Annotated in this window: 48 protein-coding genes (2 of these 48 cut by a window edge); 9 read left to right on the top strand and 39 right to left on the bottom strand. The window is 46.6% G+C overall.

What is annotated here, in order from left to right:
* From WH37_RS21895 to rlmN, 4 genes are all read right to left on the bottom strand, one after another.
* Nucleotides 1–778: the 5' portion of a GNAT family N-acetyltransferase gene (locus WH37_RS21895; protein ID WP_414812133.1), read on the bottom strand. The gene continues 773 nt to the left of window position 1, outside the view; the window shows 778 of its 1,551 coding nt (coding positions 1–778); the start codon lies at nt 776–778; its stop codon lies beyond the left edge, outside the window.
* A gap of 235 nt (nt 779–1,013) precedes the next feature.
* Entirely contained in the window at nt 1,014–1,289 is a 276-nt protein-coding gene (locus WH37_RS21890; protein ID WP_046232758.1) for a hypothetical protein, read from the bottom strand.
* 41 nt (nt 1,290–1,330) lie between these two features.
* Nucleotides 1,331–1,813, bottom strand: coding sequence for a transcription elongation factor GreA (gene greA, locus WH37_RS21885; RefSeq protein WP_046232757.1), 483 nt, complete (start codon nt 1,811–1,813; stop codon nt 1,331–1,333).
* Between the two features lie 367 nt (nt 1,814–2,180).
* Nucleotides 2,181–3,272, bottom strand: a complete 1,092-nt coding sequence (rlmN, locus tag WH37_RS21880; protein ID WP_046232756.1) for a dual-specificity RNA methyltransferase RlmN — start codon at nt 3,270–3,272, stop codon at nt 2,181–2,183.
* Nucleotides 3,273–3,549: 277 nt separating this feature from the next.
* Here rlmN and WH37_RS21875 point away from each other — a divergent pair, with 277 nt between their 5' ends.
* On the top strand, nt 3,550–4,395 hold the full coding sequence (locus WH37_RS21875; protein WP_046232755.1) for an aldo/keto reductase: 846 nt from the start codon (nt 3,550–3,552) through the stop codon (nt 4,393–4,395).
* 216 nt (nt 4,396–4,611) lie between these two features.
* Complete coding sequence (locus WH37_RS33880) at nt 4,612–6,186, top strand: diguanylate cyclase domain-containing protein (protein ID WP_052737139.1); 1,575 nt, start codon at nt 4,612–4,614, stop codon at nt 6,184–6,186.
* Nucleotides 6,187–6,189: 3 nt separating this feature from the next.
* On the opposite strand, the gene WH37_RS21865 is transcribed toward WH37_RS33880, so the two are convergent.
* The 5 genes from WH37_RS21865 to WH37_RS21845 form a co-directional block, all read right to left on the bottom strand.
* Complete coding sequence (locus WH37_RS21865) at nt 6,190–6,738, bottom strand: DinB family protein (protein ID WP_046232754.1); 549 nt, start codon at nt 6,736–6,738, stop codon at nt 6,190–6,192.
* A 65-nt stretch (nt 6,739–6,803) separates the two neighbouring features.
* Nucleotides 6,804–7,751 (bottom strand): helix-turn-helix transcriptional regulator, encoded by a 948-nt coding sequence (locus WH37_RS21860; RefSeq protein WP_046232753.1) that lies wholly within the window; start codon nt 7,749–7,751, stop codon nt 6,804–6,806.
* Complete coding sequence (locus WH37_RS21855; RefSeq protein WP_231594315.1) at nt 7,748–8,260, bottom strand: SRPBCC family protein; 513 nt, start codon at nt 8,258–8,260, stop codon at nt 7,748–7,750. Before WH37_RS21855 ends, WH37_RS21860 begins: the two co-directional genes overlap by 4 nt.
* A 46-nt stretch (nt 8,261–8,306) precedes the next feature.
* Nucleotides 8,307–9,815, bottom strand: a complete 1,509-nt coding sequence (locus WH37_RS21850) for a response regulator transcription factor (protein ID WP_046232752.1) — start codon at nt 9,813–9,815, stop codon at nt 8,307–8,309.
* A 16-nt stretch (nt 9,816–9,831) separates the two neighbouring features.
* Nucleotides 9,832–11,604, bottom strand: a complete 1,773-nt coding sequence (locus tag WH37_RS21845; protein ID WP_046232751.1) for a sensor histidine kinase — start codon at nt 11,602–11,604, stop codon at nt 9,832–9,834.
* Between the two features lie 206 nt (nt 11,605–11,810).
* On the opposite strand from WH37_RS21845, the gene WH37_RS21840 reads away from it, so the two are divergent.
* The 3 genes from WH37_RS21840 to WH37_RS21830 all read left to right on the top strand — a co-directional run bounded on the left by WH37_RS21840 (nt 11,811) and on the right by WH37_RS21830 (nt 14,902).
* Nucleotides 11,811–13,127, top strand: coding sequence for an ABC transporter substrate-binding protein (locus WH37_RS21840; protein ID WP_046232750.1), 1,317 nt, complete (start codon nt 11,811–11,813; stop codon nt 13,125–13,127).
* 75 nt (nt 13,128–13,202) lie between these two features.
* Nucleotides 13,203–14,072, top strand: coding sequence for a carbohydrate ABC transporter permease (locus WH37_RS21835; protein ID WP_046232749.1), 870 nt, complete (start codon nt 13,203–13,205; stop codon nt 14,070–14,072).
* On the top strand, nt 14,072–14,902 hold the full coding sequence (locus WH37_RS21830) for a carbohydrate ABC transporter permease (RefSeq protein ID WP_046232748.1): 831 nt from the start codon (nt 14,072–14,074) through the stop codon (nt 14,900–14,902). The genes WH37_RS21835 and WH37_RS21830 overlap by 1 nt, the downstream gene beginning before the upstream one ends.
* 177 nt (nt 14,903–15,079) lie before the next feature.
* Here the strand turns inward: WH37_RS21830 and WH37_RS21825 are convergent, their stop codons facing one another.
* From WH37_RS21825 to WH37_RS21815, 3 genes are all read right to left on the bottom strand, one after another.
* The gene (locus tag WH37_RS21825; protein ID WP_046232747.1) at nt 15,080–16,612 is read right to left on the bottom strand and encodes an FAD-dependent oxidoreductase; all 1,533 of its coding nucleotides are present in this window, start codon (nt 16,610–16,612) and stop codon (nt 15,080–15,082) included.
* Between the two features lie 231 nt (nt 16,613–16,843).
* Nucleotides 16,844–17,908: an LLM class flavin-dependent oxidoreductase gene (locus WH37_RS21820; RefSeq protein ID WP_046232746.1), complete on the bottom strand. Its 1,065-nt coding sequence runs from the start codon at nt 17,906–17,908 to the stop codon at nt 16,844–16,846.
* Nucleotides 17,909–17,932: 24 nt separating this feature from the next.
* Nucleotides 17,933–18,274 carry a zinc ribbon domain-containing protein YjdM gene (locus WH37_RS21815; RefSeq protein WP_046232745.1) on the bottom strand — a complete coding sequence of 114 codons (342 nt, stop codon included), beginning with the start codon at nt 18,272–18,274 and terminating at the stop codon, nt 17,933–17,935.
* A gap of 289 nt (nt 18,275–18,563) precedes the next feature.
* Between WH37_RS21815 and WH37_RS21810 the strand changes: the two genes are divergently transcribed.
* Complete coding sequence (locus tag WH37_RS21810; protein WP_046232744.1) at nt 18,564–19,613, top strand: bifunctional transcriptional activator/DNA repair enzyme AdaA; 1,050 nt, start codon at nt 18,564–18,566, stop codon at nt 19,611–19,613.
* Nucleotides 19,614–19,632: 19 nt separating this feature from the next.
* On the opposite strand, the gene WH37_RS21805 is transcribed toward WH37_RS21810, so the two are convergent.
* The 3 genes from WH37_RS21805 to WH37_RS37115 all read right to left on the bottom strand — a co-directional run bounded on the left by WH37_RS21805 (nt 19,633) and on the right by WH37_RS37115 (nt 20,987).
* The gene (locus tag WH37_RS21805) at nt 19,633–20,649 is read right to left on the bottom strand and encodes an SDR family oxidoreductase (RefSeq protein ID WP_046232743.1); all 1,017 of its coding nucleotides are present in this window, start codon (nt 20,647–20,649) and stop codon (nt 19,633–19,635) included.
* 96 nt (nt 20,650–20,745) lie between these two features.
* Nucleotides 20,746–20,874: a hypothetical protein gene (locus WH37_RS37120; RefSeq protein WP_269431340.1), complete on the bottom strand. Its 129-nt coding sequence runs from the start codon at nt 20,872–20,874 to the stop codon at nt 20,746–20,748.
* Nucleotides 20,862–20,987: a hypothetical protein gene (locus WH37_RS37115; RefSeq protein WP_269431339.1), complete on the bottom strand. Its 126-nt coding sequence runs from the start codon at nt 20,985–20,987 to the stop codon at nt 20,862–20,864. The genes WH37_RS37120 and WH37_RS37115 overlap by 13 nt, the downstream gene beginning before the upstream one ends.
* Nucleotides 20,988–21,095: 108 nt before the next feature.
* Here WH37_RS37115 and WH37_RS21795 point away from each other — a divergent pair, with 108 nt between their 5' ends.
* The gene (locus WH37_RS21795) at nt 21,096–22,985 is read left to right on the top strand and encodes a glycosyltransferase family 2 protein (protein WP_046232742.1); all 1,890 of its coding nucleotides are present in this window, start codon (nt 21,096–21,098) and stop codon (nt 22,983–22,985) included.
* Between the two features lie 151 nt (nt 22,986–23,136).
* Here the strand turns inward: WH37_RS21795 and WH37_RS21790 are convergent, their stop codons facing one another.
* Both WH37_RS21790 and WH37_RS21785 read right to left on the bottom strand, forming a co-directional pair.
* Nucleotides 23,137–24,150 (bottom strand): NADP-dependent oxidoreductase, encoded by a 1,014-nt coding sequence (locus WH37_RS21790; protein WP_046232741.1) that lies wholly within the window; start codon nt 24,148–24,150, stop codon nt 23,137–23,139.
* 300 nt (nt 24,151–24,450) lie between these two features.
* Nucleotides 24,451–26,757: a glycoside hydrolase family 127 protein gene (locus WH37_RS21785; protein ID WP_046232740.1), complete on the bottom strand. Its 2,307-nt coding sequence runs from the start codon at nt 26,755–26,757 to the stop codon at nt 24,451–24,453.
* Nucleotides 26,758–26,890: 133 nt separating this feature from the next.
* Between WH37_RS21785 and WH37_RS21780 the strand changes: the two genes are divergently transcribed.
* Both WH37_RS21780 and WH37_RS21775 read left to right on the top strand, forming a co-directional pair.
* Nucleotides 26,891–27,655 carry a helix-turn-helix transcriptional regulator gene (locus WH37_RS21780; protein ID WP_082110948.1) on the top strand — a complete coding sequence of 255 codons (765 nt, stop codon included), beginning with the start codon at nt 26,891–26,893 and terminating at the stop codon, nt 27,653–27,655.
* 49 nt (nt 27,656–27,704) lie between these two features.
* The gene (locus tag WH37_RS21775) at nt 27,705–28,355 is read left to right on the top strand and encodes a pentapeptide repeat-containing protein (RefSeq protein ID WP_197091392.1); all 651 of its coding nucleotides are present in this window, start codon (nt 27,705–27,707) and stop codon (nt 28,353–28,355) included.
* Between the two features lie 89 nt (nt 28,356–28,444).
* Here the strand turns inward: WH37_RS21775 and WH37_RS21770 are convergent, their stop codons facing one another.
* The 22 genes from WH37_RS21770 to WH37_RS21660 form a co-directional block, all read right to left on the bottom strand.
* Nucleotides 28,445–29,866: a hypothetical protein gene (locus WH37_RS21770; protein WP_046232738.1), complete on the bottom strand. Its 1,422-nt coding sequence runs from the start codon at nt 29,864–29,866 to the stop codon at nt 28,445–28,447.
* 24 nt (nt 29,867–29,890) lie between these two features.
* The gene (locus tag WH37_RS21765) at nt 29,891–30,661 is read right to left on the bottom strand and encodes a DODA-type extradiol aromatic ring-opening family dioxygenase (RefSeq protein WP_046232737.1); all 771 of its coding nucleotides are present in this window, start codon (nt 30,659–30,661) and stop codon (nt 29,891–29,893) included.
* Nucleotides 30,658–31,311, bottom strand: coding sequence for an alpha/beta hydrolase (locus WH37_RS21760; protein WP_046232736.1), 654 nt, complete (start codon nt 31,309–31,311; stop codon nt 30,658–30,660). Before WH37_RS21760 ends, WH37_RS21765 begins: the two co-directional genes overlap by 4 nt.
* A 175-nt stretch (nt 31,312–31,486) precedes the next feature.
* The gene (locus WH37_RS33875) at nt 31,487–33,481 is read right to left on the bottom strand and encodes an S-layer homology domain-containing protein (RefSeq protein ID WP_177217978.1); all 1,995 of its coding nucleotides are present in this window, start codon (nt 33,479–33,481) and stop codon (nt 31,487–31,489) included.
* A gap of 189 nt (nt 33,482–33,670) precedes the next feature.
* Nucleotides 33,671–34,222 carry a signal peptidase I gene (gene lepB, locus WH37_RS21750; RefSeq protein WP_046232735.1) on the bottom strand — a complete coding sequence of 184 codons (552 nt, stop codon included), beginning with the start codon at nt 34,220–34,222 and terminating at the stop codon, nt 33,671–33,673.
* 558 nt (nt 34,223–34,780) lie between these two features.
* Nucleotides 34,781–35,617 (bottom strand): alpha/beta fold hydrolase, encoded by an 837-nt coding sequence (locus WH37_RS21745; RefSeq protein ID WP_046232734.1) that lies wholly within the window; start codon nt 35,615–35,617, stop codon nt 34,781–34,783.
* 189 nt (nt 35,618–35,806) lie between these two features.
* A complete protein-coding gene (locus WH37_RS21740) occupies nt 35,807–36,493 on the bottom strand; it encodes a hypothetical protein (RefSeq protein WP_046232733.1) in 687 nt (228 codons plus the stop codon).
* Between the two features lie 238 nt (nt 36,494–36,731).
* Nucleotides 36,732–39,905 (bottom strand): hypothetical protein, encoded by a 3,174-nt coding sequence (locus tag WH37_RS21735; RefSeq protein ID WP_046232732.1) that lies wholly within the window; start codon nt 39,903–39,905, stop codon nt 36,732–36,734.
* A 259-nt stretch (nt 39,906–40,164) separates the two neighbouring features.
* Entirely contained in the window at nt 40,165–43,581 is a 3,417-nt protein-coding gene (locus WH37_RS33870) for an RCC1 domain-containing protein (RefSeq protein WP_052737137.1), read from the bottom strand.
* 214 nt (nt 43,582–43,795) lie between these two features.
* A complete protein-coding gene (locus WH37_RS21720) occupies nt 43,796–44,590 on the bottom strand; it encodes an ABC transporter permease (protein WP_046232731.1) in 795 nt (264 codons plus the stop codon).
* Nucleotides 44,591–44,608: 18 nt separating this feature from the next.
* Complete coding sequence (locus WH37_RS21715; RefSeq protein ID WP_046232730.1) at nt 44,609–45,397, bottom strand: ABC transporter permease; 789 nt, start codon at nt 45,395–45,397, stop codon at nt 44,609–44,611.
* A gap of 12 nt (nt 45,398–45,409) precedes the next feature.
* The gene (locus WH37_RS21710; protein WP_046232729.1) at nt 45,410–46,417 is read right to left on the bottom strand and encodes an ABC transporter ATP-binding protein; all 1,008 of its coding nucleotides are present in this window, start codon (nt 46,415–46,417) and stop codon (nt 45,410–45,412) included.
* 26 nt (nt 46,418–46,443) lie between these two features.
* Entirely contained in the window at nt 46,444–48,021 is a 1,578-nt protein-coding gene (locus WH37_RS21705; RefSeq protein WP_177217980.1) for a nucleotidyltransferase family protein, read from the bottom strand.
* A 16-nt stretch (nt 48,022–48,037) separates the two neighbouring features.
* Nucleotides 48,038–48,661, bottom strand: a complete 624-nt coding sequence (locus WH37_RS21700; protein ID WP_046232727.1) for a hypothetical protein — start codon at nt 48,659–48,661, stop codon at nt 48,038–48,040.
* Nucleotides 48,648–49,271, bottom strand: a complete 624-nt coding sequence (gene tmk / locus WH37_RS21695; RefSeq protein WP_052737136.1) for a dTMP kinase — start codon at nt 49,269–49,271, stop codon at nt 48,648–48,650. Before tmk ends, WH37_RS21700 begins: the two co-directional genes overlap by 14 nt.
* A complete protein-coding gene (locus WH37_RS21690; RefSeq protein WP_052737135.1) occupies nt 49,268–49,975 on the bottom strand; it encodes an SDR family NAD(P)-dependent oxidoreductase in 708 nt (235 codons plus the stop codon). Before WH37_RS21690 ends, tmk begins: the two co-directional genes overlap by 4 nt.
* Entirely contained in the window at nt 49,968–50,621 is a 654-nt protein-coding gene (locus WH37_RS21685; RefSeq protein WP_052737134.1) for a GTP cyclohydrolase II, read from the bottom strand. Before WH37_RS21685 ends, WH37_RS21690 begins: the two co-directional genes overlap by 8 nt.
* A gap of 240 nt (nt 50,622–50,861) precedes the next feature.
* On the bottom strand, nt 50,862–51,761 hold the full coding sequence (gene pyrF, locus WH37_RS21680; protein WP_046232726.1) for an orotidine-5'-phosphate decarboxylase: 900 nt from the start codon (nt 51,759–51,761) through the stop codon (nt 50,862–50,864).
* 158 nt (nt 51,762–51,919) lie between these two features.
* On the bottom strand, nt 51,920–53,095 hold the full coding sequence (locus tag WH37_RS21675) for a response regulator (protein ID WP_052737133.1): 1,176 nt from the start codon (nt 53,093–53,095) through the stop codon (nt 51,920–51,922).
* Nucleotides 53,092–54,900, bottom strand: coding sequence for a sensor histidine kinase (locus WH37_RS21670; protein WP_074904812.1), 1,809 nt, complete (start codon nt 54,898–54,900; stop codon nt 53,092–53,094). Before WH37_RS21670 ends, WH37_RS21675 begins: the two co-directional genes overlap by 4 nt.
* A gap of 173 nt (nt 54,901–55,073) precedes the next feature.
* Complete coding sequence (locus WH37_RS33865; protein ID WP_052737132.1) at nt 55,074–56,690, bottom strand: S-layer homology domain-containing protein; 1,617 nt, start codon at nt 56,688–56,690, stop codon at nt 55,074–55,076.
* Between the two features lie 65 nt (nt 56,691–56,755).
* Nucleotides 56,756–57,671 carry the 3' portion of a hemoblobin-interacting domain-containing protein gene (locus tag WH37_RS21660; RefSeq protein WP_046232724.1) on the bottom strand. It continues 458 nt past the right edge of the window, so the window shows 916 of its 1,374 coding nt (coding positions 459–1,374); its start codon lies beyond the right edge, outside the window; it ends in the stop codon at nt 56,756–56,758.

Below are 57,671 nucleotides of genomic sequence, written 5' to 3'. Positions count from 1 at the left end.
CATCGACATAATGCTCGCATTGGGTCGCAAACTCCTCGAAGGAATCGATTTTTTTCATCATATATTGCACGACGCAAATGCGCACTGGAAACGAGAGCTTGTAATGGATTTTGCTGCTGCTCGGCTTGTAATCGATATTGTTCCATTCCAGCAAGGAGGCATAGCTCATGGAATCGTCATCATCGGGCAAATAGTTCGTCAAAATCCGCTTAAGCGTAAAGCCATTCATCATTTGGAACGTCAGCACCGAATCATAAATGTTCTGCTGCAGCACTTCCTCCGCATACTCCCGCGGCGTCAGCTTGTCGCTGTATTTGTGATAGCCGGGAATGCGCCCCCCGACAATAATGCTTTTTAAATTAAGCTGCTCGGCCAGCCGCTTGCGCGCTTCATACAGCCGTCTGCCGATTTTCATCCTTCGGTATTCGGGATGCACCATAACCTCCATCCCGTATAGGCTCTCGCCGCGCGGGTTATGGTTGCGGATAAAGCCTTTATCCGTAATTTCCGAATACGTATGCTGCTCCAAATAGTCGTCGAAGTTAACGATCAGACTGGAGCAGGAGCCAATAATTTCGCCATCCAGCTCCACGCAAATTTGCCCTTCTGGAAAAATGCGGAGATGGCTCTCGAGCTGGACTTTTTTCCACGGGGCCATATTAGGGAAGCAAATGAGCTGCAGTGCAATAATCTGGTCGATATCTGCCGTTTCTATATTGCGGATGATCATCTTCTTCTCAAATTGAGCAATCGGATCGGCTGTCATAGAACGCCTCATTTCATTATTTGTCCTTAGTATACGTTCGAAAGTTTATAGCTGTATTAGAGTACGGTAAATGCTTTGTAAACTTCGCTACATTAGCATTGCCGATTTTATCGAAAATATATGAGAAAAAGCCCGGCGCACAGGCTGCTTTCCCCAAAAGGGAAGGCTTCCTGCGCGCCGGGCTTTTTCCACGGCAACTCTGTATGTTGTAATTGAAGGTTATGCAGTCAATTCCAGCTTGATCGCCTTAGTCGATTTTTATAACGCGACCCTTGTCGTCGAGAATAAACTTCGCTTTTCTGACCGTATCCTCTTTGACCATGCGTACGGAACGAACTGATGGATCGGAGTCATCCAGCTCCGTCTTCCAGCCCGCTGTATTCACCAGAGCAAGCACCTGCTCAAAATCCATATCCTTGTAGCCAAAAAAGCCGCTTTGTCCCGCCCATTCCTTGAGCAGCACCGTTAGCTTATGATTCAGCTTTTCTTCTACTGTCGTATGAACGATTTTTTTTCTAGCCATTGTCCATGTCTCCTCTGTTTGATCACGAATAAGCTCTTGCGCTACGCCTTAATTTCGAGCAGCTCGTATTTAATGATGCCCATTGGTGCATTTACACTGATAATGCTGCCTACTTCCTTGCCCATCAGCTCTTTGCCGAGCGGGCTTTCGTAGGAAATTTTATTGCTTGCTACATCAGCTTCTTCTGTACCGACGATTTTGTATTCCAGCTTCTCCGCGAACTCAACATCATTCAAAATAACGGTGAAGCCAATGTTGACTCGACTCGTATCCAGCGCTTCCACGTCAATGACGCGTGCCTTCTTGAGCATTTTTTCCAAAATAATAATTCGGGTTTCCATGAAAGACTGGTCATTTTTAGCTGAATGGTACTCGCTGTTTTCCTTCAAATCGCCGTAGCTGATTGCCAGCTTGATCCGGGCTGCGAGCTCCTTGCGCTTCACATATTTGAGATCGTCAAGCTCCGCTTCCAACTGGGCAAGCCCCTCTTGCGTTAATATAATTTCTTCTCTATCTTTCGACATCTTAACAGCTCCTGTCCAGCATTCTATTGTTCATTCTAACCTAATTTGCGTCAAGTTGCGAAGACTGCCTTATGTCAAACGCCACTTCACAAGGTGAAACGGCTGTCGCCATCCTTTGGTGGCGCGGCGCGTTTCAGTCCGAGAAATTTAGAGAAAGGATAGCGTTATGTTATACTTTCCTATATTTCAAGCGTAAACGGCTGTCGCCGTCCTCTGGCGGCAAAGCTGCCGTTTCGAGGGTGAAATATAAGCCTAGAATAAGTGTGAAACTTATAAATGCTTATATTTTAGAAAAAGCATTCCCTGCCGCCTGTAAAAAAGCAGTCGGAAATGCCCGTATGCCTTGCTGCTGTCAGCCTGCTATGTGCTATCTCGCCGCGCTTTCCTGCGGCACTGGATCCTCTGATGCCTTGATCTGCTTGCTCCGAAGCTGTCCACAGGCAGCATCAATATCCGTGCCATGCTCCAGACGAACGCTGCAGCTGAGCCCATTTTTCTTAACCGTATCATAGAACGCCCGAATCGACTCCGGCTCGCTGCGCTGATACTGGCTATGCTCGTCGACCGGATTATAAGGAATGAGGTTCACATTCACGAGCGCCCCTCTGCCTGCAATAAGCTCTACCAGCTCAAGCGCATGCTCCACCTGATCATTCATATCCTTAAGCAAAATATATTCGAGCGTAATTCTCCGCTTCGTCTTCGCCAAATAATAATCGATCGCTTCCATCAGCTTCTCGATCGGCAATGCGCGGTTGATCTTCATAATATGCGTACGCAGCTCATTATTCGGAGCATGCAGCGAAATCGCCAGATTGACGCCGAGATCGTTGTCGGCGAAATCCATAATTTTTTTGGTCAAGCCACTCGTCGAAACGGTAATATGCCGCGGGCCAATCGCCAGCCCCTTATGATCCTTGATGACTTGCAGAAAATCGACCAGATTCGTATAGTTGTCGAACGGCTCGCCGATGCCCATAACGACGAGATGGCTGACGCGCTCGCCCTGCTGCTCCTGATCCAGATACAGCTGCGCCTTCATCACCTGCTCGACAATTTCACCGCTCGTCAGGTCACGGCTCTTCGCCAGAAGTCCGCTCGCACAGAAGCTGCAGCCAATGTTGCAGCCCACCTGTGTCGTCACACAGACGGATAAGCCAAACTTATGCCGCATCAGCACGGTCTCGATCAGATTGCCGTCGCTCAGCTTGAACAGGAACTTGCGCGTACCGTCCGCCGATTCCTGAAGCGTATGCTCAGCCAGCGTCTGGATGGCAAAATGCTCTTCAAGCACCTTCAAGCATTCCGGATTTACATCCGTCATTTCCTCGAATGACGTGACCCGTTTCCGGTACAAATACTCCCACACCTGCGTCGTGCGGAATTTCTTATGTCCAAACTCCAGCAGCCAGGCGGTTAGCTGCTCAAAGGTTAATCCATAAATGGATGGTTTCATCATGATTGTTCCTCTTTCCACTACATTGAACGACCGATCCGTTCTTCTTTTCATTATTGTCCCAAAAATACTACCCGAACACAAGGGGCGTGGAGAAAATGGCTGAGTGGCGGCCACATCTAAAGATTACTTTTTGGTATCATGGGTACTTTAAAGTACGTACTATTCTTTCCAGATGGAAGGGTGCATAATTACAGTTGTCAGCCAGCAACGAGTTAAATGCTGCAAATGAATTTGCGGCTCAAGTATACCTTTTATTTTTCAGGAGGAGAGTTTATTCATGACAGCACAACATTTGCAGGATACCGTCACGCTTCACAACGGCGTCAAAATGCCTTGGTTCGGACTTGGCGTATTTAAAGTAGAAGAAGGCGAGGAAGTCGTCAGTTCCGTTAAAGCAGCGATCAAAAATGGCTACCGCAGCATCGATACCGCTGCCGTGTATCAAAACGAGGAAGGCGTAGGCCAAGCAATCAAAGAAGCGCTTGAACAGTACGGGGTTGCCCGTGAAGAGCTGTTCGTTACCTCCAAAGTATGGAATGCCGATCTCGGTTACGAATCGACAATTGCCGCATACGAGACTAGCCTTGCAAAGCTGGGCCTGGAGTATCTGGACCTGTATTTAATCCACTGGCCTAAGGCTGGCAAATATAAAGAAGCTTGGCGCGCGCTGGAAACGTTGTATAAAGAAGGCCGCGTGAAAGCAATCGGCGTCAGCAACTTCCAGATTCATCATCTGCAGGATGTGCTGAAGGATGCAGAGATCAAACCCATGGTCAATCAGATTGAGCTGCACCCTCGCCTGACGCAGCAAGAGCTCAGAAGCTTCGCTAGCGGGCACGGTATTGTTATTGAAGCTTGGTCGCCTCTTATGCAGGGACAATTGCTGGATGAGCCTGTGTTAAAAGCAATTGCCGACAAGCATAGCAAATCGACGGCTCAAGTGATTTTGCGATGGGATTTGCAAAGTGGCATCATCACCATCCCTAAATCGATTAAAGAAAATCGGATTATTGAAAATGCCGCCATCTTCGACTTCGAGCTATCCGAAGAAGAAATGGCACAAATCGACGGCTTGAATCAAAATGTGCGCGTCGGTCCAGATCCGGACAACTTCAATTTCTAAATCTACATTAAAAATCGTACAGATTACCGCTCAAAGCGGTGCGGGCTGCCTTTAGGCCATTAAGGAGGGGAATATTCCCCTCCTTTTTTGCGGTCATATTTTCAAATGGAGCTTTAAATATATTTCAAATCGACAAATAGCGACGAACTGTCTAAAATGAGGGTAGATGCTCGTATAGCATGCAGATCAGATAAATCCGGAAGGGGCAGAGGGGCCTTGAGTCTGTCGGAAGTATTAGTTTCACTGGGTGCTTACTTGCTCCCGATGCTTTTATTTTTTTATATGGGTCTGGATGTTCTGTACCGCAACCCGAAGAAGATTGAGCATCAGCTCGTCAGTCTTATTATCGCTTGTTATTTTATTATGTTTATAGAGGAATACGTTCGGTTCTTGCTTCCCATTGAATATAGCCCGGCTCTCACAGCGTTGTGGTTTTCAAACGTTGGCATCGCCATACCTGGAATTGGCGTACATTTCATTTCCAAATTTTCCGGCATGGACAAGCGACTTCCGCGTTGGATTTATCCGTATATTTTCTACATCCCGCTGCTGATTATTCCCTTCAACATTTTTAGCAATCAAAAATACATTTCCTCCCAAGATTTCGTTCAAGTCGGCATTTGGAAATATCCTGTATATAATTTCCCTTATTTCGCCGCCATGACGGGCAGCATTCTGATTGCGATTGTCTATCTTGTGTTTCTATTGCTTGGACAAGCTCGGGTTAGAGCTTCTCAGGATCACGAACGGGAGCCCATTTATCGGCTTATGATTGCGGGCACCATTATTACGATGCTGTGGGTTGTTTTTTTTGGCTATTTCCAATTCGAAAATACACTGCCCCCTTATTCTTATTTATACGGCGGTCTTGTCTGGTGCTTTATGCTGCGGCTCGCTATGCAAAGATTTGAGTTTCTCAACTCCAATAAACAGCGATATGAGCAACTGTTCAATTTAAATCCAGCCGCTATTTTGCTCGTTGAGAGCTCCGGCACCATTAAAGAAGCCAATCCAAGTGCAAAGCAGCTATTTGACCATTTACAGCTGGAGCATGCTGGACTCGATGCGTTAGCTAGTGCCGAGCTGAAAAAAAGGCTCAGAAACCAGCTGGAAATTAAAGAGCTGGAGACGAAAATTCATAATGGAGAAAGAGAGCTTACGGTGCTGATTGATGGGGATTATGTGACGGTGGATAATGAACCGCATGTCATTCTTATTTTCCGCAATATTACGCTCATCAAGGAGCATCAGGAACAGATTGCCTTTCTCGCCTACCATGACGCGCTGACCGAATTGCCGAACCGCCGCTTCTTCTATGAAAGGCTGGCGGCGGCAATAGCGGAAGCCGAGCGGAAGGAGCAGCAGCTCGCTGTCGTGTTGATTGACCTGGATGAATTTAAAGAAACGAATGACCGCTTCGGGCATGATGCGGGCGATGCTCTGCTGCGGCATACAGCTGGGCTCATTAAAGAAAGCGTCGGCGGTCAAGGCATGGTAGCAAGGCTGGGCGGCGACGAATTCGTCCTATTCATCAGCCCGCTCCCTTCTACCGATTGCGTTTACGAGATTATTCCTGAGATTGAGGAACGCTTCGCGAGCCGTTCACTGCGCTACGGCAATGAGCAGTTGTTCGCCAAGCTCAGTATGGGGATCAGCCTTTATCCGCGAGACGGACTGGATGGGGATTCCTTGCTGAACCGTGCAGATAAAGCGATGTACAAGCTAAAGCGCGAACGCAAGCTGCGGAAGCACAATATCGATCAGCTCACGCAGTCGCATTCAATCCTGTAGCTGCTAAATCGAAGCTGCAAAAGGCTTCAAACGCTCCAGCTGACGCAGATGATGGCGGAAATGCATTTCTATGAGCAAAAACCATTCCTTGGCATTCATTTCACCAAAACCCGGATGCGGAATCGTACGATGCTCCGGCGCCCCCGCAAGCGTTGGCTCCAGCTCCTTCATGCGGCTCAGTACTTCACCCATTCCTTGTATCAGCTCTTCTTTACTGCTAGGCTGGATGGGCGTATACCCCGGAAACGGATCAACGTGAACGCGTATTGGCGGCAAGCTGCCTTCAGCAAAAATGGCATTTTTCCTTTCATTCATTTCGCTAGTTGAATCGCTTGGGCTAACGGAAGCTTGCGTCTCCTCGCTTAAGCATTGCTCGGCAGAACTAAGCTGCATGTATAGCGCACTGTTGATCAGATGGACATATACCTGTCCGATCGACCATTCATTTTCGGCTGGCTTTTGCTGCAGCTGCTCAAGCGTGAACAAGTCCAGCTCCCGTTCATATTGCTCCTTCAATGGTTCAAATTGCTTCAAAGATTGTAACGTATTCATCAATTTGCACAGCCCCTTTGGGTAAGATAGCCCCATTATAAGAAAAAGCTACTGACATCAGTATGTCAGTAGCTTTCCAAAATTTTGGCGGCTTCCGCCCGAACCTGCAGACGCAGCGATTCCGGCTCCAGCACAACGACGCCTGAACCCCAGCCTAGTATCCAGTGCAACAGCTCCTCCTGCACACGAACAAGAAAATTTACGTACAGGCCATCCTCGGTCTCCTCTAAAGATTCCATATAAAAGTTATTTTGTTCCTTCACTTTATCTGCGATAGTGGGGTTCACCCATATTCGCACGGGCAGCTTGCGGTCATTTTCGGGCACATAAGCTTGCAGATCAAAATCCTGCGGCCGTTTGAAGCGCTCATCCAGCAAAGCAAGCTGCTCCATGCGCGACAAGCGGAAATGGCGCAGTGATGCCCTTAGCTCGCAATAGGCCAGCAGCAGCCAATTGCCCTGCGTAAGCACGAGTCCATACGGCGCTACTATCCGGGTGCTATGCCGATTTCCGTCCTCGTCAGCATACGTTTTCTTATAGTGGAGACGTATTTTGCGCTGCTCCAATATAGCGGTGCGCAAAATATTGATTTTTTGTTTATCCACTCCACCCGCAAGCGGGTCATAGGGTGCCAGCAGCTTGATGGCTGCGCGAACGCGGTCCGCTTCCTCACGGACATGCTCCGGCAGTATAGCCTCGATCTTCCCGCGGGCAGCGCCCGCCTTCGACGTATATCCCTCATCAAACTGCTGCTCGACAAAAACAGTGCCGATCAACAAGGTCACCGCCTCCTCCACGGTAAAGCTCACAGGCGGCAGAAAATAGCCCTCCATGAGCGAATAGCCAACACCAGGCTCTCCTATAAGTGGAACACCGGATTCGCTGAGCGCCTGCATATCTCGGTAAATCGTGCGAACGCTCGTCTCGAATACCGCAGCCAAATCCTCGGCGCGCATCATGCCTTTACGCTGGAGCTCCAGTACAATCGCCAACAATCGCTCTGTTTTATTCATAAAGAGACGTTGCCTTGCTCACGATACGGCGTCAGAAGCTCGATATAGCGCGGGTACCATTGCTTCCAATCACTATCACGCGAATCATGCGACTGCCCATTCAGCAGCGCTTCAATAACATCGAGGCACACATGCCATCCGGCCAAATCCTTTGGGGTATGGTCATTCAACTCAGTCAATTGCTCCACAAGCAGCAGGCGGCAGCCCTCGGCTTCTTGATGCAGCTCAAAGCGTACAACATTGTCATCCCAAGCGAACGCCAGCACAGTACCCGGCTCCAGCTCGAAAATTTCCATCGGCATAAGCTCACCATTGCCCATATCGAAGGTCATGCTGCCGCCTTTGCGCAGCTCTGATACACGCAGCTCGGCAAACCACAGCGCCAGCTTGTCATTATCGGTAAGCATCGCCCATACCTGCTCCGCCGAATGGTTCCAAAACCGCTCAAATCGAGCATAATAGCCCTTCTCCAACTTTTCAATAACCGCTATTGCGTCGCTTGTCATCATCGTTGATCCTCCTATTTTCATGTTTGATGAAACGGTTGCCTGCGCTCTATAAGCTCTTTAGCTGCTCCTTATACTCCGTCGGGCTGCACCCAGCATATTCCTTGAACACTTTGGAAAAATAGTGCTGGTCGCTGAACGATAGCACATCGGACAGCTCTTTAATTTTCATCTCCGGCTTCGTTTCCAGCAGCCGGCACGCCTCCTTGATTTTCAAATTCAAGTAGTAGTGGACGAATGTTTTCTCGGCATATTTCTTCATGATTCGGCTGATATAGGAGGGGCTGACATGAAATCGCTGCGCGAGATCGGCAATGGATACATGCGAATACATATTCATCTGCACATACTCGTCGATTTGCTGAAACAGCTCGGAGCCGCTTTTGCGATTTTGATTTTGCAGCAGCTCAAAGCATTGCTCGGCCCACAACAGCAACTGCGCGGTAAAATCGGCAAAGCTGTCCAGCTCCAGCAGTGCATTTGCCTGCTCCGTCAGCTTGAGCCTATTCCACGGGTCCTGCTCAGAGAGGGAGCCGCTGAAAGCCTCGGTCAGCAGCGCCAGAAAGCGCTCCAGCTCTGCCAGGCGGACGTTGCTGCTCTGCCATTTTTGCAGCTGCTCGGTCAACTTCAAGGCGAAGCGCTCCTTCTGGCGCTGGCGAATCATGTCCACGAAGCTGTTCGAGAGCCGCTCAGTTACACCTGAATCGGCGTTCAGTGGAAGCGCAGCGAAACCGTTATCCAGCAGCAGCGGCCCTGCAATCGATAGCTGCTCCTTCATAAGCCGCGACATTTGCTGATAAAACTCCGCCAAGCTTCCGTCCCTGACAGCCTGCAGCTGGCCGCATAACGAGGCGTATAAGCCTTCTGCGAGCAAGCCGGCGCGTGCCGCCTCCATGCATTCATAAGCTGACGGATATTTGTCTTTAACGGAAAGATTGATCATGATGAAAAACTGGTAAGGCTGCTGCGTCGGAAAGATCCAGCACGCATGCGGAGCAAATACCTCTGTCAGCCTTGCTTGCAGCACGCTCAGCTTCCAGCTTGGTTTATTGGGCGAGAAAGGCTGCTTATGGATAAGAAAGGGCGCTTTCGCCTGCTCGCGAAATTTCGGCCCCAGTCTAAGCTCCGCGTGAAAACCTGGATCAACAATGTCCTTGAAGCTCCCAGCTTCCCCCGATTGCTGCTCACCTAACTGAACAATAACCCGCTCCATGACCTCCTGCAGCTGAGGGCGCTCAACCGGCTTCAGTAAATAATCGAACACCTGCAAACTCAGCGCCTTACGCGTATATTCAAAATCGTTGTAGCCGCTAATCAGCACAACCTTAAGCTGCGGCTGCAGCAGCTTCGCCTGCTCGATGAGTGCCAGCCCATCCATTTTTGGCATTCGAATATCCGTCAGCAAAATGTCGATGTGCTGCTCCCGCATGCACGCCAGCGCTTCTTCACCATTCGCAGCTGTGGCGGCAATATAGATTGGCAGCCCTGTCGCTTGCAGCAGCACTTTAATATTTCGGAGGATCGGCTTGCTGTCTTCTGCGATCAAGACATTAAACATCGTCTATCCCTCCTCATCAATAAAAATCCTTCGTCAGTGATGCGATAATTTGAATCGTTGCGCCTTTTCCTGTATCTGCATTGTTGTAAACATTGAAAAACAGGCGATTTTTGTACATCAGCTTGAGCCGGTTGACCGTATTCACCATGCCCATGTTGCCAATGCCCGTGCTGTTCGTCTGCAGCTCAAGCGCCCCAGAATCGGAATCATGAATGTTCCCGAGTATTTCTTTGATTTTATCGTCGGCGAACCCTTCGCCATTATCGCTAATCTCAATTGCCCATAGTCCGTTATACAGCTTAAAGCGAATCGAAATTCGCCAAGGCGGATCGGTATTTTTAAAAGCATGCTCAATACAGTTTTCAACAAAGGGTTGGATAACGAGCCTCGGCAGCTGGATCAAACCTGTTATATCATCGGACTCAATGTCCCACTCCAGATCATCCTCATATTTCTGCTGAACGAGCGACAAGTAATTTCGCGTATAGGCCAGCTCGTCCGACAGCGATACATGCTGATAAGGGGAAGATACGACATAGCGCAGGCTGTCCGACAGCTGCTTGCACATATCCTGCACGACCTGATCCTTGCCCTCCTGTGCCGCTATACTGATCAAATAAAGCACATTATGGATAAAATGAGGCGCGATTTGCGCTTGCAGCGCTGAATTCCGCGCTTTAATTTCCTCATGCAGCGCCAGCTTCTCGCGCTCAATCGATTGCTGCAGCCGCTCCAGCAGCTCCTGAAACGCCTCATTGAGCAAAATCAGCTCATTATTATGCGAGCGGCTATCCACCTTCACATTCATATTGCTGTAGTTCACGCGCAAAATTTGACTGCGCAGCTTGCGAATCGGCAGCAATAAATTTTTAGCAGAAAAATAAATGTAAAAAAAGGAAAACAGCATTAACGAAGTAATGAGCAGGATGGAAATGTTCCTAATCGAACTAACAGGGCCGAGCACCGCTTGTTTCGGCGTTACAATGTAGGTTGTCCAGTCTGAGCTGCCCGATTGGTAATAGGTAATATAGTTTTGCTGCTCGTCCATATACATGCCGCTCGCCCCCGACCTTGGTTCCAACGCAGGCAGCGTTTTTTCCACTACGGCATTTTTCGAGCTGGAAATCAGCTGTCCGTCTTGTCCGAGAACAAAAACCTCGCTGTCCGCCAGTCCCTCGGCCGGCATTTCCAAATATGCCTGATCTAGCTGGATCGACAAATAGCCAAATATTTCGCCATTTTGATTCATAATCGGGCGTATGAACGAGACTCTCCCTGTCTGCTCCCGCTGAAGCAAGTAGCCTTTGCGACTCCAAATTTCCGAGGTTTCGCCGAGCTCAAGCAGCGGCTTCAAGGAGGGCGGGGTCATGTCGTAGCCAATATAAGAGGCAATCACAGAGCCTTCTAAATTGTAAATAATCATATCCTGAATGTTCAAGCTGGGCCCAATCGCCTGAAACATAATATCCTTCAGCTTGCGGCTGCGGGATAATCCTTCAAACGTTTGGGAAGCGGCGTCGTCCGTAAGCATTATAAAAATATCTTTATTGGACAAAATACGTTGAGAAAGCTGATTTTGGCTATCGATATAAATATCGAGCTGATCGCTGACCTTCTCTGCTGACATCAGCTTTTCATTTTCGGTTTTCTCTTTAAGAGGTTGAATAACAATCAAGTTGACATAGACCAGGAAGCTGCCAAGTACGATAAGCAGCAGCACAACGAACGTTAGAAAAAACTTGGTTTGAAGACTCGCTTGGAATTGGTTTTTACCGAACTTGCGATTCATGATAGCCAGCCGTATTCCTCCTCACACGCTTTAATGCTCCTACTGTACCATTTGCGGATATAAGCGGACAAGCGGTGATTGGTTCAGAATATTACACATGAAAGGTAAATGACAAACATGTACCTCACTGGCTTTAAAGTCTATAATCGAACCTGTAACCGCATTCAGAATGATTCACATACATTTCAATACGGGGGGATTTAAAAATGAATCACAAGATGAAAAAAGTTGCAACGGGCGTCATCGCAAGCTTACTGGCTTTGTCACTCGCGGCATGCGGATCAAACAGCAATAGCCCAGCAGGTACAGCAAGCAACGGAGGAAGCAGCAGCGGAAGTAAAGTAACGCTGGAGCTGGCGATTTCGAAGAGCTCGCAGGACTCCGCTTTTGTAGCGCAAGACCTTCTTGATGCTTTTGAAAAAGAGACAAATATTAAAGTTAATCTTCAACTGCTGCCAGCTGAGCAGACAGCAACTGTTCTGCAAACGAAGCTAGCTGTTGACGAAACACCAGATATTATTCAGTACAACCTTGCTAGCGCCGTAACCGACCTGAACTTGGAGCGCAATTTTGAAATTTTGGATAGCGAGCCATGGGTTAGCCGCCTGTTGAACAAAGATGTACTGTCGGCTAATGATCATGTTTACAGCTTCCATGTTAGCCAAGACACTGGCATGCAAGGCGTTGTGTACAACAAGGATATGTTCAAGGAACTGAACCTGTCGATTCCGACAACATTCGAAGAGTTCCTTGCGGTATGTGAAGCGATTAAGGCAAGCGGCGTTACACCTGTATTCATGCCTTTCAAGGATAATTGGGCAGCTAACATCTGGCCAGCAGCAGCATTCGCAGATTATGCAGCGAAAAATGATCCAACCTTGTTCGATGAACTGAACAGCAACAAGAAAAAATGGACAGACATCCCTGAGTTCGCAAATCTGCTGGATCAACAGTACCAAGTATTCAAAAAAGGCTATACCAACCCTGATATTTTAAGCGACAGCTACGATATGGCCGTTGGTAAATTCTTGGATAAAGAAGTAGCGATGATGTTCATGGGCGACTGGCTGATTGAGAACGTAGCGGAAAAAGACCCTAGCATCCATCTTGGACTGTTCGCGATTCCTTCTTCCAAAGATGCAAGCCTCGGCGCAAGCCCGCTCGGTGGACAGCTGTTCATTCCTAAAAAAGCGAAGCACATGGCTGAAGCTAAAAAATTCCTTGAGTTCATCGCTTCTAAAGAGCAAGCACAAAAAATTGTTGATTCACAGGGCTATGTTTCCAACTTCAACGATGTGACGACTCCTAAGCTGCCGGATTACAAGCAAGAAATCGTAGATAACTACATTACACCGAAGAAAACCGTTCTGACTACAGATGCGCATATGCTGGTTGACCGCAGCGAGCTGTACAGAAATCTGCAAGATCAGTTCGCTGGCGCCAAAACACCAGAAGAAGTGCTGTCTGCTTGGAACGACAAGTTTGCACAGTTGATGAAAGATAAAGGCGTTGCCGGATTCTAATTGATTGAACACTAGGCAGAATAAGGTCCTTCAGGGCTTTATTCTGCCCCAAGCTGTTATGGAGCGTGATTACAGATGAAGACAAAAAGCTTATATCCTTATTATCTAATATGGCCGGCCCTATTCGTTTATTGTGTATTTTTCGTATTGCCCGCCCTCATCGGCTTGTTTTACTCCTTTACGGACTGGCGGCTTGACCGCGAAACGCTTAAATTTATCGGTTGGGACAATTTCAAACAAATTTTTTCCGACAAGACGCTCGTTTTAGCCCTTAAAAACACCTTTATTTTCGCGATTGTTACGGTTATCGGAAAAAACGTGCTTGGTATCGCTTTAGCTATTGGCTTGAACATGCGACTGAAATCCAAAAATCTGCTTCGCGCGATTTTTTACTCGCCGTCGATTTTGAGCGTTCTAGTTATCAGTATTGTGTTCACGCCAATGCTGCGTACAGATGGCACCATCAATAAATTTCTGGAAGCAATCGGTCTGGGTGTCTTTGGCCAATCATGGCTAACCGATCCATCGATTGTTATTTGGACCGTTGCCCTCGTGTCGATCTGGCAGCATACCGGATTCCAGATGGCGATCTATCTGGCTGGACTCCAGTCTATTTCCAAAGAATATTATGAAGCAGCGACGATTGACGGCGCAGGCGCGTGGAGCACGTTCAGCAAAATTACGCTGCCGTTATTGCTGCCCGCTATCAATATCAATCTCATGCTGACGCTCATTGGCGGCTTGAAGGTATTTTCCGAAGTATTCGTCCTTACTGGCGGCGGGCCGGGCAACGCTTCCCAGGTTGTCGGAACGATTATTCTCCGTGCTTTCGGAGAAGGCAGCTGGGGCATGGGTACAGCAATCAATACGCTGCTGTTCGCGGCGGTTACCGTTATTTCCATTCCGCTGCTGATCTTCATGCGTCGTAAGGAGGTTGCTGAATAATGAGTTACACACGTAAACTTGCGCTCCGCAACTATATCGTCGAAATTTTTCTGCTGGTCGCTTCCCTGATCATTATTGTGCCTTTGCTGATGATGATTTTCGGTTCCTTTATGACCAGCTCCGAGGTACTGCGCTTTAAGCTTGCGCTTCCGGACAAATGGATGTTCTCCAACTATACGCAGGTTTTTAAAGAAGGCGGCCTTGGCCGTGCCTTCCTGAATGGCCTGCTGATTACTGGCGTATCTTCCATCGTCAACATTATTACCTCTTCAGCCGCCGCTTTCATTCTGGTGCGGAGAGAATCGAAGCTGTCGAGCTTCCTGTATATGTTTTTCTTTATGGGACTTATCGCTCCCATGTCGATTATTACGACGATTCGTGTCGTACAATGGCTGGGCTTCTACGGCAGCATTACGAGTGTTATATTCATTTACGCCGCTTTGAACGTCGCGTTCAGCGTGTTCCTGTATAGCGGTTTTATCAAATCGATACCGAGAGCTCTCGATGAAGTAGCTTTCCTGGAAGGCGCGAGCATGCTCGCTGTATTCTTCCGCATTATTACACCGCTCATTGTTCCGGTGAACGCCACTGTGGCGATTATGGTGTTTATGTCGGTATGGAATGATATTACGATTCCGCTTTATTTCCTCACCGACAGCTCCGACTGGACGATGCCGCTATCTGTTTACAATTTTTACGGAAAATACAGCAGGGACTGGAACCTGATCTTCGCCGATCTGGTTATGACATCTCTCCCCGTGCTTGTGCTTTACCTGTTCGCACAGAAATACATCGTCAGCGGCCTTACAGCTGGCGCGGTCAAAGGTTGACCGCCACACTCCCCCCAAGCCCTCGCGCCGGACTGCCATCTCCTGCGCGGGGGCTTTTTCTCATCATCTGTTGAATACTAAAAAGAGTCTCTGCCGCTGAGAACGGCAAAGACTCTTGAACTCCAGCCTATAATCGATCGACCAGTACCGTATTTGCTTTGTTTGATGGGCTGTCGTTTACAAGTGCAGTCGTGTCAACGGCTGCTTGGCAGGCCCCTCCATAACATCACCTTCGTAGGAGAAGCGCGAGCCGTGGCATGGACAGTCCCAAGTGCGTTCCCCGTCATTCCACTCGACCTCACAACCCATATGCGTACACGTGGTATCGACCAGGTGAAGCTGGTCCTCCTTGTCTCGATAACCACCCGCTCTTCGGCCATGGAGCGTAATAGCTCCCCCTTCATCCTTGAGCAGCTCTTCTGGCTTTCTATGGACCATTTCAAGCTTGCCTGCTATTAAATGCTTTGCTACATCGACATTGTCGGAGACCAGTTTTTGTACCGTGTGCCAGCTAAGCGATCGTGAAGGAGAATACAGCTCTATATAAGGGTTCTCCTTCTCCAGCAGCAAATCTCTAAGCAGGAGAGCAGCGGCCGTTCCCGATGTCATTCCCCATTTGCGATATCCCGTGGCGACATACACATTGGAAACTGAGCTTGTTAACGGTCCAATGAATGGTATTTTGTCTCCTGTGACAAGATCCTGCGCAGACCATCTATAGCTGATCTCCTTGAGCTTGAAATGTTCCGCGGCAAACTGCTGCAAGGCTTCATAATGATTAATGGTGCATATGCCTTGTCCCGTCTTATGGCTCTGGCCTCCGATAAGAACGAGTCTGTCCCCATTGTCGGTTTGCACACTGCGAATAGATCGTTTGGGTTCATCAGCGCTCAAATACATGCCGCTCGGATACGCTTCGTCTAATTTAACACCGAGAACGTAGGAGCGATCAGCATGCATTCTTGCAAAATAAAACCCGCCTCCGTCATGAAACGGGAAATGTGTACAGCTAACCACATACCGGCAGCTTACGTGATAGCCATCTCTTGTTATTATTTTGGCGGTTGATCCATTTTCAATATCGAAGGCTGTTGTATACTCGAACACCTCTCCGCCTATGTTCACGAACTCCTTTACGAGAGCAGACAAATAACGCAGGGGGTGAAACTGTGCTTGAAGAGGCATCGTTATGGCACCTAGCGCTGGAATGGGCAATGAAATGCTTTTCTGATAAGAGCTGGGAATGCCCAATGTATTATAGGCTTGGAGCTCTTTCTCCAATTTAGAAAGTCCGCTGTCCGTGTTCGTGTAAATACACGCATCCTGTTCCTCAAAGCCGCAATCCATATTAAGCTGTTTGACCGTTGATCGAATAAATTGCAGCGCATCCATATTCGCCTGGTAATAGAGTGAGGCTTTTTCTTTTCCTTCACGCTGGATTAATTCATCATAGATCAGGTCATGTTGGGCGGTGATTTTGGCGGTCGTATGGCCCGTTGTGCCATTCAGAAGCCTGCCAGCCTCAATTAATGCAACTTTAAAACCAGCTTTTGCTAGAACATATGCCGTAGTGATACCCGAGATCCCGCCGCCAATTACAGCAACATCTGTTTCGTGATTGTGCTTTAGTGCAGGGAATTCCTGAACCGTGTCGCAAGAAGCCTGCCAATACGCCTCTGGAAACGTTGGGAATGCTATTGAGTTCGTCAAAGCTTCTGCCTCCTTATAGGTTTGCTGGTTTTAATATGTTCGAAAAATGGGAATCTATACATATTCTCGAATACCCAGTACTTGATTTTTTCTTTGTAGAGGAGGATAAGCATTAGTCTGATTATGATTTAGTAGAAGTAGTCTTAAAATAAAAAGGAACCCAAGTTTCCATGGATTCCTTCTCTTCTTGCCTTATGCATGTCTCTTTTTTGATGTGGCTATAGTTCGTCTTTAGTTCGTCTTTCCTTCGTTTTCCGCTTCCCACTTGGCAATTTCTTCGCGCACTCGCGGTGCAACCTCCGTGCCAAGCAGCTTGATCGCGTTCATCACGTCCTCATGCGGCATCGTACCAAGCGGCGTATGGAGCAAAAACCTTGTAATGCCGACATGCTTGCGCAGGTTAATTATTTTGCGGGCAACCGTCTCCGGATCGCCTACATAAAGCGCGCCTTCAATGCTGCGGGCAGCGTCAAAGCTGGAACGGTCATAATGCCCCCAGCCCCGCTCTTTGCCAAGCACATTCATAACCGCTTGCGTCGATGGGAAAAACGTGTCCGCGGCAAGCTGCGTCGTCTCCGCAATAAAGCCATGCGAGTGCGAAGCGATGGGCAGCTTCGAGGCATCATGCCCCGCATGGGCGGCGGCTCTTTTATACAGCTGCACCAGAGGCGCAAAATTCATCGGACTGCCCCCGATAATAGCGAGAACAAGCGGCAGTCCGAGCAGGCCCGCGCGGACAACCGATTCCTGATTGCCGCCGCTGCCAATCCATACCGGCAAAGGGTTCTGAACGGGGCGTGGGTAAACGCCAAGATTGTTAATGGCCGGGCGGTGGCCGCCTTCCCAGGTTACCTTCTCAGATTCACGAATTTTCAGCAGCAGCGCCAGCTTCTCATCAAACAGCTCATTATAGTGGTCCAGATCATAGCCGAACAACGGAAACGATTCAATGAAGGAGCCGCGTCCTGCCATAATTTCCGCACGTCCGTTTGAAATGCCGTCCAGCGTAGCAAAATCCTGAAACACGCGCACAGGATCAGCGGAAGACAGCACCGTAACGGCGCTCGTCAATCGAATCTGCTTCGTTTGTGCGGCAGCTGCCGCCAAAATAACAACTGGAGAGGAGGCCGCATAATCTTGGCGATGATGCTCCCCTACTCCATAAACATCAAGCCCAACCTGATCCGCAAGCACGATTTCTTCAACGACCTCGCGAATACGCTGAGCATGGCTCATAACCTCTCCGGTCTCTACATCGGGTGAGGTTTCGACAAACGTACTAATGCCTATTTCCACCGTAAAATCCCTCCTGCTTCCACTCTATATTTTTTTAACAAACTCTGATTTCAGCTTCATGGCGCCAAAACCGTCAATTTTGCAATCAATATCATGATCGCCGTCGACGAGACGGATGTTTTTGACCTTGGTGCCAATTTTGACGACGAGCGAGCTGCCTTTGACCTTCAAATCTTTAATGACCGTGACCGAATCACCGTCGCTCAGTACATTGCCGTTCGAATCTTTTACAACCTTCTCCTCTTCATTCGCACCATCCTGCGCATTTTCATTCCATTCATGCGCGCATTCCGGGCAAACGAGCATCAGCCCATCCTCGTATGTATATGGTGACTGACACTGTGGACAATTTGGCAAGCTAGACATATGATAATGTCCTCCATTCCTGTTACTTTAATCGTTACGACTTCACTTGGAAGTTTCATTATAAACGGGAATATAGCAAGCGTAAACGGCTGAAGCCATCCTCCGGCGGTAAAGCTGCCGTTTCGCGGTGAAATATAAGTCCTATTTATAAGCTACAACTTATAAATTCTTATATTTCAAAAAACCATGCTGCACCTCTGCACGGAAAAATCAATGCCTGATTTTCGGCTGCAGCGGCTGTCAGGAAGCTATATAATAAAATCCATCAGAAAAGTAAGGGGCGAATGCCATGATACCTGCCGAACGTTATCCCGAATGCTACCTTGCCTTAGTGGAGAAAAATACCGAATATGAGGGCGTTTTTTATGTTGGAGTCAAAACGACCGGAGTATTTTGCAGGCCAACCTGTCCGGCTCGCAAGCCCAAGTTTGAAAACTGCGAGTTTTATGAAACGGCCCAGCAGGCATTGCTTGCTTCTTTCCGTCCTTGTCAGCGCTGCCAGCCGCTTTCCCATCCGAATCAGGTGTCAGAGGTCGTTCGTCTGCTCGTTGAAGCGGTGGAGCAAAACCCGGAAAAACGCTGGAAGGGACAGGATTTCAAAAATTTGTCCGTCGATGAATCAACGGCTCGCCGCCAATTTAAACAGCGCTTCGGCATGACCTTCGTCGAATATGCCCGTGCCCGCCGTATGGGAATCGCCTTGAAAAACATTAGATCTGGCCAATCGGTTATTGATACGCAGCTCACAACCGGCTATGAATCCAGCAGCGGGTTTCGTGATGCTTTTTCACGAATTATGGGCGCAGCTCCTACTTTATTGGAAGATAGCAAGGTGCTAAAAGCCGCTTGGATCGATACGCGGCTCGGCCCGATGATGGCCATTGGCGATGAGCAGCACTTGTATTTATTGGAGTTTGTAGATCGGAGGGGCCTTGAGCGCGAGGTCGAGCGGCTGCGCAAAAGGACAAAATCCGCGATCATTCCCGGTACAACCGCATCCATTCAATCCATTGAACAGGAGCTGGAGCTTTATTTTGACGGGAAATTGTCGGATTTTAAGACGCCGCTATTTTTATTAGGCTCGCCGTTTCAGCAAAGCGTGTGGGCACAGCTGGTGCAGATACCGCCGGGCGAAACCCGCTCCTACTCTGACATTGCGGTCGCACTTGAAAAACCGACAGCCTTTCGCGCGGTCGCACAGGCCAATGGTGCCAATCAGCTGGCTATCATCATCCCCTGTCATCGCGTTATTAATTCGAACGGTGAGTTGGGCGGCTACGGAGGCGGATTGTCTCGAAAAAACTGGCTGCTCAAGCATGAGAAACAAGCATCATGCTGAAGCAGCCGCTTTGAACTAGCTATTCGGCTAGCGCCTTTTCGGCAGCAGCCAGGGCATTTACAACTTTATCGCACCAGAGATCGAATTCCTCGTCCACCTTCTGATGCTCCGGATTCGCCAGAATGTGGGCAACTGTCTGCTTGATGCCTTGATCAAGCCGCGTCGTAGCTGCAAACTCAGGAACGAGTCTTTTCAGCTTCGCATTGTCAAAGACGACGGAGTTCGCCTTGTCGCCCAGCAAGCCGCCCCGGAAATCGTATTTGCTGCTCGCAGCCAGAAATTCAGAAGCCACATGAACCGCATTCAGCTTCACACCTAGCGCATCAGCGATGATTTCATAAATTTGATTCCAGGTTACCGACTCATCCGACGTAATATGAATGGATTCGCCAATCGCATGAATGTTGCCCATCAGTCCGATGAAGCCTTTAGCAAAATCGCTGTTATGCGTCATCGTCCAGAGGGACGTGCCGTCACCATGGATAATGACCGGTTTATTTTCAAGCATACGCCTTGCGACCTGCCAGCTTCCGTTATTGCCATGCACGCCCAGCGGAATCGAGCGCTCGTCGTACGTATGGCTTGGCCTTACAATCGTGATCGGGAAGCCTTGCTCGCGGTACTGCTTGGTCAAATACTCTTCACATGCAATTTTGTTGCGGGAATATTCCCAATAGGGATTGGATAATGGCGTTCCTTCGGTGATGCGATAATCAGAAAACGGTGTCTGATAGGCTGAAGCTGAGCTAATAAACATAAACTGCTTGGTTTTTCCCTTGAATAAGCGGTAATCCCGCTCCAGCTGCTCTGGCTTGAAGGCGATAAAATCCGCAACTACATCAAATGACAGATCGGCAATAAGCTCTGCTACCTGTGCCTCATTATTAATATCTGCTTTAATGCTATGTACACCTGCTGGTAAATCAGCATTTCTTGTTCCCCGGTTCAAAAGATAAAGCTCGCATCCACTCTCTACTAACTGCTTCGTAATGGCAGAACTAATCGTACCCGTTCCTCCAATAAATAGCGCTTTCATAAAACACCTCCGTTAGTATGGTATTGCTTTAAAAGCTGTTTCTTTTCTTCTTAATGATAGCATGGAGCACGCGTGAATACTACGACTAAGCGTTCATTATTCGTCTGTATTGTCCTCTCCGAATTCCTCGCAACGGTCAAAGATTTTTTCAAAATCATCCTCGTCGATCAGATGCTTGATGACTTCCTCAATTCGTGAGCGGCTGCATTCGTCTACCAGCAGCATATCGCTGCCCCATTTTCAAATGTGACGATAGCATCTGTGTTGTCATCATGGATATCCCAGCCGTTTTCCCACTGCTCCGCTTCAATCCAGATGGTGTAAGACATGTTTTTCATGAGCATTCCTCCTGAACTCTCTAATCTATTTTCAATTTATAACCGAATAGTATAGAGAGACATTATGTTATTACGATACAAAAAAAATAAGAAGGTGAATTCCGTACGATGAAAAAAAACACTATTCAGCACAACCGTCAACAAATTTCTCAAGCTTTGTACGAAATAGATCAGCTTTTAGAATCCGGTACAGCGGATCTTGCGATAGATCGCTATATTCACTTAGTTAATATACTGGAGGAATCTACATATGAATCCGATTCTAATATGAAAGCAGACGTCTATTCATCATTTGCATTTTCACTTTTTGGAATGTCTCAATATGAGTATTTTTTTGAGATGCTGATTAAGGCACAAAATCATGGATATTCCCAAGAAAAAATAGAAGAAATTTTGATGGCAGCATTTATTGAGCCTAACTTACAAGAATATCAAGCTGTCTATGAAGCAAATATACAATTTTTGCAGTCAAATGGTTTTCTGAGCATGACCAAAAACATACCTGTTGAAGAGCTTCCTTATTGGCTGCTTCCTACAGGTAACGCCGATGAATACTACCTTTATCATAAGGAAAACAAACAAATCCTTGAAAAAATCGTTCTTTTCAAATTTATAGATATACAACCAGTTCCTCCGTCTGATGCATTCGCTGATTATCTAATTGTGGAGAACTGGAGCTGGACTAATATTTTAACTTGTACGAATACAATCAAAAAAGAAAATAAGAAAGCATACATTGTAGTAAAAGAAATCGAGAAATGGCTTTCCTGCCTTCAAGGCGCTTTACTAAATAAAGATATTCTGTCTAATGTAATGATTTTTGATAGCTATGACGGTGCAAATAACTATTTTAAACAATCAAATGCCTATCTTCCTAGAAATATAGTTGATCTTGCTGATGATGCTAACAATCCGCAGCTACTCATTGATAACATCCATGCCTACCGCTTAGACAAAGCGAATCGAGCAGGTGATCGAGTTTTATTAAGCATTTGTATTCCAAGCTTTAATAGAGGAAGCCGGGCTTATGATAATATTAAGCATTTAATGGGAACTTATTATGATGAAGAAATTGAATTTATTATATCCAATAACGGTACTGAGAATGAAACAATGGATTTCTATGCTAAGATCGGGCAATTGGATGATGCTCGGCTAAAATACTTTGCTTTCGATAAAAATCAAGGGTTTGCGATTAACTGCAGCAAAGTAATAGATATGGCGGAAGGAAAATTTGTTTTATTAGTTAGTGATGAGGATCTGGTAAATTTAGATGTGCTAGATCAAATTATGAATATGTTAAACAAATCAACTGAAACGATAGCACTAATGAGAACATCCTCTACCACCCAGAGTAGACAATTGGATAATACAGCAGCAGCCGGGGAACCAGCCTTGTTGAAATATATGTTAACTTCAAACTATATGTCGGGAATTATTTATAACAATGAGATCCTCAAAAAACATAAAGGTACCGAGTTTGTAAAAGAAAATCTGGATAACAGCGTTTGCTATTGGTATCCACACATGTTTTGGGAATTGCTGGTTTGCCAATTCGGTGTTGCTCTAGGAACTTCTATTAATTTAATACAAGAGGGAGCGGTTGAAGAGGCTGACTATGAAAATATCAGCATCGGAGATGGCAGTATCTCCATCCCATATTACGCTTCTGTTAAAGGCCGTTTAGAGCAATATAGCGACTTTTTAAAACTTTTTAAAAATTTAGAGATTTGTAATCCGCTTCTTTTACGGAAAATGCATATTATTCTTTGTGCTAAAACGTTGTTTTTAGTTAAAATTTCCATAAAAAAATATTACAATAAAACAGATACAAATCCTCTTGCTATCTTAGAAAATTCATATAAATACATAATAGATAAAGATGAATATCGTTTAAAAATATCTGACAATCCAAAATCATATTTTGAAGATTTAGTATATATAGAAAAAAGGTATAATGATCTTAAACATGAAATCATGAGTCTTTCGAATGTTTAATTCTTCAATACAGTTAATGAATAACTTCCGTAACCAATGACATTAAACCCTGAAGCAAAGCTCCCTTTGTTTTCAAACAACTTAAAATTGGGGTTGTTCAGTTGCCAGCTTCTCTAACTGAACACCCCCATAAACATTTACAATCAGCTCGCTAAAGAATCTTAACCAGCATTTTACCCATATTCTTGCCTTCAAACAGCTGTAGGAACGCTTGAGGCACTTTGTCGAAGCCTTCAACAATCGTCTCCTCGTATTTCAGCTTGCCTTCTCCGAGCCACTGTCCTAGCGCCTGAATGCCTTCTTCTGTACGGTCAGCGTAGTCGCCCAGCACGAAGCCTTTAATAAGCGAACGCGTCTTGATCAGCTGCGTCTGTATCCGGGGACCGATGTCTCCCGATTTGCTGTTGTATGAGGAAATAGCGCCACATAGCGGAATGCGCGCATGCGTGTTCAGCAACAGCATCACCTGATCGGAAATGTCGCCGCCGACATTGTCAAAATAAACATCGACTCCATTCGGACATGCCGCTTCCAGCGCTTTGCCTAAATCGCCGACCGTCTTGTAGTTAATCGTCTCGTCGAAGCCGAGCTCTTGCTTCAAATAGCTGGTCTTCTCATCCGTTCCCGCTATGCCGACGACACGAGCGCCCTTGAGCTTGGCAATTTGCCCAACAATCATGCCGACCGCGCCTGCTGCGCCAGATACGACCACGGTTTCCCCTGCCTTAGGCTGTCCAATATCCAGCAAACCGAAATAGGCAGTCAGCCCTGTAAGCCCCAAAACGCCCAAATAAGCCGACAATGGCGCCATTTGATCATCTACCTTGCGAACGCTGGCGGCATCCACGACATTGTACAGCTTCCAGCCCAGCATGCCGAGCACTTTATCTCCAACTGCAAACTGCTCGGATTTCGATTCGACAATCTCGCCCACAACGCCGCCGACTATCGCCTCGCCTAAGGCAAATGGAGGAATATACGACTTGCTGTCATTCATCCGTCCCCGCATATACGGATCAACAGATAAATACAGGCTGCGTACGACAACCTGCCCTTCTGCCGGCTGTTCCACCGCTGCGTCTTTCATCGCGAAATGCTGCTCTGTCGGCATGCTCTCAGGCCGTGCTGCCAACACGATCATACGATTATTTAAAGCTTGGTTCATGACTTAAAAACCTTCTTCCTTGTTTTAAAATAATATATCCATTTTACCGGGCGGCATTCTTGGAGCCCGAGCCACAATAAAGGTTTTGCAAAGCACAGCTATCGTTGTATTTAAGAAAATAACATACTGGGGATGAAGTTTCAATGTTCGATTTTCATCGAACCGTTTTCGCAATTGGCATATTTATGATCCAAACGGTGGAAACAGCAAACAACCGACGCCTATTTAGGCGCCGGTTGTTTGCCTTGCTTTTGTGACTTGGTTTTGTGGAATGCTTTTGTGCCTTTTTGTGCCGCAGCCCTATGGGCTGACTATCACGCTTGTCGTTCTAACTCCCGCAACCCGGCCCGCGCAGCTCGCAGGCGACTTTGCTTTAAACGTGACAATGACACTGTTTTTCTCTCGTGTAAGCGGCTCTGCTATTTCGTAAGTCACATAAAAAATATGGCCGATTTTGTTGCAATGAATCGTCTGCTCCCCGACGATCTCGCCATCGACCAGCACCTCAAACTCCCGATTATATGCCACACCTTCATGCTCGAACCGGAAATGATCTCCGCCCCAATAAGCTACGCAAAGATGATTTTTCTTCGCGCCATCAACTGCAAGTCGGTAGCTGAAGTACGCATCGCTGACGCCAAACGCTTCTCTCCACATATGCAGTTTGTTCTGATTGTCCGTGAACGACCCGTTATAGAGACTCGTTAAGCAGTTGCCTTGAAGCTGATGCCCAATTTCATCCTGCTGCCCATCTGGCTGCACGCTATCAATGGTCACCTTATTCAGCTCCTGCTCAAAGGCGTCTCCCTCATCATTCAAATTCCAATACAGCGTATAAAACTCGTGATGCAGCGCGTAAAAAGGAACGAGCGTGGCCCCTTTTCCATCGGAGGTCACTTCTTTCGCGATTTCAAACGTTAGCGTATCGGCGTTCTGCAGCCTGATAAAGTCGGATAGGTCCTCACTTTCCGTCCATAACACAGGCACGTCCGCCGTCTTCATGCTTAACGCGGTTTCATCCACGATCGTATCCTCTGGAAGACCCTCATTGCCAAACTTGCCCGCAAGCACGATTGGCCCATAAAGAAAGGCGACTTTGCTTGCGCTATCCTTGGCGGTGTACTTTCTCAGTGCCATTGGCAGCGTGAGAATGATCTGGTTCCCCTTGCTCCATGTGCCACTGATGGTCAAGTATCCGGCTTGATTTTCAACATATTTGCGCTCGCCGTTCACGACCGCCACCAGCTCTCCCGACAGCCAGGATGGCACGCGCAATTTAAGATTAGCCTCTGCCGTTCCCTCGGTAATAACAAGCTTCACAGTGTCTGAATAGGGAAAGCTTGTTTCCTGCCTGATGACTAGCCCTTTGGCTTTCCATTCCAGCTGGGATGCCATATATAAATTCACATACAGATCATCCTGATTTTCAAAATAAATCGCCTCGGCATATTTCCCCGGGTTTTCCATGCCTGTTCCGGTGCAGCACCACCAAGCGGAGTCGTGGGTGCCGTAAATTTTGAAATGGCCCGGCAGCGTCGAAGCAAAATAAGTTTTATTGCCCGTATGCGGGTCCTGGGTGCCGAGGATGTGATTGTACAAGGCATTTTCATAATAATCCATATACGCGCTGTTTTGCTCCCAGCTAAACAAATATTGGGTCAGCACCAGCATATTATGCGTAAAGCAGGACTCCGCCGATTTAATGCCCAAGCTTTCCATATCCATCGCTTCAAAATGCTCCGAGAGGCTGCTCCCTCCAAAAACATAGGAGCGTCTGCCGGCCACCGTATGCCAGAAAAACTCAGCAGCCGTGCGATAGCTTGTAAAATCCTTGTTCTGTTCATAAATTTCGGCCACACCGATGACCTTCGGAATTTGCGTATTGGCATGCTTGCCCTGCAGCTCGTCCCGCTCCTGCTCCAGCGGCGAAATGATGGCTTTATGCGTAAATTGAACCGCTGCTTCCATATAGACGGCTTGTCCTGTGAGGCCATACAGCTGCGCAAACACTTCATTCATGCCGCCATGCTCACATTCCAGCATATGCTGCGTCTGCTCCTCCGACATTTGCGTGAGTCCATCGACTGCCCAATCGGCAAAGGCTTTGACAACATGCAGAGCCTCCTCATTTCCCGTCAGTGTGTAAGCATCGATTAAGCCCTGATAAATTTTATGCACGCTATACCATGGCACCCAATACCCATTCATACTAAAACCGCCAATCTCCGTTCCTTTAATCACTTCGATAAAAGGGGTTTCGACCAAGCCTCCAACATATCCGCTCCCTGTCGCTGCTTGAATGCCTGCAAGCTCCGATACGGCATAATCCAGCTTCTCTTTTAACGCCTCATGGCCTGTTGCCTGATAGGTGACGGCAAGTGCCGACATATAATGCCCGAGCGAATGCCCGCTGATCGTTCTGGCTTCCCAGCCTTCGTACCGCGGCTGCTTGGGCACCAAGCCATGCGCCTCATAACACGGGGCGAGGAAGCGGTCGATAACAAGCGCGTGCAGGTACCGCTCGCCAACCTCTTGTGACGTTTTAAAAAGGCCGTCCAGCAGCTTTACGTCGCTTTGGCTGACGAAGCCCTGATTTATTTTTGCCATATTTATGAGTCCTCCCTAGACCTAAAATCAGCTATTTGCTATTCATTGCGAACCATTCATGATAGTATCTTATCAAATCAAATTCGAAATAATTAGGCTCATAATCGAAGAAAAGGTGGATAAATCAGTCTATATGAATAAAAAGCTGAGTCACTACTTATGCGGTAAATTCATATCCGAAGGCAACTGGTCGCACATGAAACGAAATGCGCTGCATTATGAGATCATTATGATGCTGGAAGGACAGATGTATATCGCTGAGGAAGAGCGGGAATATGTCGTCCGCCCAGGCGATATGCTCCTGCTTCGGCCGGGCATGACTCATTTCGGGTATCGGAAAAGCGAGTCTCCTGTCAGCTTTTATTGGGTGCATTACGGTACGAAGGCGGAGCAGTATCGGAGCTATCCGACCCATGTGCCGATTGATGGGCCTTCGACGATTAATCAGCTGTTTAAGCAGCTGCTGCATGTTTCTTCTTTTTCGGCTGAGGAGGCTAATGCCGCGTTGTTATTATTATTGAATGAGCTAACGCGGACGATTGACCAGCAAAATCATGCCCCACACGCCATCGTCGATAACATTTGCAGGTGGATTGATGCCCATTTGCATCTGGACATTAATGTCCGTAAAATTGCAGAGGTATTCAACTTTAATAAGGATTACATCTCCAAGGTTGTGAAAAGGGAGAAAGGGATGGGCATTAAAGCTTATATTTTGACGCAGCGAATCAGTCGGGCGAAGCTGAAGCTTCTGAACACGAATTTGAGCGTGAAGGAAATTGCTGGCGAATGCGGTTTTTCCGATTATAAGCTGTTTCTGCGAACATTCAAGCATTACGAGGGCATGACGCCTAGTGATTATCGCAATATTTTATACTCGACACCGTTGAATATTTAGAAGTTGGAAGAGGACAAGCGACATGGAAGAAGTTTAGGAGATGATCGTATTGAGTAAAAAGAAGAAAACGATGGCGATTGAGGCGCCGATCCTGCCGATCGAGCTTCCTGTGCTGGAGCGGACCGAGCTGCAATCTCATGCTTTTTTTGAAATGGGCATTATTCAGGATTGCGTATGGGATGGGCAGCAGGCTCGCAAGGTGATTTTCGACAAAATTATTTTCAAAAATGTTACGTTTACCGAAACCGCGCTGAATGAGGTCGAGCTGACGGATGTGATTTTCGACAAATGTGATTTGTCGAATGCCGATTTTAGCGATGCGATTATCCACCGAACCGTGTTCAAAAACTGCAAAATGATCGGCATCAATTTGACCGGCGCTACGCTGCGAAACATGGTCTGGAAGGATAATTTGGCCGATTACGCCAATTTCAGAATGTCTGATATGAAGCAGGTATCGCTCCAGGACAGCTCGATGGACAAAAGTGATTTCAGCTTTGCAAAGCTGCAAAAACTTGAGCTTTTCCAATGCCAAATCGACCAGGCCCAATTTTCAAATACGAAGCTGGCTGGCCTTGATTTAAGCACCTGCGAATTTAATGGGATTGCCGTAGCCCCCGAGGATTTGAAGGATTGCATCATTTCCCGGGAGCAGGCGTATGTGTTTGTAGCGCTGTTTGGGCTGATTTTGAAGGAGTAGCAGCTCCGTTATTCTATTTCAAGCATTATTTCTATCCATATTGCCATTATAAAATCAAAAGGGCATCCCCCAAGGGTGCCCTTTTTCATTCAAATCATCATTAAATACAATAAGAGGGCCACCCCCATAACGGCGGCAAAAATATAATTCGGCCTCGCCAGCTCGAAAACCGACTTGTTGAACAGCCCAGTCAGCAGATTGTTCACCGCAGAAGCGGGAGAAATCGGATTGGACAGCCCCCAGCTTCCGAGCAGCAAAATGGCGAAATAAATCGGGCTGATCTGCACCGCTGCCGGATCTATGCTTGTTGCCAGAATCGTTATCAGCACAATTGGATGAAGGCCAATTAATGAGGTTGAAGCAATTATAACGATTGTGAAAATCGAGAACGATACTGCAAGGGGGAGCGGTATATGCCCGAGCAGGGAGGGAATGACATTCCCAAAGCCTGTAGCGCTGATCGATCCGCTGAAAAAGCCTGCGGCTAAAAACAGCGTAATCTCCTTTTGCAAAGCGGGCAGCGTGATGGTTAAATGATTCGACAATCCCTGCCGGAATGTCGGCAGCTCGCCTTTTGCGAAGCACCACAATAGTGGAAACACAATAGCGCTCATGCAGGTGATCAGCACCATGGGCAAATCAATCAGCTGCTCCAACAGAAGGATCGCCGCCGTCGCCAGCAGCAAATAGACGCCGAGACCAATCGGAAAGGAAGCCCCTCTTCCGTTTTCCTTCTCCCTGCCTTGGCCCTTCTGACTCTCGACCGCTTCCGTGGCCTCCTGACCCCACTCTCCTGCTTCCGCTGCTGCAAGCTCGCTTACCTCATCCTTTGCTCGCAGCTGCTTGAAGTCCACTGCCAGGCTCACCAGCAAACTGATCAGTGACAGCCCGATTAAATAGGGCACCAGCGAAGACCAGTTCAGCTTGAGCGCAGAGGTGACAAGCGCCATCGCGGCAAAATAGGGCGACCAGCAAATCGCACCCCCGAAGCCGCGATTCAAGGCATTCGCCAGCAGCCCGGATAAGCGCCCTGAACGCGGCTTAACGAACACCAAATGATAGACGACGGGAATAGACCCGACGTTAATAAACCCGCCCATTATGTGCGTCATAAGCTGCGTACCGATGAACAGGGCTGTACTGCTGCGCATGCGCGTTTCATAGAACCGCTTCAGTGCGGCAACATAATCCGGCAGACGCACTGGAATGCCGAATAAGGGGGCAAATACGAATAAGGTAACCAACGTCGCGTTCATGCTTGCGGCTTTGAACCAATAAGCGGCGTCCGCTTGCTGCACCAGCATCAGGACGACTCCGCCGGCCATAAAAAAAAGAGTCAGCCATAGAGCTACTCCCTCAAGCTTAGGCAGCAGCAGGAGCACCGCCAAAAAGGAAAGTCCGCCCAGTACATAAACAAGCGGCCCCCAATGTGTAAACTGCTGTAAAATAAAAACGGCAGCGAGAGCGAAAATAACCGCTCTGTCGATCACTGCCTTTGTTCCAACCGTCATGAATTTCGCCTTCTCTTCTGCTTTCTAGTCGAACTTCCAACAGCTTAAGCTTAAATTGCCGTACTGGTAGCTGCGGTGAAGCAAGGTTGCTTGACGCAGCTCATCGCCCGAACCCATAGCCAGCAGAAGCGGGATAAAATGCTCGCTCGTCGGCACAGCTTCCTGCGCAAAGGGAGCCAGCTCCCTATAGTTGAAAAGCGCCGGGAGATCCCATGCCTCAAGCTTGCTCTGCAGCCAATTATCGAATGATTCCGCCCATTCGTCAATCCCCTCAGACTGCCAATTCAGCTTCCTGAGATTATGGACGGTTCCGCCGCTTCCAATAATCAGCACATCCTGCTCTCTAAGCGCAGCTAATGCCTTGCCGATTTCGTATTGCTGCTCATTGTTCAAATAGCGGTTAACCGAAAGCGCGACAACAGGAATATCCGCATCCGGATAAATAAGCTTGAGTACAGCCCAAGCGCCGTGATCAAGCCCTCTTTCCTCATCCAGCACACTTGGAATGCCATGTTCAGCGAACAAGGCTTGAATGTCCTCACTGAGCTGCCGCTTACCTGCGGCCGGATACGTCATCCGGTACAGCTCATCTTGAAAACCAGAAAAATCATATATCGTGCTGTACGATGGAGCAGCGCCCACTGTCTGTACCGTCTGCTCCCAATGGGCAGAAAAAAGGACAATCGCTTTCGGCTTTGGCGTCTGCTCCTTAAAGCTTTTCAATAAAGCCGTATAGCCATTATTCTCTAATACAATGGACGGCGCGCCATGCGCGAAAAAATAAGCTGGCATCATTGTGTTTGTTCCCCCTTGTCATTAGTTAACCATGCTAGAAAATCCCGCTGATTTTCTTCCGATACGCCATGGTCAGTCGGATACGTCTTAAAGGTCATACGCGGCGTCAGCGCTTGAAAATAATCCGCTGTCTCGTGTCCAATCCGAATCGGAAACACGGAATCAAATTCCCCATGCGATACAAAAACCGAGACGCCTGTCAGCGCTTGCAGCACATATTCGTTTTTGACGAACTCCGGCACATAGCCGTTCAACGCGACAATGCCTTTCAACTTGTTCCCCATCGTAAGCGCCAGCGTCATCGATAAAATCGCACCTTGGCTAAAGCCCAGCAAATAACGCTGGCTCGCATCAATCGGGTATTTTTCCGTCGCATAAGCAATAAATGCTTCAAGCTGCTGCACAGCCTGGTCAAAAATGTCCCGAATCGGGTTGCCGAGGCTCTTCAGCTCATAATATTGATAGCCGGTGCCCAGTCTAAGGTCCCCTCGGATATTAATGATGATGAAATGGTCCGCCAAGGGCGCTACAAGCCCATGCATGTTTGCCTCATTCGAGCCTTTTCCATGAAGGGTGAAAATAACAGGATATGTTTTGCCTGCACCCGCATGCTCCGGCAGGTGAACGTCATAATGATAAGCGGGGTTCATAGTGGCCCTCCTCAAATATTAGTAATAGAAATTAAAGTTCTGTATTACAAATATAAAGCGAAGCTACGGCTTTGGTCAACAGGAAAATCGCTGCGCCCACTTTTTACGCATGCAAACAGCGCGTGCTGATCGGGGATCGGCACGCGCTGTTTGATTTCTATTTTTGATAATCGGACTACAATGTTTCCAGAAGCGCTTTAAGCTCAGGATTCAATTGCAAAACATGCAGCACCATCGTCAAAGCTTCCGCACGGGACGCTTGGTTATTCGGCTGGAACGTTCCGTCGCCAGCTCTACTGACGATTCCGGCTGCCGCCGCTTTTTCAATTTGCTCCTTATTCCACACTTGATTAATGTCGGTGAAAGCAGGCGCATCTGCTGTATTTACACTGTCGAGATTGATAATTTTAGCAAGGATTGCGATAATTTCAGCGCGGTTAATTTCCTGATTCGGCTTGAATGTGCCGTCCTTGTAGCCCGAAATCACGCCGGAAGCCTGCAGGCTTCCAATCGCTGCTTCCGCCCAGTGGCCCGAAACGTCGCTGAGTTCGCTGTCGCCTGAGGCAGGGCCAGTTATGCCAAACACCTTGGAAATGATGGTCGCAAATTCGGCGCGGGTAATGCTTGCATTCGGACGGAAGGCATTGTTCTCATACCCGTTAACGATGCCCAGCTTAACAAAAACGTCAACCGTCTTATTCGCCCAGTGGGAGCCGGTATCCGTAAATTGAACGGTTGTTGGATTAGCTTTAACTTCCTCCACTTGCTTCGTAAGGTCAGTGACAACCTGAACGATCTTAACCACTTTATCGTTGAACTTTATTTGAGGTGCTGGTACCGATGTTGGTGTCGGCACTGGCGTTGCTGTAGGAGTTGCTGTCGCTGCAGGCGTAGTCGAAGATCCGCCTCCGCCTCCACTGTTTCCGCTTCCAGCAGGTGTCTGAACAGTGATGGCTTTCGTGCCGATAACAGCCGAACCATCCAAAGCCTCAGCTTTAACGGTCACCGTTCCTACGGATATTCCTGTCAATAAGCCGCTTGCGTTAATGGAAGCGGAACCTGTACCATTTTCAACCGACCAGACGATCGATTTGTCCGCAGCATCCACAGGTGCAAGTTCTGCTGCCAATTGGATTGTGCCGCCAGTCTGAACAACAGATTCCCCCGTTAACGCTATGGACGAGACCAGAACAGGAGGCGGTGTTGGCGTCGCTGTCGGTTCTGGTGTCGGGGTTGGCGTTGGTGTCGGCGTTGCAGGCACATTTATCGTTATGTCCATGCTTCCTACAATACCGGTGCCGTCAACGGCAGTTGCTTTCGCTGTAACTGTTCCGGCCGATACGGCCGTCAACAGTCCGTCTGCATCAATCGTCGCTGAGCCTGTACCGTCCACAACAGACCAGACAACCGCTGGATTAGCCGCATCGACTGGAAGGACTGCCGCATTTAATGCTAAAGACTGACCCACATCAACCGAATCGACACCTCCAGTACCACTGACCTGAATATCTGTTACGACATGAAAAAAGTTGTCCGTAATCAATTTCGCACCCGAATACAAAGCTAAATGTGTCGAAGTCAAAGGAACATTAACATCGTTATTTTTAATTAAAAACGTCACGAGTCCGTTAATTGTATTAGAGGACATCCCTCCAGCTGTTGTATCACTTGAGTCACGGTCAGTATCCATATCAAGAAAAACTAAATTCGGATTGCTTGTCTGAATAAATACTTCTGTCCGTCCCGTCACGAGCGTATCATTCGCATCATAAACAGAAAAAGTGACACTTGTATAATCCGGATAATCGACATCCGCATGCGGCGGCTCAGCCAGAGCAACATAATCTACAGCCTCTGTCGGTTTATGCATGCTAATGTCTGTTAACGTTACGGATTGGCTGGAATATGAACGAGCGGGAATCCAGTTAACCTGACCGTCAGTCACATATCCACCCATCATAGTTTTTTCGAAATAGGTATTTACGGTTACCGATGTTGCCCCTGCGTTAACATCAGGCACCTGTGTGACCGTTCCATCGGAATAGCGTATAAATACATGCTCCGAAGCATCTGGCAACCCATTATTGTAGTAGACCGTTACGGAACTGCTCGAGGCGATACAACCGCTTAACAAAGCGAGAGACAAAGTTAAAATCAAACCCAATTTCATTATTGAACCTTTTTTCATTGCTTTCCCTCATTCCTTATCATCTTATAAATGCCCATTAGCACTAGTATAGCTCTTGCCAATGACAGGAAAATGACAAGGACTTGGGCAACACAAAGAACCCTCACTCTGAGGGCTCTTTAGGGTTACGTTATGGACGCTATGCGATTAGGAAGAGGATCTATTGAGAAATTAAGGAAACTTTTTAACGCCCATGACATGATCGAGCGGAATAAATCCGATATCCCTGCTGTCACTGCTATGATTGCGGTTGTCGCCCATGACGAAAATATGCCCTTCCGGAACAGTCCATTGTTGATCTGAAACAAAATTCATCGTTTCATTCAGATAAGGCTCGTCCAGCGCTACACCGTTGCGATAGGTTTTATGATCCTTAAACTCCAGCACATCGCCGGGTTTGCCGAGCACCCTTTTCACATAAAACACGGCGTTGTCATTTGTATTGTTTTTCATAAAAAGCTGAAGCAGCGGGTGCTCCAAGAGATCATCTGTCAAATCCCGTTCCCTATTCACCCGGCTATCGATTACGACCACATCGCCATATTCCGGGAGCTTGGACAACGTATGAGAGATTTTCGATACGTAAATCCGCTCCTTATCCTGCAAAGTCGGGTCCATAGAATGGCCGTCAACCCTATAGGGCTGAATAACAAATACGCCAATAATTAATGAAAGTACAACTGCTATACCGAAAGTGCTGACCCAGCTGCCAATCTCCTTCAAGGTTTTCGTTTTGATAACGCCATCCTCCTCTTTTAAATACTCACTAAATTATACCATTTGCTCTACTACATTAAAACATAAAGCAAGGCAGCTTCATGCTTTTCGTTTCATGGGTCTGCTCCCTGTACAAAGATAAATTTTGCGGACACAGCAGACCCTATTTGAATAGAATCACGGGTTATGGCACAGGCTGCGGACTCAGGAGCCGCTAATGCGCTGCAAATGGCCATTTTGACGAGATGATGAGGGGTATAACGGATTTCCTGTCCGCTTACGGCCTGAAATCGGATCAAAAGCCAGAATAGCGGAATTTCAGTCCTTCAAAATAGGGATGGGCGTCCCGAGCTGCGGGATTTCGGCAACAATCGCAGGCCGCGGTTCACCAGCCTTGAAGACCCAGATGAGATTGGCCTCGAATAAGCGCTAAGCAAGGCGCAGCAGGAGGGCTCCCGTTTGCATACACACCCTAACCTTCATATAAAAAACCGCTGGCAACCTGCCAAGAGCAAGCTCTTATACTGGCTGGTTTTCAGCGGTTTTTGTTTGTTAGACCGTATTCTACCCGTTTAGAAACGCAATTAGGGCTTTATTGAATGCCTCGGGATGCGTCGCATTCACGCCATGCGGACCGCCTTTAATTAAAGCAAACCTGCTGCCTGCAATGGCTTCGTGTGAACGTTTTCCGCTTACCTCGAATGGCACAATCGCATCCGAATCGCCGTGGATAATGAGCGTCGGCACATTTATTTTTGCTAAATCATCACGGAAATCCGTGCGCCCAAACGCTTTGATGCAATCCAGCATCCCCTTCGGCGAGGCGAAGGCGGCAATATCGCGGTTGTACAAGCGGGCTGGCTCACTTACCAAATCCGACTTGTCCCCAGCGGCGAAAAAGTTTTTAGTAAATCCATCAAGGAAGGCCAGGCGGTCTTGCTTTACACCGTCCTCGAACTCTTTAATCAGGGCATCGTCGACACCGCCATCTGGATTGCCCTCGGTTTTATATAGGAATGGCGGGACAGCTGCCGCCAAGACGGCTTTTTGAACCCGATCCGTTCCATATTTGCCAATGTAGCGGGCGACCTCGCCTCCACCCATTGAGAACCCTACGAGAGCAGCCTCTTTCAAATCAAGATGTTCAAGCAGTGTGTGCAAATCAGCAGCAAAGGTATCATAATCATAGCCTTCCCAAGGCTGAGAGGATTGTCCAAATCCGCGGCGGTCATAGGTAATGACACGATAACCAGCATCGATCAGCGCCGGCACCTGATACTCCCATGAACGTCCGCTCAGCGGCCAGCCGTGAATGAGCACCACCGGTTTTCCAGCACCCCGATCCTCATAAAAAAGCTCTATCGGCACGTTATTCTCCGATCCAACCGTTACTTTTGTCATGTGAAGCACCCCTTCCAAGTTTGGATCACAACCTTGCAGGCAGCTCTCTTCGTTTTAACTAGTTAGTGAAATTACACACTGCGAGCCGTTGCTGCAATATTATTCCCCTTAAAGAGGACAAACCAAACAAAGTGAAGGCCACACAGCCAGTTATGATCATACACTTCCATGATCTGCCGCAGCTCTTTCTTACGGAGTCCATTGATCATGAATAATGCCAACAAGTGCGCGATCGTCCCCTATTTTCTCGAACACGAGACGCAGGCTGCGCCAGTCCATCCCCTCAACTGCCGGATCGATACCGTCGATATAATATTCCACGAAGTCATAGCTTTCCTTAGGGTACACTTCGTTCAGATTATTGACCGTTGTGCTTTTCCCCTGCCCTTCGTTTAGCGAGATTGTGCCATCCTTTACAAAGTCCGCATCATAGACAAACTGTTTATAATAATCCGCATAGGTCAAATGAATCGGCTCGCCTGATCCAGCGGACGTACCCCAGACGTATGTTTTGGAATCCTCCATTAAACCGTTTAGCGTGTCTTGCTTAAAGACAAGGTCTGCTTCTATGTCAACGTAAGCATACGGTGAAAATCGGATCCCCTTCTTTGCATGCACCCAAGCTGCAACTGTTTGCATATCACCTCTCTTAATCGCCTTCATGACGGTTGCTGCCGCTTCCCGCGCTGTCGGAGGCTGCCCCTCCACAGGTTCCTCCTCCTGCTCTTGCTCTTGGGGCTGTTCAACTGTCGGCTGGACTTGAGGTGCCGCTGTCTCCTCCGGCTTCGGCACCGTATTTGGCGTGCCTGTACAGGCTGTCACCATGAGCATTATTGCAACCAAGACCATCAATCCTAGCTTTCTGACATTATACATAAGCTCACTCCTCTACAATTTTTTTGTGCATGCGCTCCATCCTCATGAACGGATTTTCACCTGAAAATGTTGCCATTACAACGACGCCCTTCATTGCCGTGTTACATCCTATTATTACCCCTTTTTTTGATTATGCCCTTCACAGGAAAAAAAAGAGCCCGTTCATCACTGAACTGGCCCCAACTATAAATCATAAGTTATAAGTCATCTATTCTTTAATTTCATTTATTAATGCAGCCTACAGCTCAATTACCGTATATATGATTTCCTGCTCTGAATTTGGCGCTATCGCATGCGCCTCGTGATCCGGCGACTCCCAAATAGGCTTGGCAGCCATTTTATAGCTTTGCAATTTCTCTGTTGTCCGTCGTACGGCATAAGCCTCCGCCTTGCCTTCAACGACCATCTCAATCCTGTTGACATTGTTCAGGTTGACACCTTCGTTAATAGACATGCCGGCCAAATCAACAGTAGGGACCTTGATGGACCAGACGGATAACAGCCCCGGCATAATTCGGGTGCGTCCATCTCCTACTACGCCGCCTGCCATAAAGCTGATCTTCTCTCCTTCAGGCTGAAGGCTCACCTCATATTGGTATAAGCCGTTACTGCTTTTATGAATAAAATCGTGTCGCTTAGCTTCCCGATCAAGGAAGGTCGAAGAGCCGGATTGCGTATAATCAATATACACTTCCCCATCCGTATCGCGTACTCCAGGCAGTACAATTCGGCAGCCGCTAACCATCATATGCGCTTTTCCGGCGATTTTGCTCCGGATGAGATTATTGTCAAGCGATAGCGAGAAAACAGCCGCATCTCCTGCGCGTAGAGCCGCAAACTGCTCCGGGAAAGTTTCCTCCTTAAAAATAAACTTAATATTTTCAAATGGCTGAATGGCACTTTCCGAGGCATTAAGCATATTTTTCAGCTTGACCACCGCATCGGCATGGATACCGCTCAGCTCCGCGATATGGCTATCTTTGATTTTCGGGAAGCGCTCCTCTCCCAAGGTCATATAGCGGAATGCCTGATATTCCTGATACAGGAAGTCAATCAAGGCAAGTCTAGCCTGACTGAAGCGTTCGAAAATATAATTATGGAACAGCGGCAGGCTTGCATCCATGCCGTCTCCCAGGTTTTGGCGCAAACGATCCTCATTGGCATGAAGCTCGATCAGTTCGGCCGACAGCTTCTCGTCCTCCAGGAAATACGCACTGTAGGCTGACGATTTATTCTGATAATCCTCGACAACATTAAGGAATTCATAAAATGCCTTCCGGTATTCCCCCGCTTTTTCGGGAACCTTGCTGTAAACCGGCTTCAGCATTTCCTCAAAGTCCTCCCGTGACATCGTCATCAGCGTCGTATTATATCCGAAATCATCTTGTGCTTTGTTCATCTGCTTCGTCAAATCGATCAAGCCTCCGCCCTTCTCCCACAGCGCACGGCCGGCTGCCGCAGTCTTCTTGACCGAGTCCAGCGATTTGGACAGCTCCTTTTCCTTCTCTTTCTTTTCCTTCTTAATTGTTTTATCGCTTTTAAACGCTTCGTCTATGACAATCGTCTTGCCCTCAGATGCCAGATTACTAATCGCCGATGCCAAAGCGCTGCCCGCTCTGAGCGATCCAACTACAGGAGCCACACCCGTGGCCAAAGCAACGCATGTAACAATTATATCTACCGTTATCTTCAGCGACTCCATACGCAGCTCGTTTTTCAACGCCTCGACAAACGCAGTCGCTTTCGTTTGCAGCTCCTCTCCTTTGCTGTTTACATCCTTCAGCATCGCGTCGATATTATGCTTAAGCTCGTCTCTCTCTTTAACGAGAAATTCTCTGTGTTTCTTAATTTCCACTGCTTTGTCCGAGGATTGAGCTAGGGCGTCCTTTATGACCCGTACCCGGCTGTCCTGGTTGCCCTGCACGCTTAAATAATCCTTATATAAATCCTCCGCTTGCTGGGCCGCCGTTATTAAGTTGCCGCCAAGCTCCAAATAACGGTCGAACGGCATGAGTGGAACCCAGTTCCAAGGATGCCCGAAATAATCAAGCCCTTGGCTGAGCTGAGCGATCAGAATAGCAGCTTTGTTGCGCAGGGCCAGCCACTGAAGCGAAACCTCCAGCATGCGGCTTTTGAAATCTTCAAACCGATGCGCCTGATCATCCTGCACCTCATGCAGCACCGCGTAGCGAAGCTCTTCAAACCAATCTGCATTCGGCATCGTTTTAAGCAGCCAACTCAGAAGAACTGCCGCTTCTTCCAAACGCTCCTCGCTCGAAGCCAGATAAGCAATGCTGGCTTTGTGCAGCGTAAGGCTTTTCTGCTCCAGGGATCCCATCAGCCGCTGATCGAAAACGAGCAGTTTGGAAGCGTCTGACCGATGAACCACATCAAAGCTGCCGAAGAAATCGGTATAATCAATAGGCGCAGGTCTGCCATCACTATTCATTCCGCAGCGTCCCGGCCTGCCGTCTGCTGCAGCTGCCTTATACTCGCCATCTTTGCCGTTTGTTCCGTCTATCCCGTCTTTTGCCCTATCCGTCTCACTGCGGACATAATAAGAGGTGGGGATTCCTCTACTATTAGATACCGGCGCAATCTTCTTATAATAATACCAGCCACCTTGGCCGCCCTTTCCGCCACTTGCCCCCTTGCCCGGGGTTGCCTGCTCACCGGCCTTGCCCGCCTCGCTCTCCATCGTAATGTAGTGCTCATTGGCGGAGATGACGTAGCCGACAACAATATCCCCTCCGTTGCCGCCATTTCCAGATGCTCCAGCATTCCCGCCTTCGCCTCCGTTGCCGCCGTCGCTGCCTGGCGTTGGATCGTCGTCAAAGAAAAGATTAATCTGGTAGTCTGTTCCTTTAATTCCATTGCAACCTATGCCTCCGTTGCCGCCATTCTCCCCGCGCCCGCCTTGGCCGCCGTTAGCGATCAGCTTCAATTCGCCCTTCAGCTCAAAACGCTCTGCCGCCAATGTAATAGCGCCGCCATTATAGCCATCTGAACCATATCTGCCATCAGCACCGTCCGAGCCCAATTGGCCCGGTTTGGCTCCTCCTGTACCCTCTTTAGCATGGTCAGTCTCAGTAAAGTTGATTGCGGGTTTTTCGCCAGATGCATTGATGACAGCCTCTCCCTCAGAGGAGATTATACGGGCATTAATTGTAATATCTCTTCCCTTTGTTTTAAGCTCACCCAATAGGCAAACGGTATCCGCATGAATGACATAATTGCATTGATCGCTTAAATATTCAGAAGTCAAAGTAAAATCAGCAGCCGTTAAATAAATCGTATCGCCCTTCTTGCCACGCTGAACATTCGAATACTTCAATTGATTGGCCAGCCATTCTTGCTCCGTGCCCTGCTGCGCCAGTCTATTCTCACCGATATCATTTTCTTTCGTCGGCATTCCCTTCGCCTCCTGTATTTTCCTCATATAATAGCGAAAAACCAGATTCCTTTCATTTTCCTAACCACTTTATTCCTGTAAAAGCTTGTAAGCTTTCACTAAATTCATCATATCAAACCGCTCTGAACGGATTATGAACCATATTCTCCCTGCAAGCTGTTTACTGAAAATTGAATGAAGCAGAAGAGCAGCCCTGCACAGGATATAAAAAAAACAGGCTGCCACGGGGCAGCCTGCTGTTTTATTTTCTTTTTACTTTTTATGGTGCAAACAGCAAATTCAAATGATTAACGATTCCAGGAGTGTAGCGCTCACCGCTGCCGCCTTCACCAAGCATGCCATCGTAACCGTCACCCCAAGCCCATAAGCTGCCATCTGCTTTTAGAGCATATGTTGTATTGCTGCCCCCTCCGTTGATCGCGATGACATTAGAAATGCCACCAACAATGCCAGGAGTGTTTGTATCATTGGTATGGCCAAAACCTAATTTGCCGCTTTGGTTACTGCCCCATGCGTATACATTTCCATCTTCATCTTGTGCAAAAGATTGATAATTCCCTGCACCAAGTAGAGTGATTTTTGGTAGATCTTCAAGTTCAACTGGAACCAATTGATTGTCATTCGTTCCGTTGCCCACTTGGCCCATTTGGTTAAAGCCCCAAGCATATACGCTTCCTGTCACGCTTAATGCTAGAGCATGCTGATTGCCCATCTTCATGGAAACGATATTAGTTAGTCCCGATACTTGAACCGGAACATTGCTGCTTGTTGTCGTACCGTTGCCAAGCTGTCCGTTTGTATTGTCGCCCCAAGCCCAGACGGTTCCGTCAGCTTTTAGAGCGTAGGAGGAAGCGTATCTAGCCTGGATTTCGAGCACATGATCCAAGCCTTCTACTTGAGCAAGCGGTGAATAATCTCCCCATGTCCATACGGTTCCATCACTTTTCAACACAAGTGAGTTAGTGCCACCTTCTGCTGAAATAGCAATAGCATGATCAATCCCGTTCACTTTAGCTGGTGTATTGCTTGAGCCCCTGCCCCATTGCCATACGTCCCCTTTCGAAGTTAGAATCAGGGAATGGCCAAAACCAGCTTGTACCGCAATGATATCGCTTGGCAAGTTAGGTACTGTAAATCGGTTAGGGGAAGCTGTCGTCGTCCCATCGCCAATTTGCCCATTCCAGTTAGCTCCCCATGTGAGCACTTGGCCCATCGCGTCCAGCACTACGGCATGGTTCGACCCTAATGAGAAATGATTTTGCGGTAAAATAGCAATAGCATTCACTACATACTCCAGTTCCTCAGAGTCCAGACTCGCTTCCCGCATTGAATCTGCTGCATGTGCGGTTATCGTATGTGTTCCCGGCGCTAAAGCATTCAGTGCAAGCGTCAGAGTATCCGTTGTTGCCGTGCCCGAGGCTAGAATTGTCGTTCCATCTGTGTCGTAAACCGTTACCACGCTGCCAACAGTCAGTTCGCCAATCGTAATCATTGGCAAGTGGTTCGAATACGAACCGTCTACTGAAATAACAGGCTGCCCCATTACGTTTTCTTGACTTACAGCCTTCGCTGCCTGTCCTGTTGTAGGAGCCGCTGTATTTTTCGGCGTCACTTCAAAAGTAATATATTTGCCAGCATCTTCGCTGCCAAGCACATACGTTAAGCTTGTAGCTCCATCAATTGCCGTATAATTCATGGTCTGTTCGTAGTCATCCGAGCGATACCACTGATAGGTTGTTCCTTCCTCTGCATCCCCATCGGCATCCCAATAGTAATAATCCCCTGTTAACGTTTGGCCTACTGCAAGTACACCTGTAACTTGAACTCCTTCTACGTATGGAGCAACGGGAGCGTTTTTCACTGCGCCCGTAATTGCACTTTTAACCGTATCTCCAATTGTTGGCTCTGCTGCATTCGCTGGTGTAACCTCGAAGGTGATATAATACCCCGCATCTTCCTCGCTCAACACATAGGTTGAGTCATTTGCTCCTTCAATTTGCGTATAGTTCGATCCATTCTCATCTTCCGAACGATACCATTCGTAAGTTGTTCCATCTTCCAAGTCGCCATCTACATCTTGGTAAGTGTAGTTGCCCGTTAGCGTTTCACCAACAGTCGCTGTCCCGCTAATAAAAACATCAAATGCCGTTGGAGCCTGTGGCGCTGGTGTTGGTTCCGGCGTTGCTGTTGCCGTCGGTTCCGGCGTTGCCGTTGCGCTTGGCTCCGGCGTCGCCGTTGGTTCTGGCGTTGCAGTAGCCGTCGGCGTTGCACTTGGTGTCGGTGTTGCGCTTGGTGTCGGCGTTGCGCTTGGCGTCGGTGTTGCTGTCGATGGTGGAGTTGTTGACGATCCCGTTGTTCCAGACCCTGCTGGTGCCGGGGTAGCTGGCGGATTTTCAAAAGTCGTTCCTACTCCTCCTGTATTAATGGTAGCCAGTACGATTGTACCTTGACCTAACATTTTTACGACCGTATCCAGGACAAGCGAGTTGACCCTGCTGCCTTGACCAAGATTAACCGTCGAGCCTGTTGCTCCTGAATTGACATTCAACTGCTGAACAGTGCCTGTCGGCAGATCCACTTGAATTTGCTGAGCGCTGACATTGACCGTGTTGAACGAGCCTTGCAGGGTTACTTTCGCGCCTGCTGGCAGTGCTGTATTAACGTTTACGTTGCCAAAGCCCGCTGCTGAGCCAGATTCCTGAATAATGGCAGGGGAATTGATCATAACAAGCGCAACGGTTGTTGAGCCTTCCGACACAATACGCACGGTTCCCGTCCCCGATTTTTTGTCGATAACAATATCAATCAGCACCGAGTCGTTAAAATGGATACTGTTCTCGCCGCCGCCTTGAACGGTTACCGTTCCCGTTACTTTAACGTTGTTTAAGAACGCATCACCGTTGCCGATGCCTTCGCCCAATAACAGGTCGCCATTAATGACCATGTTTTGCAGTGTCACGCTTCCTGCGCTAACAACGACGTCTTTATTAACCGTCTCAACTCCGGTAGCTGGACCATAAGTTCCCGCCGTGTCATAAACGATCGCTTGCGACTCCATTGCCCGGTTCAGCGTTACTACCGCTTCTGCGCGAGTAATAAAGGCTGCCGGTTTGAACGTATTGTCTGCGCTGTAGCCCTTCATAATTTCTTCAGCCACGACTGCGCCAATCGCATCCTTGCTCCAGCTCGCAAACTGATTCGCATCTGTGAATGCTGCTGCCGAATCACCGGATGCCGGATTGATTTTCAGCAGACGGATGACAATTACCGCAGCCTCTTGACGGCTAATCGGCTTGAAGGCTCCGATTGTTCCATCCGCATAGCCGGAAATGTAGCCTGCTTTTACCGCTTTCGCGATATCTGCATAAGCCCAGTTTGTAGATGGTACATCACTAAACGAAATTTCCGTTTGCTCGGTAAAACCGAATGCACGATTGACCAGTGTTATAAATTCAGCTCTTGTAATTTGATTTTCCGGCTTAAAGCTGCCGTCCTCATAGCCCGTAATCAAACCCTTGCTGATCCACTCTGAAACTTGGCTTTGCGCCCAATGTCCCTCAATATCCGCTGGAGCAGCTACTGCCGTAGTGGCACCAAATGCCATGCCAAACGACGACAATAATAGACATGCTGCAACGGCTGAAGATACGAGCTTTTTGACTAGTTTGTTCTTCACGATAGGCCTCCTAATAATTCTCGTTCACTATTGATTGGTTCTTTATTCCTACTAATAAATAAGTATAACTCTACCCAATGACAGCAAAATGACAAACTCCGACAAGGAGCGTTGTTGCCGTTAAACGAGCAAAAGCAGCCTCCCCGGTTGAGGAAGGACTGCTTTTGCTCGTTTCATGGTATGTGTTAATACAAACGTAATCATGGACAATAACTTAGCCGCCGGCACCTTGATACTTGTTCGCACCATACATCCAAAATCTATAGCCTGCCCAATAACAAAGGGGACCGATAAGTGGCACCATCCACATTGCCCACTGTGGCAAAAGGGTGGCATCATTAGATAAAAGGAATGCAGCCGGATAAAAACTAACAAATGCGAGTGGTACAGCGACGGTAAGCAATAACTGAATAAACGTTCCGAATATCGGCAAAGGGTACGCAATAAAATCTTTTAATCTAAAAAACAGTGTGAACATAAAATTAGTTCTAATCCATATAAAAGAAACAGCACCGATGATGGTGAGGATTCCAGCATAAATCATAGCACCGCTGACAACGACTAGTATTAAGTAGATGTACTCGCTCAACGTCCATTGCATATTCAACTTCGAGATGGACCAAATCAAAACAGAACCAGAGATTAAAATATGTGCGATGTACCCTAAGTTGAAGCCTCTGCTTACTAAGTATAGATAGGGATTTACAGGTTTTATAAGCAAAATATCAAACGTACCCTGTTTAACCTGGCTTTCCAATTCACGCATCTGTACAAAAGAAAAGGATGCCCCTAGTGCATACGTAAAGAGACCAATACTATACAAAAGGGCTATCTCAGGCCAAGTCCAACCAGCTATCGTGTTAAACCTTTGGATAAACAACCAGATTACAATATAGTCTCCTGCATATGCGATGATTTGAGCAAAAGCGGAAAGTATGAAATCAGCCCGATACTCCATTCTTTCTTTTAATAATAAACGAACTAGCTTGCCAAACAACTGCAGTGTCATGAATTTCCGCCTTCCTCTTTATCCGCCCTGCACAACTAAGCGACGCACGGCTCTAGTCCAAAGCCATTGAACGAGGACAAGTAATCCAACGATCCATCCTACCCCCATGGCAAATACCTGCCATAGTTCAGTTTCCGTTATATTGCCTAGATATATGGCCGCTGGGACATAACCCATATACTGAAATGGCAGCATTTTCGCTACAGAAGCCCATGATGGGGGGAAAAACCAAATTGGCAAAAAAGAGCCAGAGAAGATAGTGATTAGGCCTCCCATCATCCAACTAAGAGCAAAATGATTCATAAACCAAAACGCGAGTAAAGAGATCAAATAACCAAGAAGGAACGAAATAATAAGAGCTAGAATCAGTGCCAATAAAAAAGCGAAAAAATGGGTTAATGTCGCAGGTGGGAGTATTCCGAAAAACAGCCCTGCTATCAGGAGAGACGGCGCAGCAGTGAAGGCTAGTTGATAGAGCGAATTGCCTAGCCCGTCAAAAAGCAAATATAACGGGTACGATAGCGGCTTAATTAATTCAGAGGCAATCCCTCCCGATTTTAAGCTTCCATCTACTTTACTGCTTACACCATTTAACAACAGGGCAAAAAGCAGCGTATTGATAATACTGTATGTAATCATTTGTTCGGCCTTAATGCCCGCTACACTGCCGTTTCCAATAACGGCTCGCCAGATTTCAACCTGGATCAGAATCGTGACAAAGTTGCCCAGTAAACGGAGCCAAACTTCCGAACGGTAAGCTAACTGGTTAGAAAAAGCTTTCATTGTGAACATAAGATACATTCTCATTACTAACCCACCTTAACCAATTTGGCGTTTTAAATCCGCTTCCGCCAGTTGTTGATATAGCCGACGGATAACAGAATCGATATCCGCACTTTCAATTGAAGCGTCCTCAACTGGATACTTAGCCGCAATTCGACTCACAAGATCAAATACGCTTGCATCACTTTTTGCAAATGAATAGGTTCGTCTTAGCCCTTCCTCTTGAAGCAATGTTATTCCTGGCATATCTATTAAACCTGGTTCTTCCCGAAAATCAATGACAACTTGGCGCTCATTCCCTAGTCTGTTGCGGAGCTCTACAACAGACCCGTCATAAACGACGCTCCCTTTATTCACCACAATCATTCTCGGACATATTTCCTCTATATCTTTCATATCGTGTGTCGTTAAAACGATGGTTACTCTTTTATCACGATTTACAGTACGCAAAAACTGCCGAATTTGGTCCTTGGCGATCACGTCGAGACCGATTGTAGGCTCGTCAAGAAACAGAATTTTGGGTTCATGTAAGAGCGCCATTGCAATTTCGACGCGCATCCGCTGCCCTAGACTTAACTGTCTAACGGGTTTTTGAATAAAATCCTTGATGGCTAGCAATTCAACGCAAAATTCCAAATTCTTTTCAAATGTTATCGGAGGTATCTTATAAATGTACTTATGTAGATCAAAGGAGTCCTTAACCGGAAGGTCCCACCATAGTTGACTTCGCTGCCCGAAGACCACTCCAATTTGCCGGGAGTTATCTTTACGTGCCTGATGAGGCACGCTACCAAGTACACGCAGCTCTCCAACAGTAGGTACCAAAATTCCGGTCATCATCTTAATCATTGTTGATTTCCCCGCACCGTTAGGGCCCAAATAACCTACCGCTTCGCCTTCTTTAATGGAAAAACTAAGATTGCGAACTGCCGTTTCTTCTATATACTCACGCGTAAATAAACTCCTAACGGAACCAATGAGCCCCGGGAATCTTCTATACTGACGATAAGTTTTGGTGATATCATTTACAGAAATAATATCCATACCACAATTACGCCCCCATTTTTAACTTAATGATCCACAACCTCTAAAACGGGCATACTGGTCCAAAAATCCTTATGGTACGGCGGTGCCGTTTGCCAATGCGGGATTCTGCCTAGCAAATTATCTATGACCCCTATAAAATATCCAATGTAGTCACCACTTCCAAGGTTTTCATAAGGCAAATAAATGCTCAAGCTCCCATTATCATTTTGAAAATTAGAACAGCCTTGTAGGACATCTTCTTCTCTCACATGGGCAAATTTAGATCTTTCAACTGACTGAAGCCTATTGTTTTCTTTGCGAATAATGACTTGATGTGTGAAATAATCTGAGCAATCAAGATTCGGATTTATAAGAAAAATTATTATTTCCTGATTTTCAGTAAGGCTATTTAAAGTTGATTCGGAAAGGTTCAAACGGAGTACTAGATGATTTGCCTCATATTCAAAGTTATAGTGCAGATCGAATTTATCATCGTTTACTAACAACTGCCGCCACTGTTGATCGTTTGTTTTAATTGGCCCGCAATAATTTTTATTATGATCGCTAAAAGCTGCTTTTTTACTCATTAATGCAATCATTTTCTTACGCTGCTCACCATCAAGAAACAATCTCTCTGTAATGCTGATATCCCATTCATAAAATGATTTATTATGATCTATTGCCTCGTCTATTCTTATATAATCAAAAAATGAAAGATCGGCGCCGGCAAATATCTCTTTTATTTGCTTTATAACCAGAGCAGACTCTCTGTTCAATTCATACTTAGCAATCCATTTATTTAAGTTATCCCAATTCATGTTTTGCTCATATTTTTTCACAAACATTGCAATATCAATATAGTTTTTAAGGGCTGGAATACGCTCATCGAAGCCTTCGGCATCATTGAATGCATTTTCAAGCAATGCAATACAGCTATGCTCGAGATCTAAGGTTTTCACATTTTCATTACCCTGGATATGAATAAATTGAGTGGATTCCAGAAAGGAAGTTATCTCTTTTATGGATTGATGCAGATGTCTTCCCGTCTCAAGTACAACGTATCTTCCAGAATGGGTCTGCTTCCAGTACTCGAAAAATTCATGACTATCTGGAGATTTCAATATAGGCTTATCCAAATAAAAGAAATCGTCTGGATCCTTCCTGTCTATGTGATACGTGTTTTTATTTCCTATGGCACTATGAAAGCCGCATACACTTAGCAGCTCATTAATTTTATCCATCTCATTTTCATTAATGAGTAAATCGATGTCCCGAGAGTCCCTCTTATAAGCATCCTCATATATGATGATTGATAAAGCAATGCCTTTGTTTAATACAATATTTACATCCATTTCTTTTGCTTTATTAAATAATAATTTAATTTCATTCATTCTCTCATCAATAATTCCCACATGGTTTTGGTATATGGTTTCACACGATTCTTTTAAGCTATCAGGTATGACATGAGATAGATTTTCATAGGTTAAGGCAAAAATTTTATGCTGCTGTAACAAATTTATTAAAATAGACCAATCCATATCCTGAAAACAATCAGCCGCTATTCGATGATTATTTATCACACTTTTTGACACTTCTAATAATGCCGCTTGCTCTCTAGTCAATTTCATATATCCTCCATTATATTAGTGCGTTTTCAAGTGTTAGAAGTTTATCTTTAAACTTTTTCACATTGCCATAAGCCTTTCTCATTTTTAAATCGTCTGGATTTATCACCCTTGAATAAGGTAATATCGCCTTGCTTCTAACGATTAAGGAGAGCGTCATTTCATTACTTGGAATGACTCGATGAAAGCTGCCAGCTTCAAAGAAATAAGTGTCGCCCTCTACTACCTTAGAACTGCGAGTTAATTCAATCTCTACTTTATCCATCCCAAGTTCCGTGACCTTATATTCTTCATGGGTATATTCACCGCATAATAGGATGACCGCAAAATTAAATCTGTGATCATGTATACTTTCAAAAGGCCATTTATTTTGCGGCCAGTAATGCAATCGACCACGAATTCCCGAATCTTCGCTGTTCCATAATACATATTTTTCAAATCCCAAAGGATGAATTTCCATGAGTGACGCTAAATTACCTAATTGATCCTCAGATTCTTGACGCAATTCTGAAAGCCATTCTGTAACTTTCTGTAGATTCACCTGTTCCTTTAGCAAGCCGCACATTAGCTCTAACTCCGTTTTGCTTTCTAAGGTAAATGAACGGTCTACAACTTCAACAAATTTATTTAACTCCATACGAATATCCTCCCTTTGCGCTAATAATTGTTTTTACATTTAATACAATTTCAGAATGAATATCTTGGGGATCTCTTTCCCCGTCAATAATTAAAGCATCTTCAGGCAATACCGTTCGAAAAGCCTCCCTTACATTCATAAAGATAGAAGGGTCTTTTTCTTCATATTTTAGATGCCCATCCCGGGCCTGTATTCGCTTAATGGTTATTTCGGGCTTAATATCCAAAAAAACAGTTAAATCTGGCTTGCGTATTGAACCATAAAGATTTTTAATATCATTTATATCCATACCCCGAACCTTGAAATAGGCATAAGAACTGTAAATATATCGATCAGATATAATATGAATGCCCGCGTCCAAACGCTGCTCCAAATCATACATATGGGTTATTCGATCAGCAGCAGACAGCATCGCAATCACTCGCATGTCATGGACATGCCCATTATCAAGATAGGACCGTACCCTTGGATCATTTCTATATTGATCAGTTGGTTGCTTTGTGTTGTACAATTGCACATTATTATGTTCAAACCATTTAGTAAGCATACCGATTTGTGTAGTCTTCCCTGCTCCGTCCAGCCCGCACATTGCAATTAATAGTCCACTCAAAATGTCATACCTCCATTAATATCTATTGAAGCGCCCCATATATATGAGGAGTAATCACCAAGTAAGAAAGCAATGACATTAGCTACCTCCTCAGGTCTGCCAATAGTGTTTGACAGCGTTTTTTGTCGATGATAGTCGCGCCTCTCTGAGCTTTGTACCTTTGACATATCTGTATCTATAATTCCAGGCAATATGGAATTAACTCTTATTCCCTTCGGAGCCAATGAAAGGCTAAGGCTTTTTGAGAGTCCGAGAAGTGCCGCTTTCGATGATGCATATGCAGGGTCACGACTCCCAACTTTAGCAGCTGTACTTGAGGTGCAAATAATGTTGCGTAAGGTATCACAGCCTTGTTCTAGCAATAATTGCACGATAATAAATAAAGAAGTTACATTCACAGCGTGAACTTTCTGCCATAATGATAAATCGTATTGCGAAAGACTGAGGTTAGGATATATTCCAGCCAAATGAACAATACCCGTTATGTTTTTCAAATCATCTTTATATAACTCGAATGCTTTCCTTATTTGATGCTCATCACTTAGATCGCAATGTATAGGAATGTCCACCGCTGTACAGCTAGTCTTCAAATCAATACCAACTACTTGAACGTCCCGCTCTTTTAACTGCCTTATTAGCTCTGAAGCTATGCCCCCTCCAGAACCCGTTATTAAAATTTTATCCAATATATCACCCTTAAACATTTATTTTCATTCTATCTCTTAATAAATCTTGCTCAGGCTCTTTCGACTTATTACTCAAGTATTTAAGAACTTTCTGATCTGTTCCGTCATAAACTAAAGCAAATCTATCAACGACTTGAATACCTGCGTTGCGTGTGGCTTCATATTTCTTTCTATTATTCCCTATAAGCCTAACTTGAGTTATGTTAAAATAATTAAGTATTGCGATAGAAGCTCTGTAATTTCTAGCATCCTCCATCCCCGTTCCCAATTGGGAATATGACTCGACAGTATCAAGTCCTTCATCCATCTTATTGTAAGAAAGAAGCTTCGTGGCCAGGCCAAAGCCTCGTCCTTCATGGGAGGCATGATAGGTAATAATCCCTTGTCCCTCAGCACTTATTAACTCCATAGCCTTGTCCAACTGCCATTTACAATCACATCTAGTGCAATTAAACACTTCGCTTGTTATACAAGCCGAGTTAAAACGACATAATACTGGACCATCCCAATCTACTCCATTGCGTTTTACTACTGCTAGGTGTTCAACGGATTCTGAAGGCGCTTGCAAAAGATCTGTTATACTAAAACGATACAAGTCCATCGTCCCAAAGATCGTATGAATCTTCCCTTTGACCACATGATTGATTACAATATGACTGACCACGATTCTTCACCCCTTCTTCGCTAATTATTCCAACAAATGACTCTTAATATTATAAAACGGAAAATATGTCATCAGATACCTTTGCAATTGGTTAATATTTCATATGTTTATTAGTGGTCATCTAATTTGAATTCCCTATCGCGTTTTATGATAAAAAATAAAAAAGGACTTCATCTCCATTTCCGAGACAAAGCCCTTGAACTTTAATTTCATAATAAAATTTAATAAACATCTAAAAAATTAATGGCTAAGCCTTACCTCGTTGATTTTATCATTAGACTCTCTAGCAGCCTTCGCAATAAATTCATATAGGACAGCTTCTGTTTTCTTCTCTTCCTTTGAACCGTTATAGATGATGCCTCTGGATGAGGAAACCAAGGCACCTAATCCTTTTGCATCAAAAAATGGCTTTAAATCATTAGCTGTTCCGCCTTGTGCGCCAAATCCTGGCACCAGAAAAATGGAGCTTGGCAATGATTTTCGCACCTTCTCAGCTTCCATTGGATAGGTTGCCCCAACAACCGCACCAATAAAGGAGTAATTATTTTCTCCCAGTGTTTGCTGCGCTATTTTGTTTATATCATCAGCCATTTTAATATAGAGCAATTCTCCATTTTCCAGCTTTACATCTTGTACTTCATGTGAAGAGGGATTAGAGGTTTTCACTAGTAAAAATAAACCTTTTCCGTTTCTTCCAGCTTCCTCTATGAAAGGGAGGTAACCATCGCTACCCAGAAAGGGGTTAACGGTAACCATGTCTCCTGCAAGGGAGCCATTCCCAAGAAATGCCTTTGCATATGCACTCGAAGTGGAGCCTATGTCTCCACGTTTTGCATCATTGATGACGATCAAATTCTTTGATTTGGCGTAGGCAATCGTTTTCTCTAATGCACGAATTCCCTCGCTTCCATAAACCTCATAATAAGCCAGCTGAGGCTTTACAGCTACTACATGTTCGGCCACTGCATCAATTACAATTCGATTATAATGATAAATGGCTTCACTAGCTTTTTGGTTGCTAACCTCACCGCTATCAATCAAAAAATCCGGGAAGTATTGTAAATCGGGATCTAACCCTGCTACTAATACAGAGTTTTTATGTATGATCTCTTCAATGAGCACATCAGCGAAATTTTTCATTTTTATACTCCTCTTATAAAGTAAGATTACCGATTCTAGAATGGCATTTCTAGCTTCTCTTGAAGGCTGCCAAATTCATTTATCCATTCGATTTGGTCAGCTCAGTGATTTATTGTATCACACAATGAATACACCGTCTTCCATTCTATACAAAAAATTCAGATTTTTCTCTGTATATCCCTTCCATTATGCTGCTTCCAGTAAGCATTCAGCTCCCGCAGCAACCGCTCATAAAGCATAGTTACCTCAGGTGACGGGCTGACACCCATCTCATGATGCAGCATATCCACAAATTTAATATATTGCTGAACTAATGCTTCTTTGTTTTTCTGTATAGAGTGGGCGCGCATCAGCAGCTTTATTGTCTCTTCATCCAGCTCATTTATAGCAGACTGTTTAGTGAGCAAACGGATGGCTATTGCCGTATCCCCTCTAAGGAGCAAGGCATCGCAAAGACGCTGGGAGAAGGCGATATACATTTGCGAAAAACGTTCGATCTCACTCCACGCCCAAGGATAGGCTCGATCCCCAAACAGATCCCCGACATAAAGCTGCTCCAGCTCAAGCGCCTGCTCGATATTTTCAGCATGGATCAGCCCCATTTGCTTGCAGCCTTCTTCAAAGCTGAACATATCGAAGCGCGCCTCATTCAAATTCAAACCATAGTGAATACCATCGGAGTGCAGGCTCCCCTTAAGTCCATTCGCTTCGAGCAGCTTGCGCAGCTGGTAGGCGGTTGTGTTCAAGTAGCTTTCGGCATTTTTTCGGGGCATACCGCCAAAAATATCCTCAATCAGCCGTGCCCTCGAAACGAGGCGGCCTTTTTGCAGTGATAAATAGGCGAATAGCTCAGCGCTTTTGCTCGTCTTCCATTTTACAATTTCATCCCGGGCACTGCGGATTTCCATTCTACCGAGACAATTGAACAGCACTTTGGTCGGGGCAGCCTTCTGTTCCTCGGGCAGCACAGCAGAAGCATCTTCAGACAATGCTTTGTGGATGGTCTGTCTAAGCCTTTCCTGTACGACAGGCTTCACCATATAGTCGTAAGCGTAGACGCCGAACGCTGGCAGCGCATATTCCTTATGCGAGGTCACAAAAACCAGCTTCGTCTGCCTGCCTTGCTCCCTTAACCGCTGAGCAAACTCCAGCCCGCTCTCCTTTGGCATATTAATGTCCATAAAGATCATATCGATCTCCTGATTTTGCAAAAAAGAGAACGCCGCAGCCGTCTCCTGAAAGCTGCCCATAATTTCGACTTCGTCGATTTTGCCCAGCATTCTGTTCATAATCAGGTGCATCGCCAGTTCGTCATCGATGATGATGACCTTCATCCTGTCCCTCTCCTTTCCGACTGTTCATGGGGATAAGCTGGTGCTGATGGAGGTAGAGGCAATGAAAAATAAAACGTACTCCCCTGCTGGGGCGCTGTGTCGAACCAAATCTCGCCCCCGTTCAAGTGAACGAACTCCCGGCATAAGGTAAGGCCTAATCCTACGCCGCGCTCACCTGCGGTTCCTATTGAAGGCACAGGGTATGCATCCTGCTGCAATAGTGAATCCATCTGCTCCTTCGGCACTCCCGCACCTGTATCGCTGACCGAGACGACCATTTTGCCCTCCGCAAGCTCTGCACTTACACGAATGCTGCCTCCGTAATCCGTAAATTTAATCGCATTGGACAGCAGATTGCGAATAATTAGATCTAGCATTTCCTTATCGGCAAAAATAAACGTCTCATGCGGAATTTCCGATATAATACGAATACTTTTGCTTTCACTGCGAACTTGCAGGAAACGTGCATTCAGCTCTACAGTCGGGGCAAGATCCCGCACCACCGGATTAAACACCATGCCGCCCCGCTGGCTGCGAAACCATTCGAGCAGGCTTTCTACGAGAGCAAACGTCTTCTGAATTTGCTGGCCCATCTCCTGAACAATTTCATCATGCTTGCCCCCGTAGTCCTGCAGTTCGTCCTCCATTAGCTCCATCAGATTCAGCGATACTGCGAGCGGATCACGAATATCATGGGCCACTACACTGAACATTTTATCCTTGAACGTATTGAGCTCCTGAAGCTGTTTTGCATTTTCTTGCAGCCGTTCCTCGTTGCGGACGCTTTCGGTCACATCGCTTAATAGCAGCATTTGGCCGGCGGGTCTGCGCCGGTTATCGAGTATAAAGGAGAGATGAAGATTATAAAACCGTTCATCGCCATCTCCAGCAAGCCGGACTTTAGGATCAACAGCGGGGCCTCTAGCTATTTTTTCAAGTAGAGTGGGGTATTGTGCGAATATGTATGCGGCTGGTTGTCCAATCCAGCTATTATGGAGGCCCGTTATGACTTTTTTCGCTGATTCATTAAAGCTCGTTAGCGTGTTATCCAGATCGAAGACCATGACGGCATCCTGCATGGAGGCGAAAACCTTTTGCAGCGCCAGCGGAGCCAGCCTCAACATATTAAACTGGTAAATGCCCCACATGTAGAATATGCCAGAGACTAGAAATCCAAATGGAGAAATATCATACGGAATGTTAAGAATGCCGCTTAAATAAACGAGAGTGAAGCCGTAAGGACCCCACGAGCCAATAATCATGAGCGCGATTTGTTTTTTCATGCGTGAATTGGCTTTTAAGAACATTTGAATCATGAGAATCATGCCAATGACAAGAAACGAATAAGCGTAGACGACATGGAGCTTGTAGAAAGGACCTTTGTCCAAAACAACCAGCGGGAAGCCTTCTGAATAATCAAGGGTCATGCTTGTATAAAAGAGGTGATGCCACTCATTCGTATGGTGGGCTAGAAAATTAATGAAGGGAATGAAGAGAAGAAGAATGACGAATTTTTTGGTGACAAGTGCCTGGCGTCCCGTATATTGCAACACCATAATAAACCACAAAATCGTACCGAAAGGAATACCGATGTATTCAATATGCAGCCAAAATCGGATGTCCTCCAAAGAATCGCTAATAATTTCAAAAGCATAGCCGAAGGTGTACAAGGTACCCGTCATCATCCCTAATCCATAGCTAATGGCAATGGGAAGCTCTCTTCTTTTGAAGCAAAGATAGCAGATGATCAGGGAACAGCATGTGGCTGCCAAGAGCATGGCTGATAAGTACAAGTTATTATGCATGGCTGAATGCCCCCGTAGCAGATTGTTCTTTTATGCTGCACTTCATATCTTATCAGAAGACTCGGAAAAAAAACATTAAAAACACCCCATAGAGAGACATTTTGAAGTGTCTACTCTACAGGGTACAGTTACAACAGGGACTGCTTTCTTCTCACAACGAACTAATTTATCATTTATTTGCTTTGCAGCGCCAATATATTCAGCAATACCGTTACCGCTTCTGCTCTTGTCGTATGGGCTTGAGGCGCGAATTGATTATCGCCTTTCCCTTGTACGATGCCGGCTTGCTTCGCATAAGCCACACCACTTTTCGCCCATGCTGGAATGTCTTTATCATCTGCAAAACCGGTTACCGCATTCTCATCAGCCGCTATACCCGCAGCGTTTGCCAGCATAGCCGTCATTTCCGCACGCGTAATTTGAGCATTCGGATGAAATGCGCCATCTGCGTAGCCTTTTGTGATGCCAGCTTGCACCGCTTGCGCGACTGCTTTTTGCGCCCATGCGCCAATCGTCGCTGTATCAGTGAAGGTCAGTGGCGCGCCTTCTTCTTGCGGCTTCAACGTGTTCATCAGCATCACTGCAAATTCTGCACGCGTTACCGTTGCATTCGGCTTAAAGCTGCCGTCCGGATATCCGCTCACGATGCCTGCGCCTATCGCTTTCTTGATGTTTGCTTCTGCCCAGTGTCCGGAAATATCGTTGAATTCCTGAGCTGGATTTACGGGCTCGACTATAGGTTGAGCTACAGCCATTACCGCATACTTCGTGAAATGATCCACCGCTACCGTAATCTGGTTGCCGCTAACCGTTCCACCAACCTCTACCCATGTTTTCTTCACTTCGTCAAAATAGAACACCGATGCCTTTTGACCGCTCTTCAGACTTGCTTTGTTGAAAGTGAACGTCAATGTAACTGGATTGCTGAAGTTTTCCGTGAAATTTTTCAAAATTTCAAAGACGGAGCTAGCCAGCGTCTCTTGGTTCGTGAGCAGGCCTTGAACATTTTGCAGCTTGGCAATCGTAATTTTCAATTCTTTCGCTGTTGCATTAGCCGGAATCGAGACGATTACTTCGCTATTCAAGCTAACCTCGCCCGTTCTGCCTACTGGAAGCGTCAAATTGCCGTTTGTAGAAATGACCTTGTCCGTGCTAGGTACAGCCGTCGAACCGCCGCCACCAACAGCGCCACCGCCGCCAGTTGAGTCCGCAATCGTGTAGCTTGCGCTCATCACTTCGCTATTTGTTTTGCCGTCGGCAACGGCAATTGCTTTAAACGTCAACGCGCTGCTAACGACAATCGGCCCACTGTACAAGGTGCTGCTTGTCGTTGGATTGCTGCCATTCGTCGTGTAGTAAATAGCCGCACCAGCTGTCGAGCTGCTCAGCGTCACGCTTGTTCCCGCTGCAACCGCTCCACTCGCCGGATTTGCCACAGGAGCAGCCGCCATTGTGCTTGTTGTCACGACCACATTGGTCGTTGAAATCTGGTCGGCTTGTCCAACGTTGATCTCATACGTTCCGACTACTTCATTGGCACCGAGGGTAATCGTGTCGCTGTACGTGCCGTTGCTCACCTTGGCCACATTAAAATATAGAATGCTGCGGTCTGGACGGTATACTTTAATAATGACCTCGGACAGGTCTGAGGTTCCTGTAATGTTAATTTGGCTGCCAGGATGGATGCTGCCTGCTACCGGATTTACCGAGACAGCAGCCCATAAGGAGCTGGGAAACAGCGATAGGCATAGACCAATGATTAAGGTTAAGCTCCATGTACGTATTCTCACTTCGGACATACCTCTTTTCTATTCAATTAAAAATAAAGGGTATTCGCTCTTCCAAACCGCAGCTATTAGTCCCAGTTGCGCCATTCTTGGTAACGCTGTTCAAATTCAGCCGCATCCACTTCTGTCGCAAGAGAATAACCGAGGTTGTTCGGATCGGCATTGTCTCCCGTAATGAGAAAAGCACGTACCGAGTAGTTTGGATTTGTTGCCGCATCCGCTAAATTGAAATGAGCGCGATTCGTCTGATAGCTATCCAGACTGTCAGTCGTAACAGAAACGGTATCCACTGGCACATCGCCGTTCATAAGCTGAAAAATGACTGTCGCTTTATCATTATAACTATTGTTATTGATGTTTCTCACGAATTTGATGGATGCGGTTATTCCGCCGCTCGCTCTGTCAATAAGAGGCTCGCTCATATAGAAGGAATGCTCGGATTGATGAAGAGTAATCTCGTACACCCCATCTATCGTATCATAAGTCTTCACAACGATTTTATTTTCACCTTCTGGCAGCACGCTTGCTTGCAGTACAATTTCGCCGTCACTTTGGCCAAAAACTCCAGGTGTGTAAGTATAGCTTTCGCTTGGCACAGTCACTTCATTTACTTCAATGGAGTCCGGTACCCATTCTGCAGTTGGAGGATTAACCGATAACGTTAAGGCTCTTCCAGTAAAGTGGTAATCTTCATTATAATTTAGGTATGGTTGGCGATTTGACACAACCGAAACGGGCATTGTTGTTTTTATCTTATCCCCAGTCAGATTGTCTGCAGCATCGAAGCTTATAGTAGCAGTGCCTTTACTATTACCCATCAGATAAAAATACCAACTATTTGGGCTTGCGGTTGCTACAGCTGTATTCGAGCTTGTGAAGTTGCTAAGCGTAACTCCATTGGGTGCATAGTAAAAATAGGCACCCTGCAAAAATAGATTATTACCAGCTTGTATTCCAGGGAAAACATAGTTCTGATCGACCATA

The organism is Paenibacillus algorifonticola (genome assembly GCF_000971975.1).
Lineage (GTDB): Bacteria > Bacillota > Bacilli > Paenibacillales > Paenibacillaceae > Pristimantibacillus > Pristimantibacillus algorifonticola.
The sequence above is the reverse complement of the archived record's forward strand: the minus strand, read 5'-3'. Positions and strand labels throughout refer to the sequence as shown.

Excerpts from the sequence above, each read along its gene's own strand:
- greA (WP_046232757.1), bottom strand. The coding sequence starts at position 1,813 with ATGTCGAAAGATAGAGAAGAAATTATATTAACGCAAGAGGGGCTTGCC.
- WH37_RS21700 (WP_046232727.1), bottom strand. The coding sequence starts at position 48,661 with ATGGAGTTAAATAAATTTGTTGAAGTTGTAGACCGTTCATTTACCTTA.
- WH37_RS21890 (WP_046232758.1), bottom strand. The coding sequence starts at position 1,289 with ATGGCTAGAAAAAAAATCGTTCATACGACAGTAGAAGAAAAGCTGAAT.
- WH37_RS21745 (WP_046232734.1), bottom strand. The coding sequence starts at position 35,617 with ATGACAAAAGTAACGGTTGGATCGGAGAATAACGTGCCGATAGAGCTT.
- WH37_RS37115 (WP_269431339.1), bottom strand. The coding sequence starts at position 20,987 with ATGAAAAACATGTCTTACACCATCTGGATTGAAGCGGAGCAGTGGGAA.
- WH37_RS21765 (WP_046232737.1), bottom strand. The coding sequence starts at position 30,661 with ATGATGCCAGCTTATTTTTTCGCGCATGGCGCGCCGTCCATTGTATTA.
- WH37_RS21690 (WP_052737135.1), bottom strand. The coding sequence starts at position 49,975 with ATGTTTAAGGGTGATATATTGGATAAAATTTTAATAACGGGTTCTGGA.
- WH37_RS21845 (WP_046232751.1), bottom strand. The coding sequence starts at position 11,604 with ATGAATCGCAAGTTCGGTAAAAACCAATTCCAAGCGAGTCTTCAAACC.
- WH37_RS21860 (WP_046232753.1), bottom strand. The coding sequence starts at position 7,751 with ATGAATAAAACAGAGCGATTGTTGGCGATTGTACTGGAGCTCCAGCGT.
- WH37_RS21785 (WP_046232740.1), bottom strand. The coding sequence starts at position 26,757 with ATGGCAAAAATAAATCAGGGCTTCGTCAGCCAAAGCGACGTAAAGCTG.
- WH37_RS21735 (WP_046232732.1), bottom strand. The coding sequence starts at position 39,905 with ATGCCGACGAAAGAAAATGATATCGGTGAGAATAGACTGGCGCAGCAG.
- WH37_RS21805 (WP_046232743.1), bottom strand. The coding sequence starts at position 20,649 with ATGAAAGCGCTATTTATTGGAGGAACGGGTACGATTAGTTCTGCCATT.
- WH37_RS21815 (WP_046232745.1), bottom strand. The coding sequence starts at position 18,274 with ATGTCTAGCTTGCCAAATTGTCCACAGTGTCAGTCACCATATACATAC.
- WH37_RS21865 (WP_046232754.1), bottom strand. The coding sequence starts at position 6,738 with ATGAATACGTTACAATCTTTGAAGCAATTTGAACCATTGAAGGAGCAA.
- WH37_RS21720 (WP_046232731.1), bottom strand. The coding sequence starts at position 44,590 with ATGACACTGCAGTTGTTTGGCAAGCTAGTTCGTTTATTATTAAAAGAA.
- WH37_RS21850 (WP_046232752.1), bottom strand. The coding sequence starts at position 9,815 with ATGTTTAATGTCTTGATCGCAGAAGACAGCAAGCCGATCCTCCGAAAT.
- WH37_RS21740 (WP_046232733.1), bottom strand. The coding sequence starts at position 36,493 with ATGTATAATGTCAGAAAGCTAGGATTGATGGTCTTGGTTGCAATAATG.
- WH37_RS21830 (WP_046232748.1), top strand. The coding sequence starts at position 14,072 with ATGAGTTACACACGTAAACTTGCGCTCCGCAACTATATCGTCGAAATT.
- WH37_RS21780 (WP_082110948.1), top strand. The coding sequence starts at position 26,891 with ATGAATAAAAAGCTGAGTCACTACTTATGCGGTAAATTCATATCCGAA.
- WH37_RS21710 (WP_046232729.1), bottom strand. The coding sequence starts at position 46,417 with ATGGATATTATTTCTGTAAATGATATCACCAAAACTTATCGTCAGTAT.
- WH37_RS21840 (WP_046232750.1), top strand. The coding sequence starts at position 11,811 with ATGAATCACAAGATGAAAAAAGTTGCAACGGGCGTCATCGCAAGCTTA.
- WH37_RS37120 (WP_269431340.1), bottom strand. The coding sequence starts at position 20,874 with ATGCTGCTGGTAGACGAATGCAGCCGCTCACGAATTGAGGAAGTCATC.
- WH37_RS21670 (WP_074904812.1), bottom strand. The coding sequence starts at position 54,900 with ATGCATAATAACTTGTACTTATCAGCCATGCTCTTGGCAGCCACATGC.
- WH37_RS21760 (WP_046232736.1), bottom strand. The coding sequence starts at position 31,311 with ATGAACCCCGCTTATCATTATGACGTTCACCTGCCGGAGCATGCGGGT.
- pyrF (WP_046232726.1), bottom strand. The coding sequence starts at position 51,761 with ATGAAAAATTTCGCTGATGTGCTCATTGAAGAGATCATACATAAAAAC.
- WH37_RS21810 (WP_046232744.1), top strand. The coding sequence starts at position 18,564 with ATGATACCTGCCGAACGTTATCCCGAATGCTACCTTGCCTTAGTGGAG.
- WH37_RS33875 (WP_177217978.1), bottom strand. The coding sequence starts at position 33,481 with ATGAAATTGGGTTTGATTTTAACTTTGTCTCTCGCTTTGTTAAGCGGT.
- WH37_RS21675 (WP_052737133.1), bottom strand. The coding sequence starts at position 53,095 with ATGAAGGTCATCATCATCGATGACGAACTGGCGATGCACCTGATTATG.
- WH37_RS21790 (WP_046232741.1), bottom strand. The coding sequence starts at position 24,150 with ATGAACCAAGCTTTAAATAATCGTATGATCGTGTTGGCAGCACGGCCT.
- WH37_RS21875 (WP_046232755.1), top strand. The coding sequence starts at position 3,550 with ATGACAGCACAACATTTGCAGGATACCGTCACGCTTCACAACGGCGTC.
- WH37_RS21795 (WP_046232742.1), top strand. The coding sequence starts at position 21,096 with ATGAAAAAAAACACTATTCAGCACAACCGTCAACAAATTTCTCAAGCT.
- WH37_RS21855 (WP_231594315.1), bottom strand. The coding sequence starts at position 8,260 with ATGATGACAAGCGACGCAATAGCGGTTATTGAAAAGTTGGAGAAGGGC.
- WH37_RS21835 (WP_046232749.1), top strand. The coding sequence starts at position 13,203 with ATGAAGACAAAAAGCTTATATCCTTATTATCTAATATGGCCGGCCCTA.
- WH37_RS21770 (WP_046232738.1), bottom strand. The coding sequence starts at position 29,866 with ATGACGGTTGGAACAAAGGCAGTGATCGACAGAGCGGTTATTTTCGCT.
- rlmN (WP_046232756.1), bottom strand. The coding sequence starts at position 3,272 with ATGATGAAACCATCCATTTATGGATTAACCTTTGAGCAGCTAACCGCC.
- WH37_RS21715 (WP_046232730.1), bottom strand. The coding sequence starts at position 45,397 with ATGAGAATGTATCTTATGTTCACAATGAAAGCTTTTTCTAACCAGTTA.